The sequence below is a fragment of the Falsiroseomonas ponticola genome, assembly GCF_016805305.1.
In the GTDB taxonomy this organism is placed as follows: Bacteria; Pseudomonadota; Alphaproteobacteria; order Acetobacterales; family Acetobacteraceae; genus Falsiroseomonas; species Falsiroseomonas ponticola.
Genome location: NZ_JAERQN010000006.1, coordinates 53,528 through 108,273, shown reverse-complemented (window position 1 = coordinate 108,273; position 54,746 = coordinate 53,528). Strand labels below are relative to the sequence as shown.

58 protein-coding genes (2 of these 58 running past the window's edge) are annotated in these 54,746 nt (G+C 71.3%); 37 read left to right on the top strand and 21 right to left on the bottom strand.

Annotated elements, in window-relative coordinates:
• A protein-coding gene (locus JJI54_RS18285) for an ABC transporter substrate-binding protein (protein WP_203074493.1) crosses the window boundary here: on the top strand, positions 1-895 show its 3' portion. Its footprint begins 485 nt before the window's first position; the window shows 895 of its 1,380 coding nt (coding positions 486-1,380); its start codon lies off the left edge, out of view; it ends in the stop codon at positions 893-895.
• Here JJI54_RS18285 and urtE read toward each other — a convergent pair.
• The 5 genes from urtE to urtA are packed head-to-tail and all read right to left on the bottom strand — an operon-like array spanning position 892 to position 6,284.
• A complete protein-coding gene (urtE, locus tag JJI54_RS18280; protein WP_203074492.1) occupies positions 892-1,584 on the bottom strand; it encodes an urea ABC transporter ATP-binding subunit UrtE in 693 nt (230 codons plus the stop codon). The two genes, JJI54_RS18285 and urtE, sit on opposite strands and share 4 nt — an antisense overlap.
• Positions 1,585-1,587: 3 nt before the next feature.
• On the bottom strand, positions 1,588-2,343 hold the full coding sequence (gene urtD, locus JJI54_RS18275; RefSeq protein WP_203074491.1) for an urea ABC transporter ATP-binding protein UrtD: 756 nt from the start codon (positions 2,341-2,343) through the stop codon (positions 1,588-1,590).
• Entirely contained in the window at positions 2,340-3,431 is a 1,092-nt protein-coding gene (gene urtC, locus JJI54_RS18270) for an urea ABC transporter permease subunit UrtC (RefSeq protein WP_203074490.1), read from the bottom strand. Before urtC ends, urtD begins: the two co-directional genes overlap by 4 nt.
• Entirely contained in the window at positions 3,428-4,996 is a 1,569-nt protein-coding gene (gene urtB / locus JJI54_RS18265) for an urea ABC transporter permease subunit UrtB (protein WP_203074488.1), read from the bottom strand. The genes urtC and urtB overlap by 4 nt, the downstream gene beginning before the upstream one ends.
• Before the next feature lie 43 nt (positions 4,997-5,039).
• On the bottom strand, positions 5,040-6,284 hold the full coding sequence (urtA, locus tag JJI54_RS18260) for an urea ABC transporter substrate-binding protein (RefSeq protein WP_203074486.1): 1,245 nt from the start codon (positions 6,282-6,284) through the stop codon (positions 5,040-5,042).
• A 304-nt stretch (positions 6,285-6,588) separates the two neighbouring features.
• Between urtA and JJI54_RS18255 the strand changes: the two genes are divergently transcribed.
• Genes JJI54_RS18255 through JJI54_RS18215 form a run of 9 tightly spaced genes read left to right on the top strand, consistent with a single transcriptional unit; the run spans position 6,589 to position 12,642 of the window.
• Complete coding sequence (locus JJI54_RS18255) at positions 6,589-7,416, top strand: urease accessory protein UreD (RefSeq protein WP_203074484.1); 828 nt, start codon at positions 6,589-6,591, stop codon at positions 7,414-7,416.
• A 55-nt stretch (positions 7,417-7,471) separates the two neighbouring features.
• Positions 7,472-7,774 carry an urease subunit gamma gene (locus JJI54_RS18250; protein WP_164696075.1) on the top strand — a complete coding sequence of 101 codons (303 nt, stop codon included), beginning with the start codon at positions 7,472-7,474 and terminating at the stop codon, positions 7,772-7,774.
• Positions 7,771-8,076, top strand: a complete 306-nt coding sequence (locus JJI54_RS18245; RefSeq protein ID WP_203074482.1) for an urease subunit beta — start codon at positions 7,771-7,773, stop codon at positions 8,074-8,076. The genes JJI54_RS18250 and JJI54_RS18245 overlap by 4 nt, the downstream gene beginning before the upstream one ends.
• Positions 8,076-9,788, top strand: coding sequence for an urease subunit alpha (gene ureC, locus JJI54_RS18240; protein WP_203074475.1), 1,713 nt, complete (start codon positions 8,076-8,078; stop codon positions 9,786-9,788). Before JJI54_RS18245 ends, ureC begins: the two co-directional genes overlap by 1 nt.
• A 9-nt stretch (positions 9,789-9,797) precedes the next feature.
• Complete coding sequence (locus tag JJI54_RS18235; RefSeq protein WP_203074473.1) at positions 9,798-10,361, top strand: urease accessory protein UreE; 564 nt, start codon at positions 9,798-9,800, stop codon at positions 10,359-10,361.
• Positions 10,294-11,040 carry an urease accessory protein UreF gene (locus tag JJI54_RS18230; protein ID WP_226381893.1) on the top strand — a complete coding sequence of 249 codons (747 nt, stop codon included), beginning with the start codon at positions 10,294-10,296 and terminating at the stop codon, positions 11,038-11,040. Before JJI54_RS18235 ends, JJI54_RS18230 begins: the two co-directional genes overlap by 68 nt.
• Positions 11,037-11,663 (top strand): urease accessory protein UreG, encoded by a 627-nt coding sequence (gene ureG, locus JJI54_RS18225; protein ID WP_164696071.1) that lies wholly within the window; start codon positions 11,037-11,039, stop codon positions 11,661-11,663. The genes JJI54_RS18230 and ureG overlap by 4 nt, the downstream gene beginning before the upstream one ends.
• Positions 11,663-12,220: a HupE/UreJ family protein gene (locus tag JJI54_RS18220; RefSeq protein WP_203074472.1), complete on the top strand. Its 558-nt coding sequence runs from the start codon at positions 11,663-11,665 to the stop codon at positions 12,218-12,220. The genes ureG and JJI54_RS18220 overlap by 1 nt, the downstream gene beginning before the upstream one ends.
• Positions 12,217-12,642 (top strand): bleomycin resistance protein, encoded by a 426-nt coding sequence (locus tag JJI54_RS18215; protein WP_203074470.1) that lies wholly within the window; start codon positions 12,217-12,219, stop codon positions 12,640-12,642. Before JJI54_RS18220 ends, JJI54_RS18215 begins: the two co-directional genes overlap by 4 nt.
• 164 nt (positions 12,643-12,806) lie before the next feature.
• Here the strand turns inward: JJI54_RS18215 and JJI54_RS18210 are convergent, their stop codons facing one another.
• The 6 genes from JJI54_RS18210 to JJI54_RS18185 form a co-directional block, all read right to left on the bottom strand.
• A complete protein-coding gene (locus JJI54_RS18210) occupies positions 12,807-14,486 on the bottom strand; it encodes a thiamine pyrophosphate-requiring protein (RefSeq protein WP_203074468.1) in 1,680 nt (559 codons plus the stop codon).
• An 18-nt stretch (positions 14,487-14,504) separates the two neighbouring features.
• Positions 14,505-15,464, bottom strand: a complete 960-nt coding sequence (locus JJI54_RS18205) for a tripartite tricarboxylate transporter substrate binding protein (protein WP_203074466.1) — start codon at positions 15,462-15,464, stop codon at positions 14,505-14,507.
• A 65-nt stretch (positions 15,465-15,529) separates the two neighbouring features.
• Positions 15,530-16,732, bottom strand: a complete 1,203-nt coding sequence (locus JJI54_RS18200) for an LLM class flavin-dependent oxidoreductase (protein ID WP_203074464.1) — start codon at positions 16,730-16,732, stop codon at positions 15,530-15,532.
• 112 nt (positions 16,733-16,844) lie between these two features.
• The gene (locus tag JJI54_RS18195; RefSeq protein ID WP_203074463.1) at positions 16,845-18,020 is read right to left on the bottom strand and encodes a BaiN/RdsA family NAD(P)/FAD-dependent oxidoreductase; all 1,176 of its coding nucleotides are present in this window, start codon (positions 18,018-18,020) and stop codon (positions 16,845-16,847) included.
• A complete protein-coding gene (locus JJI54_RS18190; RefSeq protein ID WP_203074462.1) occupies positions 18,017-19,660 on the bottom strand; it encodes an NAD(P)/FAD-dependent oxidoreductase in 1,644 nt (547 codons plus the stop codon). Before JJI54_RS18190 ends, JJI54_RS18195 begins: the two co-directional genes overlap by 4 nt.
• Before the next feature lie 7 nt (positions 19,661-19,667).
• Positions 19,668-20,780: an S-(hydroxymethyl)glutathione dehydrogenase/class III alcohol dehydrogenase gene (locus tag JJI54_RS18185; protein ID WP_203074461.1), complete on the bottom strand. Its 1,113-nt coding sequence runs from the start codon at positions 20,778-20,780 to the stop codon at positions 19,668-19,670.
• A gap of 186 nt (positions 20,781-20,966) precedes the next feature.
• Between JJI54_RS18185 and JJI54_RS18180 the strand changes: the two genes are divergently transcribed.
• The 11 genes from JJI54_RS18180 to JJI54_RS18135 all read left to right on the top strand — a co-directional run bounded on the left by JJI54_RS18180 (position 20,967) and on the right by JJI54_RS18135 (position 31,141).
• Entirely contained in the window at positions 20,967-21,824 is an 858-nt protein-coding gene (locus JJI54_RS18180; RefSeq protein WP_203074460.1) for a DUF4189 domain-containing protein, read from the top strand.
• Positions 21,825-21,860: 36 nt separating this feature from the next.
• Positions 21,861-22,901 (top strand): transporter substrate-binding domain-containing protein, encoded by a 1,041-nt coding sequence (locus JJI54_RS18175; protein WP_203074459.1) that lies wholly within the window; start codon positions 21,861-21,863, stop codon positions 22,899-22,901.
• 335 nt (positions 22,902-23,236) lie between these two features.
• Positions 23,237-23,875, top strand: coding sequence for a GntR family transcriptional regulator (locus JJI54_RS18170; RefSeq protein ID WP_203074458.1), 639 nt, complete (start codon positions 23,237-23,239; stop codon positions 23,873-23,875).
• Between the two features lie 213 nt (positions 23,876-24,088).
• Positions 24,089-25,417 (top strand): allophanate hydrolase, encoded by a 1,329-nt coding sequence (gene atzF, locus JJI54_RS18165; RefSeq protein ID WP_226381891.1) that lies wholly within the window; start codon positions 24,089-24,091, stop codon positions 25,415-25,417.
• Positions 25,414-25,803: an allophanate hydrolase-related protein gene (locus tag JJI54_RS32235; protein ID WP_226381890.1), complete on the top strand. Its 390-nt coding sequence runs from the start codon at positions 25,414-25,416 to the stop codon at positions 25,801-25,803. Before atzF ends, JJI54_RS32235 begins: the two co-directional genes overlap by 4 nt.
• A gap of 31 nt (positions 25,804-25,834) precedes the next feature.
• On the top strand, positions 25,835-26,785 hold the full coding sequence (locus JJI54_RS18160; RefSeq protein WP_203074456.1) for an ABC transporter substrate-binding protein: 951 nt from the start codon (positions 25,835-25,837) through the stop codon (positions 26,783-26,785).
• Between the two features lie 12 nt (positions 26,786-26,797).
• Entirely contained in the window at positions 26,798-27,646 is an 849-nt protein-coding gene (locus tag JJI54_RS18155) for an ABC transporter permease (RefSeq protein WP_203074455.1), read from the top strand.
• On the top strand, positions 27,639-28,412 hold the full coding sequence (locus JJI54_RS18150; protein WP_318987529.1) for an ABC transporter ATP-binding protein: 774 nt from the start codon (positions 27,639-27,641) through the stop codon (positions 28,410-28,412). The genes JJI54_RS18155 and JJI54_RS18150 overlap by 8 nt, the downstream gene beginning before the upstream one ends.
• Positions 28,409-29,509, top strand: a complete 1,101-nt coding sequence (atzD, locus tag JJI54_RS18145; protein ID WP_203074453.1) for a cyanuric acid amidohydrolase — start codon at positions 28,409-28,411, stop codon at positions 29,507-29,509. The genes JJI54_RS18150 and atzD overlap by 4 nt, the downstream gene beginning before the upstream one ends.
• Before the next feature lie 2 nt (positions 29,510-29,511).
• Complete coding sequence (locus JJI54_RS18140) at positions 29,512-30,381, top strand: polysaccharide deacetylase family protein (protein ID WP_203074452.1); 870 nt, start codon at positions 29,512-29,514, stop codon at positions 30,379-30,381.
• 34 nt (positions 30,382-30,415) lie between these two features.
• The gene (locus JJI54_RS18135) at positions 30,416-31,141 is read left to right on the top strand and encodes an aspartate/glutamate racemase family protein (protein WP_203074450.1); all 726 of its coding nucleotides are present in this window, start codon (positions 30,416-30,418) and stop codon (positions 31,139-31,141) included.
• On the opposite strand, the gene JJI54_RS18130 is transcribed toward JJI54_RS18135, so the two are convergent.
• The 5 genes from JJI54_RS18130 to JJI54_RS18110 all read right to left on the bottom strand — a co-directional run bounded on the left by JJI54_RS18130 (position 31,138) and on the right by JJI54_RS18110 (position 37,867).
• A complete protein-coding gene (locus tag JJI54_RS18130) occupies positions 31,138-31,833 on the bottom strand; it encodes a TVP38/TMEM64 family protein (protein ID WP_203074448.1) in 696 nt (231 codons plus the stop codon). The two genes, JJI54_RS18135 and JJI54_RS18130, sit on opposite strands and share 4 nt — an antisense overlap.
• Positions 31,830-32,918 (bottom strand): FAD-dependent oxidoreductase, encoded by a 1,089-nt coding sequence (locus JJI54_RS18125; RefSeq protein WP_203074447.1) that lies wholly within the window; start codon positions 32,916-32,918, stop codon positions 31,830-31,832. Before JJI54_RS18125 ends, JJI54_RS18130 begins: the two co-directional genes overlap by 4 nt.
• Before the next feature lie 39 nt (positions 32,919-32,957).
• On the bottom strand, positions 32,958-36,056 hold the full coding sequence (locus JJI54_RS18120; RefSeq protein WP_203074446.1) for an efflux RND transporter permease subunit: 3,099 nt from the start codon (positions 36,054-36,056) through the stop codon (positions 32,958-32,960).
• An 11-nt stretch (positions 36,057-36,067) separates the two neighbouring features.
• Positions 36,068-37,165, bottom strand: a complete 1,098-nt coding sequence (locus JJI54_RS18115) for an efflux RND transporter periplasmic adaptor subunit (RefSeq protein ID WP_203074445.1) — start codon at positions 37,163-37,165, stop codon at positions 36,068-36,070.
• Between the two features lie 75 nt (positions 37,166-37,240).
• Positions 37,241-37,867, bottom strand: a complete 627-nt coding sequence (locus tag JJI54_RS18110) for a TetR/AcrR family transcriptional regulator (RefSeq protein WP_203074444.1) — start codon at positions 37,865-37,867, stop codon at positions 37,241-37,243.
• Between the two features lie 87 nt (positions 37,868-37,954).
• Between JJI54_RS18110 and JJI54_RS18105 the strand changes: the two genes are divergently transcribed.
• The 5 genes from JJI54_RS18105 to JJI54_RS18085 all read left to right on the top strand — a co-directional run bounded on the left by JJI54_RS18105 (position 37,955) and on the right by JJI54_RS18085 (position 41,916).
• Positions 37,955-38,341 carry a VOC family protein gene (locus tag JJI54_RS18105; RefSeq protein WP_203074443.1) on the top strand — a complete coding sequence of 129 codons (387 nt, stop codon included), beginning with the start codon at positions 37,955-37,957 and terminating at the stop codon, positions 38,339-38,341.
• 15 nt (positions 38,342-38,356) lie between these two features.
• Positions 38,357-39,505, top strand: coding sequence for an MFS transporter (locus JJI54_RS18100; RefSeq protein ID WP_203074442.1), 1,149 nt, complete (start codon positions 38,357-38,359; stop codon positions 39,503-39,505).
• Between the two features lie 84 nt (positions 39,506-39,589).
• Positions 39,590-40,399 carry a transporter substrate-binding domain-containing protein gene (locus tag JJI54_RS18095; protein WP_203074441.1) on the top strand — a complete coding sequence of 270 codons (810 nt, stop codon included), beginning with the start codon at positions 39,590-39,592 and terminating at the stop codon, positions 40,397-40,399.
• A gap of 138 nt (positions 40,400-40,537) precedes the next feature.
• A complete protein-coding gene (locus JJI54_RS18090) occupies positions 40,538-41,206 on the top strand; it encodes an amino acid ABC transporter permease (protein ID WP_203074439.1) in 669 nt (222 codons plus the stop codon).
• Positions 41,206-41,916 carry an amino acid ABC transporter permease gene (locus JJI54_RS18085; RefSeq protein WP_203074438.1) on the top strand — a complete coding sequence of 237 codons (711 nt, stop codon included), beginning with the start codon at positions 41,206-41,208 and terminating at the stop codon, positions 41,914-41,916. Before JJI54_RS18090 ends, JJI54_RS18085 begins: the two co-directional genes overlap by 1 nt.
• Here the strand turns inward: JJI54_RS18085 and JJI54_RS18080 are convergent.
• From JJI54_RS18080 to JJI54_RS18065, 4 genes are read right to left on the bottom strand one after another with little or no spacing between them, the layout of a single operon-like run.
• On the bottom strand, positions 41,879-42,811 hold the full coding sequence (locus tag JJI54_RS18080) for a dihydrodipicolinate synthase family protein (protein WP_203074437.1): 933 nt from the start codon (positions 42,809-42,811) through the stop codon (positions 41,879-41,881). The two genes, JJI54_RS18085 and JJI54_RS18080, sit on opposite strands and share 38 nt — an antisense overlap.
• Positions 42,808-43,917 carry an NAD(P)/FAD-dependent oxidoreductase gene (locus JJI54_RS18075; RefSeq protein ID WP_203074436.1) on the bottom strand — a complete coding sequence of 370 codons (1,110 nt, stop codon included), beginning with the start codon at positions 43,915-43,917 and terminating at the stop codon, positions 42,808-42,810. The genes JJI54_RS18080 and JJI54_RS18075 overlap by 4 nt, the downstream gene beginning before the upstream one ends.
• The gene (locus tag JJI54_RS18070) at positions 43,914-45,344 is read right to left on the bottom strand and encodes an FAD/NAD(P)-dependent oxidoreductase (protein WP_203074435.1); all 1,431 of its coding nucleotides are present in this window, start codon (positions 45,342-45,344) and stop codon (positions 43,914-43,916) included. Before JJI54_RS18070 ends, JJI54_RS18075 begins: the two co-directional genes overlap by 4 nt.
• The gene (locus JJI54_RS18065; protein WP_318987528.1) at positions 45,341-45,619 is read right to left on the bottom strand and encodes a (2Fe-2S)-binding protein; all 279 of its coding nucleotides are present in this window, start codon (positions 45,617-45,619) and stop codon (positions 45,341-45,343) included. Before JJI54_RS18065 ends, JJI54_RS18070 begins: the two co-directional genes overlap by 4 nt.
• Before the next feature lie 113 nt (positions 45,620-45,732).
• On the opposite strand from JJI54_RS18065, the gene JJI54_RS18060 reads away from it, so the two are divergent.
• The 5 genes from JJI54_RS18060 to JJI54_RS18040 are packed head-to-tail and all read left to right on the top strand — an operon-like array spanning position 45,733 to position 49,609.
• Complete coding sequence (locus JJI54_RS18060; RefSeq protein ID WP_203074433.1) at positions 45,733-46,473, top strand: amino acid ABC transporter ATP-binding protein; 741 nt, start codon at positions 45,733-45,735, stop codon at positions 46,471-46,473.
• Between the two features lie 23 nt (positions 46,474-46,496).
• Positions 46,497-47,321: a transporter substrate-binding domain-containing protein gene (locus JJI54_RS18055; RefSeq protein WP_203074432.1), complete on the top strand. Its 825-nt coding sequence runs from the start codon at positions 46,497-46,499 to the stop codon at positions 47,319-47,321.
• Between the two features lies 1 nt (position 47,322).
• On the top strand, positions 47,323-47,997 hold the full coding sequence (locus JJI54_RS18050; RefSeq protein WP_203074431.1) for an amino acid ABC transporter permease: 675 nt from the start codon (positions 47,323-47,325) through the stop codon (positions 47,995-47,997).
• A 2-nt stretch (positions 47,998-47,999) separates the two neighbouring features.
• Positions 48,000-48,701, top strand: coding sequence for an amino acid ABC transporter permease (locus tag JJI54_RS18045; protein ID WP_203074430.1), 702 nt, complete (start codon positions 48,000-48,002; stop codon positions 48,699-48,701).
• A complete protein-coding gene (locus JJI54_RS18040; RefSeq protein ID WP_203074429.1) occupies positions 48,701-49,609 on the top strand; it encodes a DUF6282 family protein in 909 nt (302 codons plus the stop codon). Before JJI54_RS18045 ends, JJI54_RS18040 begins: the two co-directional genes overlap by 1 nt.
• On the opposite strand, the gene JJI54_RS18035 is transcribed toward JJI54_RS18040, so the two are convergent.
• Positions 49,606-50,451, bottom strand: coding sequence for a universal stress protein (locus tag JJI54_RS18035; protein ID WP_203074425.1), 846 nt, complete (start codon positions 50,449-50,451; stop codon positions 49,606-49,608). The two genes, JJI54_RS18040 and JJI54_RS18035, sit on opposite strands and share 4 nt — an antisense overlap.
• 126 nt (positions 50,452-50,577) lie before the next feature.
• On the opposite strand from JJI54_RS18035, the gene JJI54_RS18030 reads away from it, so the two are divergent.
• The 6 genes from JJI54_RS18030 to JJI54_RS18005 form a co-directional block, all read left to right on the top strand.
• Complete coding sequence (locus JJI54_RS18030) at positions 50,578-50,760, top strand: DUF4089 domain-containing protein (protein ID WP_203074423.1); 183 nt, start codon at positions 50,578-50,580, stop codon at positions 50,758-50,760.
• Positions 50,757-52,145, top strand: coding sequence for an AtzE family amidohydrolase (locus JJI54_RS18025; protein ID WP_203074421.1), 1,389 nt, complete (start codon positions 50,757-50,759; stop codon positions 52,143-52,145). The genes JJI54_RS18030 and JJI54_RS18025 overlap by 4 nt, the downstream gene beginning before the upstream one ends.
• Positions 52,145-52,522 carry an oxalurate catabolism protein HpxZ gene (gene hpxZ / locus JJI54_RS18020; RefSeq protein ID WP_203074419.1) on the top strand — a complete coding sequence of 126 codons (378 nt, stop codon included), beginning with the start codon at positions 52,145-52,147 and terminating at the stop codon, positions 52,520-52,522. The genes JJI54_RS18025 and hpxZ overlap by 1 nt, the downstream gene beginning before the upstream one ends.
• A 180-nt stretch (positions 52,523-52,702) precedes the next feature.
• Positions 52,703-54,253 carry a sensor histidine kinase gene (locus JJI54_RS18015; RefSeq protein WP_203074417.1) on the top strand — a complete coding sequence of 517 codons (1,551 nt, stop codon included), beginning with the start codon at positions 52,703-52,705 and terminating at the stop codon, positions 54,251-54,253.
• An 8-nt stretch (positions 54,254-54,261) separates the two neighbouring features.
• Positions 54,262-54,630, top strand: coding sequence for a response regulator (locus JJI54_RS18010; protein ID WP_203074416.1), 369 nt, complete (start codon positions 54,262-54,264; stop codon positions 54,628-54,630).
• Positions 54,631-54,683: 53 nt separating this feature from the next.
• Positions 54,684-54,746: the start of an SDR family NAD(P)-dependent oxidoreductase gene (locus JJI54_RS18005; protein WP_203074414.1), read on the top strand. 720 nt of this gene lie beyond the right edge of the window; the window shows 63 of its 783 coding nt (coding positions 1-63); it begins with the start codon at positions 54,684-54,686; its stop codon lies off the right edge, out of view.

The following is a 54,746-nucleotide window of genomic DNA, read 5'->3' as shown; positions in this document are numbered from 1 at the left end:
GGAACGGGATGCGGTCCTGGAACGCGTCGCCGATCCGCGCGACCGCATCGCCTTCACCGCGATCGCCGATGCCGATGACCGGCTGCTTGCGCTGCGCGAGGGCCACGCTGATGCGGCGATGAACCTGGAGCGGATGCACGCCGCGCCCGATTTCGGCGCGGACCTCGCCTGGGGACGGGCGCTGAACACGCTCTCCGTCATGTACTACCTGAATTGCGCGCAGGGCTTCTTCACCAGCGAGGCCGCGCGGCGCGCGGTGAACATGGCGGTCGACTCCCAGGCCATCATCGACGGGTTGTTCCATGGCCTCGGCCAGCGCTCCGCCACCATCGTGAGCCCGCTGCATCGGGGCATGAAGGCCGCGGCGCTGTCGCCGATCCCGTTCGACCCTGACGGCGCGCGCCGCCTTCTGGACGGCGCTGCGCCCTCCGCGCCACTGGTGATCCGCACGCCGGAGCACATGCCGGAGCGCGCGCGGGAGATCAGCGAGCAGGTGGCCGCGGACCTGGCGGCCATCGGCCTGCCATCCCGCATCGAGGTGCAGAAGGACCGCCCCGAATTCGCGCGGGAGGTCGGGCGGAAGGAGATGGGCGACATGGCCATCTTCGACTCCACGCCCCACAGCACCTACCGCGTGCTGAACGACAAGGTGTCGTCAGCCGTGAAGGGCATCTGGTGGCAGGGCCATGACGACACGGCGCTGGAGGCGATGATCACCGAGGCCAACCACGCCGTCGCGGATGAGGAGCGGGAGACGGCCTATGGCCGTTGCCTCGCGCGCCTGCAGGCGAACCCGCCCTGGCTCTACCTGTTCCATCCCATCGAGGTCTTCGCCCATCGCCCCGGCCTCACCGGCATCACGCTGGATGGCAAGGGCGTGCTGGGCATCGCCTAGACTGTCAGCAGCTTCCGCACCGCGGCCTCGTCCAGCGTGCCGGCGGGGCCGGACAGCGCGACCTCGCCGCGGACCATGACGGCGATGTTGTCGGCCAGCTCGCGGGCGAAGTCGTAGTACTGCTCCACCAGGATCACAGCCATGCCGCGGTCCCGCGCCAGATGGTGGATGACGCGGGCGATGTCCTTGATGACGGAGGGCTGGATGCCCTCCGTTGGCTCATCGAGGATCAGCAGCCGCGGCCGCGCACACAGCGCGCGGCCGATCGCCAGCTGCTGCTGCTGGCCGCCCGAGAGGTCGCCGCCGCGCCGGCGCAGGAACTGCCGCAGGATGGGGAAGAGGTCGAAGATCTCGGCGCTGACGCCCGAACCGCGCGGGGCGGCGGCCAGCGCCGTCTCCAGATTCTCCTGCACCGTCAGGAAGGGAAAGATCTCGCGCCCTTGCGGGACGTAGCCGATGCCGGCGCGCGCGCGCTCCGCGGGGCCGAGGCGCGTCACGTCCCGACCCTCCCAGGTGATGGTGCCGGCGCGCACCTTCTCCAGCCCCATGATGGCGCGGAGCAGGGAGGATTTGCCGACTCCGTTGCGCCCCAGCACCGCGGTGACCTTGCCGGGTTCCGCCACCAAGGAGACGCCGCGCAGGCAGAGGCTGGCGCCGTAGGAGAGGTCGATCGAGGCGACGTTCAGCATCCCTCAGCGCCCCAGATAGACTTCGATGACGCGCTGGTCGTTCTGCACATGGTCGATGGAGCCTTCCGACAGCACGCTACCCTCATGCAGAACCGTCACGCGGCGGCCGAGCGCGCGAACGAATTCGAGGTCGTGTTCGACGACGACGACGCTGCGCTTGCCGGCGATGCGGACCAGCAGCGCGGCGGTATGTTCCGTCTCGGCATCCGTCATGCCGGCCACGGGTTCGTCCACCAGCAGCAGCTCCGGGTCCTGCATCAGCAGCATCCCGATCTCCAGCCATTGCCGCTGGCCATGGCTCAGGATGCCGGCGGCGTCGTTGCTGCGTTCCTGCAGCCCCGTCTCCTCCAGCGCCTGCTCGATCCGCGACTTCGCCTCACCCGTCAGGGCCCAGCGCAGGCAGGCCAGCGGTCCGCGCGGCGCCTTCAGCGCGAGCTCCATGTTCTCGAACACCGTCAGCGCATCGAAGACGGTGGGCTTCTGGAACTTGCGCCCGATGCCGAGATTGGCGATGGCGGCCTCGTCCAGCCTGGTCAGGTCGATGTCGCCGAAATTGACGGTGCCGGCGGTGGGCCGCGTCTTGCCGGTGATGACGTCCATCATCGTCGTCTTGCCCGCGCCGTTCGGGCCGATGACGGAGCGCAACTCCCCGGGCTCGACGATCAGGGAGAGATTGTTGAGCGCCCGGAAGCCGTCGAAGACGACCGAGACGCCGTCGAGGTAGAGCCTGCGGCCCCCCTTTACTGGACCATCGGTCATGCGCCGCGCCCCTTCAGCAGGCCGATCAGCCCCTTGGGCAGGAACAGCGTGACCAGCACGAACAGCCCGCCCAGCACGAACAGCCAGAGGTCCGGCGCCGCGCTGGTCAGCCAGGTCTTGAGGCCGTTGACCGTGAAGGCGCCGAGGATGGCGCCGACCAGCGTACCGCGCCCGCCGACCGCGACCCAGATCACCGCCTCGATCGAATTGGCCGGGCTGAACTCGCCGGGGTTGATGATGCCGACCTGCGGCACGTAGAGCGCGCCCGCCACGCCCGCCAGCATGGCCGACAGCACGAAGGCGAAGAGCTTGTGGTGCGTGGTGTTGTAGCCGAGGAAGCGCACCCGGTTCTCCCCATCCCGGATCGCCGTCAGCACGCGGCCATACTTGCTGGCGGTGATGCGGGAGCAGAGCAGGAAGGCGCCCGCGAGCGCGATGAGGGAGGCGTAGAACAGCGCTGATCGCGCCGTGCTGGTGTTCAGCGGCTGGCCCAGCAGCTCCTTGAAGTCGGTGAAGCCGTTATTGCCGCCGAAGCCCATGTCGTTGCGGAAGAAGGCCAGCATCAGCGCATAGGTCATGGCCTGGGTGATGATGGAGAGATAGACGCCGGTGATCCGGCTGCGGAAGGCGAGCCAGCCCAGCACCAGCGCCAGCACGCCCGGCACCATCACCACCATCAGCATGGCGAAGGCGAAATTGTCGAAGCCCAGCCAGTACCAGGGCAGTTCCCGGTAGCCGAGGAACACCATGAAGTCCGGCAGCACCGGGTGGCCATAGACGCCCCGCGGGCCGATCAGGCGCATCAGGTGCATGCCCATGGCATAGCCGCCCAGCGCGAAGAAGGCGCCATGGCCGAGCGAGAGGATGCCCGCATAGCCCCAGGCCAGGTCCAGCGACAGCGCCAGGATGGCGTAGCAGATCCACTTGCCCGTGACGCTGACGAGGAAGTCGGAGACATGCAGCGGGTGCGTCTCCGGCAGCTGGTTCAGCACGGGCATGGCCGCCAGCAGCAGCAGCGCCACCAGCAGGGCGGTGCGCAGGCCGAGCCGCGCCCGGCTGGCGGGCAGGGGAGAGGTCGTGGCGCTCATGCTTCCGCGGCCCGTCCCTTTTGCGCGAACAGGCCGCGCGGCCGCCGCTGGATGAAGATCATGGCGGCGATCAGCACGAAGACCTTCGCCAGCACGGCGCCGGCCCAGGGTTCCAGGATCTTGTTGACCAGGCCGAGGCCGAAGGCGCCGACCAGCGTGCCCGCCAGCGAGCCCACGCCGCCGAACACCACCACCAGAAAGCTGTCGATGATGTAGCCGGTGCCGAGGTTGGGGGAGACGTTGTCGATCTGGCTGAGCGCCACGCCCGCGATGCCGGCGATGCCGGAGCCGAAGGCGAAGGTCAGCGCATCCACGCGGCCCGTGCGGATGCCCATGGAGGAGGCGATGGCGCGCTTCTGCGTCACGGCCCGCATCTCCAGCCCGAAGCGGGTGAAGCGGATGGCGGCGACGGTCAGCGCCAGCACGATGAGGGAGAAGGCCAGGATCCAGAGGCGGTTCTGCGTGACCGGGATGTCGAAGGGCAGCAGCAGCGTGCCCTGCATCCAGGACGGGCTCAGCACTTCCCGGTTCTGCGCGCCGAAGACCAGGCGCACGGATTGCTGGATCATCATGCCGACGCCGAAGGTCATCAGCAGCGTCTCCAGCGGCCGGCCGTAGAGGTGGCGGATCAGCCCGCGCTCCATCGCGGCACCACACAGCGCCGCCACGAGGAAGGCGGCCGGGACCGAAAGCGGCAGCGACCAGGGCAGCAGCCAGGGGATGCCGCGGCAGGCTTCCTGCACGATGAAGGTCGTGTAGGCGCCGAGCATGACGAATTCCCCATGCGCCATGTTGATCACGCCCATCACGCCGAAGGTGACGGCAAGCCCCAGCGCCGCCAGCAGCAGCACGGAGCCGAGCGAGAGGCCCTGGAAGAAGGTCTCCGCCGCGCGGCGGATGGCGAGGCGCCGGTCGATCGCGGCGACCGCGGCTTCGATCTGCGGCAGGATCTCAGGGTTGTTCGCGCGGGCCTCCAGCAGGATGGCGCGCGCCTCGGGGTTGGAGGAGGCGCCGAGCGCCTCCACGCCCAGCAGCTTCGCCGCCGGATCGGCGGCGAGCAGGCGGGAGGCGGCGAGTGCCAGGCTCATGCGGTCCCGGATGCGGGGCACGGTCTCCCGCGCCAGCGCGGCATCCAGCAGGGGCACGTTGTCGGCGCTGCGGGTGCGGAACACGGCCTCGGCCGCGGCCAGCCGCTCCGCCGGATCGGGCGAGACGATCTGCAGCCGGCCGAGCGCCCCGCGCAGCGCGACGCGGACGCGGTTGTTGATGCGCAGCACCTCGGTGCCCGCGGCTTCCGCGGGGCTGCCGGTCACGGCATCCACCAGCGCGCTGCCGTCACGGATGACGAGGCTGTTGTCGGCGCGCTTCAGCAGCCGGCCATCGCCCAGCGCGCGCAGCACGGGTATGGCGCGGGGATCGGCCAGCGCACCCAGGCGTTCCACCGCCTCCGCCTGCGCGTTGAAATTGCCGGCGAGCCCTGGAAGGGCCGCCACGAAGGCATCCTGCGCCCGTGCCGGCAGCGCGGCGGCGAGCAGCAGCAGGAAGGCGAGGAGGGTCTTCTTCATGAAGGAGGTGGGGGCGGCCCGAAGGCCACCCCCTTGTTCCTGCTCAGCCGCGGCGGCGGTTCGCGTTCTCGGGGATGAAGGGGCTCCAGTTCTCGGCCACGATCGGGCCGGGCGTCTTCCAGACGATGTTGAACTGGCCGTCCGCCTGCACCTCGCCGATCATGACGGGCTTGGAGAGGTGGTGGTTGCGGTGCATCTCCAGCGTGTAGCCGCAGGGCGCGTCCACCTTCTGGCCGTACATCGCGGTGCGCACGGCATCGACATTGGTCGTGCCCGCCTGCGCCACGGCCTGCGCCCACATCTGGAAGCCGACCAGCGTCGCTTCCATCGGGTCGTTCACCACGCGGCGCGGGTTCTTGATGTAGGCCTGCCACATCGTCTTGAACGCCGTGTTGGCGGGGCTGTCCACGGACATGAAGTAGTTCCACGCGGCCAGGTGGCCGACCAGCGGGCGCGTGTCGATGCCGGCCAGCTCTTCCTCACCGACCGAGAAGGCGACCGAGGGGATGTCTTCCGCCTTGATGCCCTGGTTGCCGAGCTCGCGGTAGAAGGGGACGTTCGCGTCGCCGTTGATGGTGGAGACGATGGCGGTCTTCTTGCCCTCGCCCGCGAAGCGCTTCACGCGGCTGACGATGCCCTGCCAGTCGCTGTGCCCGAAGGGGGTGTATTCCTCCAGGATATCGGCATCGGGGATGCCCTTGGAGTTCAGGAAGGCGCGCAGGATGCGGTTGGTCGTGCGCGGATAGACGTAGTCCGTGCCCAGCAGCGCGATGCGGCGGGCGCTGCCGCCATCGGCGGACATCAGGTATTCGACGGCCGGGATCGCCTGCTGGTTTGGGGCGGCGCCGGTGTAGAAGATGTTCCGGCTCTCTTCCTCGCCCTCATACTGCACGGGGTAGAAGAGGAGGCCGTTCAGCTCCTCGAACACCGGCAGGACGGATTTGCGGGACACCGAGGTCCAGCAGCCGAAGGTGACATCGACGCGGGAGACGGCGAGCAGCTCGCGCGCCTTCTCGGCGAAGAGCGGCCAGTTGGAGGCGGGGTCCACCACCACCGGCTCCAGCCGCCGGCCGAGGATGCCGCCCTTGGCGTTCTGCGCTTCCACCATCATCAGCACGGTGTCGCGCAGCGCGGTCTCGCTGATCGCCATGGTGCCGGAGAGGGAGTGCAGCACGCCGACGCGGATCGGCGCGGCCTGGGCGAAGGACGGGCGGATGGAAGGCGCCGCGATGGCGGCGCCGAAGGTGGCAAGCGCGGCGCGCCGGGTGATCGGCATGCGATGGTTCATCTGAACGGGCCTCCTCAGGCATCGGGTCGTGGCGGATGGGGATGGACCGCTCCGGCCCCCTGATCCCGCCCGTGGATCGCAGTTGCGAGATGCGTGCCAGCCCGTCTGCATACGATCGGATGGCGGCAATCCTCGCTTTCTCGATTCCGGTACCGCTCCCGCCGCCCAAGAATCGGGCGATCATTGCCCGAAGGCCGGTTTCGGCGCTGTGCTTCTGTGCAAGCTGTCCTTCCGGTCACGTTCCGACCGCCGCGCGGCGGCAGGGCTGTTTGCAGCGCCGTCGTCGCGTGCAAGGCTGCGCGCGATGCTCACCGACGCGCCGCCGGCGCCTTCCCATCAGCGCTCCCGCGGGCGCGCCGAACTTGGCCTGGTCGCCGCGCCGGGCGGCGCGCGCATCGCGCATCTCTTCCAATCCTCGCCGCTGCGCATCCTCTTCCCGGACAGCGATCCGGCGGAGCCGAAGCAGGCGGCGCTGGTCAATGTCGCGGGCGGGCTGGCGGGCGGCGATTCGCTGGAGGTCGCGATCGATCTCGGCCCGCGCGCGCGCTTCACGGCGACCACGCCGGCGGCGGAGAAGATCTACCGGACGCTGGGGCCGGAGACGATGATCGCCTCGACCTTGCGGCTCGAGAGTGGAAGCGTCTGCGAATGGCTGCCGCAGGAGACGATCCTGTTCGACGGCGCCCGCCTGTCGCGCCGCATGGCGGTGGAGCTGGCGCCCGATGCCACGCTGCTGGCGGCCGAGATGCTGGTGCTGGGCCGCGCCGCGCGGGGCGAGCGTTTCACCCAGGGCGCGCTGCAGGATCGCTGGCGCATCCGGCGGGATGGCCGGCTGCTCTGGGCCGATGGCTTCCGCCTGGCCGATCCGGGTGCCGCCGCCGCCCGCTTCGTGCTGGATGGCGCGGGCGCCGTCGCGACGCTGCTGCTGGCCGCGCCGGAGGCCGCCGCGCATCGCGACGGGCTGCGGGACCTGGCGGAGGGCCGCGCCGGCCTGGTCGCGCCCGGGCTGCTGCTGGCCCGCTGGATGGGGGAGGCCGGGGCGGTCCGTGCCGGCGTGGCGCGGGCGCTGGTGGCGCTGCGCGCGGCCGCGCTGGGCCTGCCCCCCCGCCTGCCAAGACTCTGGCGCACATGAACCGGCTTGCGCCATGCTTGGCGCCCCCATGCTTGGGTACGATACGAGGTGACGCATGAACCTGACGCCGCGTGAGAAGGACAAGCTGCTGGTGGCCATGGCGGCCCAGGTGGCACGCCGGCGCCTGGAGCGCGGCGTGAAGCTCAATCACCCGGAGGCGGTGGCGCTGATCACCGACTATGTCGTGGAAGGCGCGCGGGACGGGCGCAGCGTGGCGGACCTCATGCGCGACGGCGCCACGGTGATCACGCGCGACCAGGTGATGGAGGGCATTGCCGAGATGATCCATGAGATCCAGGTGGAAGCGACCTTCCCGGACGGCACCAAGCTCGTCACCGTGCACGAGCCCATCCGATGATCCCCGGAGAACTCTTCCCCGCCGAGGGCGAGATCGAATTGAACGTCGGCCGTCCCACCACGGAGATCGAGGTCGCCAATACCGGCGACCGTCCGATCCAGGTCGGCAGCCACTATCATTTCGCGGAAACCAACCCCGCGCTGCGCTTCGACCGCGCGGCCGCGCGCGGCCAGCGGCTCGACATTCCCGCCGGCACGGCGGTGCGGTTCGAGCCGGGGCAGGCGCGCAGCGTGAAGCTGGTGCCCTACAGCGGCGCCCGCATCGTGCACGGCTTCCGCGGCGAGACGGAGGGCAAGCTCTGATGGCCGCGAGACTCTCCCGCCGCGCCTATGCCGGCATGTATGGCCCGACCACGGGCGACCGCCTGCGGCTTGCCGATACCGACCTCATCATCGAGGTGGAGCGCGACCTCACCACCTATGGCGAGGAGGTGAAGTTCGGCGGCGGCAAGGTGATCCGCGACGGCATGGGCCAGTCCCAGGTCACGCGCGCGGCCGGCGCCGTCGATACCGTCATCACCAATGCGCTGATCGTGGACCACACCGGAATCTACAAGGCCGATGTGGGGCTCAAGGACGGGCTGATCCACAGCATCGGCAAGGCGGGCAACCCGGATACGCAGCCCGGTGTCACCATCATCATCGGCCCCGGCACGGAAGTGCTGGCGGGCGAGGGGCGCATCCTGACGGCGGGCGGCATCGACCCCCACATCCACTTCATCTGCCCGCAGCAGATCGAGGAGGCGCTGACCTCCGGCGTCACCACCATGTTCGGCGGCGGCACCGGCCCCGCCCATGGCACGCTGGCCACCACCGTCACGCCCGGGCCCTGGCACATGCAGCGCATGCTGCAGGCGGCCGAGGCCTTTCCGATGAATCTCGGCTTCCTGGGCAAGGGCAACGTCTCCCTCCCCGCGGGGCTGGAGGAGCAGGCGCTGGCGGGCGCCGCCGGCTTCAAGCTGCATGAGGATTGGGGCACGACGCCGAAGGCGATCGATACCTGCCTCGCCATCGCGGACAAGTACGACATCCAGGTCGCGATCCACACGGATACGCTGAACGAGAGCGGCTTCGTGGAGGACACCATCGCCGCCATCGCGGGGCGCACCATCCAGGCCTTCCACACGGAGGGCGCGGGCGGCGGGCATGCGCCGGACATCCTCAAGGTGGTGGGGCACCCGAATTTCCTGCCCTCCTCCACCAATCCGACGATGCCCTATACGCGGAACACGGTGGACGAGCATCTCGACATGCTCATGGTCTGCCATCACCTCGACCCGCGGATCCCGGAGGACGTGGCCTTCGCGGAGTCCCGCATCCGCAAGGAGACGATCGCGGCCGAGGACATCCTGCACGACCTCGGCGCCATCTCCATGATGTCCTCCGACAGCCAGGCGATGGGGCGTGTGGGCGAGGTGATCATCCGCACCTGGCAGACCGCGCACAAGATGAAGGCGCAGCGCGGCCGCCTGGCCGGGGAGAGCGGGGACAACGACAATCTCCGCGTCCGCCGCTACATCGCGAAGTACACGATCAACCCGGCCATCGCGCAGGGCATCGCGACCCATGTCGGCAGCGTGGAGGTCGGCAAGCTCGCGGACCTCGTGCTGTGGTCGCCGGCCTTCTTCGGCGTGAAGCCCGACTATGTGCTGAAATGCGGCACCATCGCGATGGCGCCAATGGGCGATCCCAACGCCTCCATCCCGACGCCGCAGCCGATCCACTACCGGCCGATGTTCGGCGCCTATGGCCGCGCCAACACGCTGTCCTCCGTCACCTTCGTCTCCGGCGCCTCGATCGAGGCGGGGATCGCGGAGCGCTACGGCCTGTCCCGCAAGCTGCTGCCCGTCGCGAATACCCGTGGCGGCATCAGCAAGAAGGACATGGTGCTGAACGGCCACCTGCCGCGGATCGAGGTCGATGCTGAGACCTATGAGGTCCGCGCCGATGGCGAATTGCTGGTCTGCGAGCCTGCCACCGTGCTGCCCATGGCGCAGCGCTACTTCCTGTTCTGAGAGAGCTTGATGCCCAATACCACCCCGCCCCGCGCGCTGGCCGTCCATGCCGCCGGCACCTGGCCGGAAGCCGAGCAGCGCGATGCCGTGCATGTCGACTTCGATGATCGCTACCGCCGCCGCAAGATGTACCTGACGGAGGGCGGCGGCTCCTTCCTGCTCGACCTGGCCGAGGCCACCGTCATGCGCGATGGCGACGGGCTCGAGCTCGAACATGGCGGCTTCATCCGCGTGAAGGCGGCGGCGGAGGACCTGGTGGAGGTCACGGCGCCAAGTCCCGCGTTGCTGCTGCGCCTGGCGTGGCACCTCGGCAACCGGCACCTGCCGACGCAACTCGCCGGCGACACCATCCTGATCCGGCACGACCACGTCATCATCCGCATGCTGGAGGGCCTGGGCGCCACGCTGCGGAAGGTGCGCGCACCCTTCAACCCGGAAGGCGGCGCCTATGGCGAGCACAACCGCCTGCCGGCGCATCCCCATGGCCATGGCCATGGTCACGGGCATGACCACGACCATGATCATCACCACGACCATGAGCACGGGCCCGACTGCCATCACCACGGGCACTGATCCCGCCGCCCTCGCGCGGCTGCTCGCCTGGCTGTCGCCGGCCTATCCGATCGGCGCCTTCTCCTACAGCCATGGGCTGGAGATGGCGGTGGAGGATGGCGCGGTGACGAAGCGCGAGCACCTCGTCGCCTATGTCGAGGCGGCGCTCTCGCACGGCGCGGGCGCAGTGGATGGCGGGCTGCTGGCGCTGGCCTGGCGGGCCGCCGCGGCTGGCGACGACGCGATGCTCGATGAGCTCACGGACCTCGCCGCCAGCTGGCGCGGCACGGCGGAACTGGCGCTGGAGGCGATGCAGCCCGGCCAAGCCTTCGCGCTGGCGACCAATGCGGCCTGGCCGGAGCCGCGCTTCGCGGCCTATGCCGCGCGCAATCCGGGGCGCCTGACCCATGCCGTCGCCTTCGGCGCGGCGGCGGCCTTCCACGGCATTTCGCTGCGCGACGCCGTCTTCGGCTGGCTCACGGGTTTCGCCACCAACATCGTCTCCGCCGGCGTGCGCGTCGTGCCGCTCGGCCAGACGGATGGGCAGGTGGCGACCGCCGCGCTGCTGCCGATCGTGCTGCGTGCCACCGAGGCCGCGCTGGCCGTCACCGATCCCGATGACCTCGGCGCCGCGGCCATCGCCATCGATCTCTTCTCCCTGCGTCACGAGACGCAATACACGAGGCTTTTCCGCTCATGAGTAACGGACCCTTCCGTGTCGGCATCGGCGGCCCCGTCGGTTCCGGCAAGACGGCGCTGGTCGATCGCCTGTGCAAGTACATGCGCGACCACAACGACATCGCCGCCATCACCAACGACATCTACACCAAGGAGGACAGCGAGTTCCTGACGCGGAGCGGCGCGCTGGACCCCGACCGCATCATGGGCGTCGAGACCGGCGGCTGCCCGCACACCGCGATCCGGGAGGATGCCTCCATCAACCTCGCCGCCGTGGCGGAGATGTCGGCGCGGCATCCGACGCTGGAGGTGCTGTTCATCGAAAGCGGCGGCGACAACCTGGCCGCGACCTTCAGCCCGGAACTCGCGGACCTCACCATCTACGTCATCGATGTCTCCGCCGGCGACAAGATCCCCCGCAAGGGCGGGCCGGGCATCACCCGCAGCGACCTGCTGGTGATCAACAAGATCGACCTGGCGCCGCTGGTCGGCGCGGACCTCGGCGTGATGGACCGCGACGCGAAGAAGATGCGCGGCGCGCGGCCTTTCATGTTCACCAACCTCAAGGAGAACAAGGGCGTGGCAGAGATCGCAGCCTTCATCCTGGCCGCTGGCGGCCTGACCCGGCGCGGGGAGGCCGCGTGATGCGCCGCTTCCTGATGCTCGCGGCGCTGCTGGCGCCGGCCCCGGCCTTCGCGCATGGCGCGGGCGATCATGTCCATGGCGTCGTCGCGGGGCTGATGCACCCGATCGGCGGGCTGGACCATGTGCTGGCCATGGTGGCGGTCGGCCTCTGGGCCGGGCTGATGGGCGGCCGCGCACTGCTGGCGCTGCCGGCTTCCTTCCTGGGCGGCATGGCGATCGGCGGCGCGCTCGGCATGGCCGGCACGGGGCTGCCGATGGTGGAGGGCGGGATCCTCGCCTCCGTCATCATCCTCGGCGCGCTGGTCGCCGCCTCCGCCCGCCTGTCGCTCGGACTCGCGCTGCCGGTCGTCGCCGCCTTCGGGCTGCTGCATGGCAATGCGCATGGGCTGGAACTGGCCGAGGGCAGCGGCGCGCTGGGCTATGCGGCGGGCTTCCTGCTGGCCACCGCGGCGCTGCATGGCGCGGGCGCGCTGGCTGCGCTGCGGCTTGCCGCGACGCCGGTCCGCATCGCGGGTGGCGCCATGGCGGCGGCGATGGTGCTGGCCATCCTGGTGTGACCTTCGCCTACGCGAAGCTCGTCCCGGAACTGCTGGTCTCCGACCTGGAGGCCAGCCTCCGCTTCTGGGGCGGGCTTTGTGGCTTTGCCGTCGCCTATGACCGGCCGGAGGATGGCTTCGCCTACCTCCACCGGGACGGCGTGCAGGTGATGCTGGAGGAAGCCTTCCGGCCTGGCCGCCGCTGGATCACCGGCAAGCTGGAACGCCCCTTCGGCCGGGGCATCAACCTGCAGATCGAGCTGCCCGCCATCGCGCCCCTGCTGGCGGCGCTTCAGGCGGCGTCCTGGCCGCTCTACCTGGCGCCGGAGGAGAAGTGGTACCGCGCCGGGGAGCGGGAGTCCGGCGTGCGGCAGTTCATCGTGCAGGACCCTGATGGCTACCTGCTGCGCTTCCAGGAATCGCTCGGGATGCGACCCGCTTAGGTCACTACTATGACTTTAGCCGATTATGCCGATTAGGGTCGTTTAGCACCGTTTTTCGCACCTTCCTCCGTGCCGGCCCGGCGGGGCACAAGACGCAGCTCGGGCGCTTGATGGTGAGAACGTAACAGAAACGCCGGCCGGATGCCAGTGCTTCCCGCTGCCGCTCAGTAGCGGCAGACCACGTTGACCAGGGCCTGGCGCTTCTCCTGCGTCACCACCGCGATGGCACGACGCAGCGCGGCCGGCAGTTCGGCCGGGTCCGTCACCCGCTCCCCATGCCCGCCGCTGGCCTCGGCCAGCTTCTCGAAGGCGGGCGAGGGGGAGAGGTCGGCCAGCAGCTCGCCCCCCGTCTTTGCCGCGGCGCCGTCCCGGTACATGGCCAGCGTCGAATTCCGGACCGCGCCATACATCGCGTTGTTGAAGACGACGACGAGGACGGGCAGCTGATGCGCCTCCGCCACCCAGTGGCAGGCGGTGGGGTTGTTGAAGACATAGGCGCCGTCGCCGAGCGTCGCGACGATCAGCTTCTCCGGCGCCGCCAGCTTGGCGCCGAGTGCCGCGCCGAAGCCCCAGCCGAGGCCGCCCGCCGTGCTCTGGCCGTAGAAGGTGCCGTGGCGGGTGCGGGGGCAATGGGTCTGGCGCAGCGGGTATTCGTTCACCACCACGGCTTCGGCCGGCAGGGCCTCCGCCAGGCAGTGGCTGATCCATTCCGGCGTGATGGGGCCGTCGGGCGGCGCGGCCACGGCCTGCGCCCAGGCGGCGCGCTGGCGGGCGGAGCGCTCGGCCAGGGCGGCGGCGCGGCTGGCCACGGCCTCGGCCGACAGCAGCGGATCGAGGGCTGCCGACAGGCCGCGCAGCGCCGTCGCGACATCGCCGGTGATGGCGAGGTCCGTCGGGAAGCTGCGCATGGGATAGCGGGCGAAGAGCGGATCCTCGCCGAGATGGATGACGCGGCTGCCCTCCGGCGGGCCCTGGAGATGGGGGATCCAGGGCACGTCGGTGTCGATCACCAGCACGCAATCGGCGTCATCGAGCAGCGGGCTCGGCTCATAGCCCTGGTGCATCGGGTGGTCGGCGGGGAAGTTCACGAAGCGGGGCGTGAAGCTGATGACGGGCAGGGCGAAGCGCGTGGCCAGATCGACCAGCGCATCGAAGCCCGCCCGCGTGCGCCCGGCGGCGGAGGTGATGACGAGGGGGCGCTGCGCCGCCGCCAGCATCCGCGCGGCCTCCGCCAGCGCGGCGGGGTCGGGGAGGGGCGGCGCGGCCGGGGGCGGGGGTTCGGCCACGCGCGCCTTGCCGGCGGGGGCGGCCAGCGTGTCCCGCGGCAGGGTCGCGTAGACGGGGCCGCGGGGGGAGGCCATGGCGATGCCGAGCGCGCGGCGCACGAGGTCCGCCGCCTGGTCGGGCTGGCGCAGCTCGCCATCCCATTTCACGGCCTCCCGCACCATGCCGGCCTGGTCGAACATCTCCTGCGCCCAATGGATGTTGCGGGTGCGGGCGCCGTGGCGGCCATGTTCCGAATAGGGCGTGCGGCCGGCGAGCACGAAGACGGGCGTGTGGTCGCGGTTGGCGTTGAGGATGCCGTTCACGGTGTTCGCGGTGCCGACATTGACGTGCACCATCACGGCCTGCGGGCGGCCGGTCATCATGTAGGCGCCATGCGCCATGGCGACCGCGGCATTCTCATGCGGCACGGTCATCGGCCGCGGCAGGCGATGGTTGGTGCCGTCGTGACGGGCATAGGCCTCCACGATCGGCGGGAAGTCGGTACCGCCATTGGCGAAGAGGTAGTCGACGCCGGAGGCGCCGAGCTGGCGGAGGAAGATCTCGGCCGCGCTTTCCATGATTCGGTTCACCCCAATTCAGTTCACGGTAGCGCCGGAGAGGGCGATCGCCTCCCGCATGATGGGGGTGAGGCGCTGCATGGAGGCGGCCATCTCCGCCGGCGTGCTGCAGAGCGGATCGGCGCCGATGCGGAGCAGGGAACGGCGGACCCCGTCATCGGCGCAGGCCTGGCGCATGGCGCCGGCGATGCGGTCCCGGATCGCAACGGGCAGGCCGGCGGGGCCGGCCAGGCCGTTCCAGGTGGTCACCTCGAAGCCCGGCCAGCCCTGTTCGGCGACGGTCGGCACATCCGGCAGGATGGCGCTGCGGGTGGCGCCGGTGACGGCGAGGAGGCGAATCATCCCGGCATCCCGCGCCGCGGTCATGTCCAGCGCATTGCCGAGATGCACCTGGATGCGCCCGCCCATCATGTCCTGCATGGCGAGCGGCCCGCTGCGATAGGGCACGTGTTCCATCTGCAGGCCGAGGCGCTGGAGCAGCACCTCCATGCCGAGATGGCTGAGGCCGCCGGTGCCGCCGGAGGCGTATTGCAGCTGGCCCGGACGCGCCGCGACCATGTCCCGGAAGGCGGGCAGGGTCGTGGGGCCCATGCCGGTGGCGACGGCCAGGACAAGCGGATTGCCGGCGGTCATGGAGATGGGCGTGAAATCGCGCTGCGGATCGAAGGTCAGGCGCTGCATCAGCGGCAGCACCACCAGGTGGGACGCGCTGGCGCCGAGCAGCGTGTAGCCATCGGCCGGGCTGCGCAGCACCGCCTCCATCCCGATCGCGCCATTGCCGCCGGGGCGGTTATCCGCCACCACCGGCACGCCGAGCTGCTTCGACAGCCATTCCGCCCCGATCCGCCCGACGCTGTCGCTGATGCCGCCGGCGCCGAAGGGGATGATCAGGCGGATCGGCCTGTCGGGCCAGGATTGCGCCCGGGCGGCGAGGGGCAGCAGCAGCAGGGCCAGCAGAAGGAGGAGGCGGCGTGGCATGCGGGCGCGGTCTCCGGCTTGGGTGCTGGTATCCTAGGATGCCGTTTCCGCGCGGGGGAAGGGGGCTACGGCACCTTGAGGTCCCGCGCGCCGGAGGCCCGCGCATCGAAGCTTTCCGGCACCGCGCTGCCATGGTCGGTGAAGGCCTTGCGCAGCGCCTCCACATTCGGGCTGAAGATCGTCTTGCGGTTGGCGACGGCCCATTCGTAGGAGCCGCGCACCGTCTCCAGCGATTGCTGGAAGCGGGGCATGACCCAGCGCGCGAAGAGTTCGTAGCTGCGCCAGGTCTGTTCGCGGTTCGCCCAGTCATTGGCGCGGAACATGAAGCCGCCGAAGCCGCCATCGCTGGCTTCCACGAGTTTCTCGATGCCGCGCGCCACCGTCTCCGGCGATCCGACGAGGGTGGTGCCGGCCTTCACGCCATCGGTCAGCGGATCCTGGGACCGGCCGGGCGGGCGGCCCAGCGCATCCTCGAAATAGGTGGCGGTTTCCAGGCGTTCGCCGATCTTCACATCGGCCATGGCCTGCTCGTCCGTCTCCGCGACATGGACATTCATCACCAGGCGCCAGTCGCGGCGGCTGATGGTCTTGCCGGCGGCGGCGGCGGCTTCCTCCGCGATCTTCCACTGGCCGGGCAGCGCGGCGGGGCCGCCGGGCATGCCGGCGCCGAGCGAGAGGATGCCGACGCCATGCTTGCCCGCGGTGGCGGGGCCGGCGGGCGTCAGGGTGCTGGCGACCGCGATCGGGAAATGCGGGTCGGAATAGGGGCGGAGGTGGAGGCGCGCCTCCTTCATCTCGAACCAGTCGGTCTTGCGCGTCACGGGGCCGTCGCAGGCGAGCAGCGCCATGATGGCTTCCAGCGCCTCATCCATCCGGCGGCGCTGGGTCGTCGCATCGATGCCGAGCATATAGGCGTCGGAGACCAGCGCGCCCGGCCCGCAGCCCAGCATGGCGCGGCCCCTCGTCATGTGGTCCAGCTGCACGAAGCGCTGCGCGACCAGGAAGGGATGATGGTAGGGCAGGGAGGTGACGCCGGAGCCGAGCCGGATGTGCTTCGTGCGTTCGGCGGCGGCGGCGATGATGAGCTCGGGGGAGGCGATGGTCTCCCACCCCGCGGAATGATGCTCCCCGATCCAGGCCTCGTCGAAGCCGAGGCGGTCCAGCCATTCCAGCATTTCGATGTCGCGGGAGATGGCGAGGGTCGGGTTGTCGCCGAGGCGATGGAAGGGGGCCAGGAAGATCCCGAACTGCATGCCGCGCTTGGCCATGGTGCCGTTCCCCGAATGTGTTGGGGGAAGCTTCGGATGGTTTACCCGTGCTGCCAAGCAGTGTGGCGCCGACCCCCACCCCAACCCTCCCCCGCAAGCGCGGGGGAGGGAGTTAGGCGGCTTCGCCGGCGGCCCAGCCGCTCGACCAGGCCCATTGGAAATTGTAGCCGCCGAGCCAGCCGGTGACGTCCACGGCCTCGCCGATGAAGAACAGGCCGGGCACCGTCTTCGCCATCATGGTCTGGGAGGAGAGGGCTTCGGTATCGACGCCGCCGAGCGTGACCTCGGCCTTGGCGTAGCCCTCCGTCCCGCTGGGCTTGAGCACCCAGGCCTTCAACATTGCGCCCAGCTTGCGGAGGTCGCCATCGCCGATCTCGCCGATGGTGCGGGGGGGGAGGTGGAGCGCGGCGAGCGCGGCGGCGAGGCGGGCGGGGAGGAGATCGCCGAGGATCGTCTTCGCCTCCGCCTTCGGCCGCGCGCGCTTGCCGGCGAGCAGCGCGGCGGTGGCGTCGCGGTCGGGCGTGAGGTCCAGCGTGAGGGGCTGGCCTTCGCGCCAATAGGAGGAGGCCTGGAGGATCGCCGGGCCGGAGAGGCCGCGATGGGTGAAGAGCATCGCCTCCCGGAACGCCGCCTTGCCCGCCTTGGCGACGCTGTCCAGCGCCAGGCCGGAGAGCGGGCGCATGAGGTCCAGCATCGCATCGCCGAAGGTGAGCGGCACCAGGGCGGGGCGGATCTCCGTCAGCGGCAGGCCGAACTGCATCGCCAAATCATGCGCGAAGCCGGTGGCGCCCATCTTGGGGATGGAGAGGCTGCCGGTGGCGACCACCAGGCTGTCGGCGGTGAAGGGGCCGCCGCTCGTTTCGATGCGGAAGGCGGTGTCCTTCGTGATGCCGGTGATGCGGGTGTGGCAGCGGAGATCGACGCCGGCGGCCTCGCATTCCTGCACCAGCATGGCGACGATCTGCCGCGCGGAGCCGTCGCAGAAGAGTTGCCCGAGCGTCTTCTCGTGGAAGGCGATGCGGTGCTTTTGCACAAGCTGGAGAAAGTCGTGCTGGGTGTAGCGGGCGAGCGCGGAGCGCGCGAAGTGGCGGTTCTGCGAGAGGAAGCGGTCCGGCACGCAGCCGGTATTGGTGAAGTTGCAGCGCCCGCCGCCGGAGATCAGGATCTTCTTGCCCGGCTCCTCCGCATGGTCCAGCAGGACCACGCGCCGCCCGCGCTGCCCCGCGCGCATCGCGGCGAAGAGGCCCGCGGCGCCGGCGCCGAGCACGACGACATCGAAGTGGTTCACGCCGCGGCCGCCAATCCAGCCATGTCGCGGCCCACGGCCTCCGCCACGCGGATGCCGTCCACGCCGGCGGAGAAGATGCCGCCAGCATAGCCGGCGCCCTCGCCGGCCGGATAGAGGCCGAGGGTGTTGATGCTGCGCATCGTGGCGTCGCGCCGGATGCGGATGGGGGAGGAGGTGCGCGTCTCCACGCCCGTCATCACCGCATCCTCCAAATCGAAGCCCTTGATGGTGCGGCCGAAGGCGGGAAGCGCCTCCCGGATCGCGGCCACGACGAAATCGGGCAGGCAGAGGGAGAGGTCGGTCGGCGTGACGCCGGGCTTGTAGCTGGGCACCACCGCGCCGAGCGAGGTGGAGGCGCGGCCCGCCAGGAAATCGCCGACGCGCTGGCCGGGCGCGGCATAGGTGCCGCCGCCGGCGACGAAGGCGCGTTCCTCCCAGTGCCGCTGGAAGTCGATGCCGGCAAGGGGATGGCCGGGATAGTCCACCTCCGGCGTGATGCCGACGACGATGCCGGCATTGGCGTTCCGCTCGGCGCGCGAATACTGGCTCATGCCGTTGGTCACGACGCGGCCGGGTTCGCTGGTGGCGGCGACGACGGTGCCGCCGGGGCACATGCAGAAGGAATAGACGGAGCGGCCATTCCCGCAGTGGTGGACCAGCTTGTAGTCGGCCGCGCCCAGGATCGGGTTGCCCGCGAAATCACCGAAGCGCGCGCGGTCGATGATGGATTGCGGATGCTCGATCCGCACCCCGATGGAGAAGGGCTTCGGCTCCACGAACACACCCGCGGCGTGAATCCGCGAAAATGTGTCGCGGGCGGAGTGGCCGATGGCGAGGACGACGTGGTCGGTCTCGATCGTGTCGCCGGCCTCCGTCACCACGCCGCGCATGCGGCGCTGGCCGTCGCGGCCGGTCTCCACGATGAAGTCCACGACCTTGGTGCCGAAGCGGTATTCGCCGCCCAGCGCCTCGATCTTCGCGCGCAGGCTTTCGACCATCGTCACCAGGCGGAAGGTGCCGATATGCGGCTTGGCGACGAAGAGGATTTCCTCGGGCGCGCCGGCGGCGACGAATTCGGTCAGGACCTTGCGGCCGAGATGCTGGGGGTCCTTGATGCCGGACCAGAGCTTGCCGTCGGAGAAGGTGCCGGCGCCGCCCTCCCCGAACTGCACGTTGCTCTCGGGCGTCAGCACGCCGCGGCGCCACAAGGCCCAGGTATCCTTGGTGCGTTCGCGCACCACCTTGCCGCGGTCGAGGATGATCGGGCGAAAGCCCATCTCCGCCAGGATCAGCGCTGCGAACAATCCGCAGGGGCCGGTGCCGATGACGACGGGGCGCTTCGGCAGGCTGGCGGGGGCGCGGGCGACGGGACGGTAGCTGGTATCGGGCGTGGGGCCGAGGGTGCGGCCCAGCACCGGGTGGCTCGCGAAGCGGCGCAGCAGCGCGGCCTCGTCCGCCACCTCGAAGTCGATGGAATAGACAAGCTCGATCGCCGACCGCTTGCGCGCATCCCAGGCCCGGCGCGCGACGGAGAAGGCGCGCAGCGCCCCCCCCTTCAGGCCGAGCTTCTCGCGCAGGGCTGCCTCGATCGCCCCTTCCGGGTGGTTCAGCGGCAGCTTCAGTTCGGTCAGGCGGAGCATGGGTGCCTCAGTACACGACCACCGAGCGGATGGACTCGCCCTTCTCCATCAGCTCGAAGCCATGGTTGATGTCATCGAGCGGCATGACATGGGTGATCAGGCTGTCGATGTCGATCTTGCCCTGCATGTACCAGTCCACGATCTTCGGCACGTCGGTCCGGCCGCGGGCGCCGCCGAAGGCCGTGCCGCGCCAGGAACGCCCCGTCACCAGCTGGAAGGGACGGGTGCTGATCTCCTGCCCCGCGCCGGCCACGCCGATGATGATGGATTCACCCCAGCCGCGATGCGTGCATTCCAGCGCCTGGCGCATGACTTTCACATTGCCGATGCACTCGAAGCTGAAATCGGCGCCGCCGCCCGTGAGGTCCACGATCGCCTGCACGACCTTGTCGTGGCCGACCTCGTTCGGGTTGATGAAGTCGGTCATGCCGAACTTGCGGGCCATTGCCTCCCGCGCCGGGTTGAGATCGACGCCGATGATCCTGTCGGCGCCGACCATCCGCGCGCCCTGGATCACGTTGAGCCCGATGCCGCCGAGGCCGAAGACCGCGACATTGGCGCCGGCCCAGACCTTGGCGGTGTTGATGACGGCGCCGATGCCCGTCGTCACCCCGCAGCCGATGTAGCAGATTTTTTCGAAGGGCGCGTCTTCGCGGACTTTCGCCAAGGCGATCTCAGGGAGGATCGTGAAGTTGGCGAAGGTGCTGCAGCCCATGTAGTGCATGACGGGGGCGCCGTCGCAGCTGAAGCGGCTGGTTCCGTCCGGCATCACGCCCTTGCCCTGGGTGCCGCGGATGGCGGTGCAGAGGTTGCTGCGCTGGCTGAGGCAGGTTTTGCACTGCCGGCATTCCGGCGTGTAGAGCGGGATCACATGGTCGCCCGGCTTCACGCTGGTGACGCCGGCGCCGACCTCCCGCACGATGCCGGCACCCTCATGCCCCAGGATGGCGGGGAAGAGGCCCTCGGGATCGGCGCCCGAGAGGGTGTAGAGGTCGGTGTGGCAGAGGCCGGTGGCCTTCACCTCCACCAGCACCTCGCCGGCCTGGGGGCCGCCGATCTCCACATCCATCACCTGAAGGGGCTTGCCGGCCGCAAAGGCCACCGCCGCGCGCGTCTTCATGCTTCAGCCGCTCCGTCCATCCATGGGCCGGCATCCGACCCCGGCCCTGGCCTAGAGCGCGGGGCGCGCGGCGTCCAGCATCTTGGGACGCCCGGCGTGGAGTAGCGCGGGACGCGACGCCCGGGGCACCTTGCCGCGCCGGGCGCGACCACTAGGATGAGGGCGGAACGGTCTGGGGGCGGGGCCATGGGGCTCATTCGAACGGCGGTGCTGGCGCTGGGTGCCCTGCTGGCGCTGGGCGCGCCGGAGGCGCTGGCGCAGACCGGCAACCCGACCAACGACGCCCTGCTGGCCCGGAACGAGGCCGGGCGGCGGGAGGCCTTCCGCAGCCTGCTGACGCAGAACCGCTATGCCTGCGCGGAGGTGACGGTGCTGTTCCAGGCGGGGCTCGACCCGCGGCGCACCGCCTATTGGGACCTGTCCTGCCGGGATGGCGGGCCCTGGCGCATCGCCATCCCCGCGGAACGCTGGGCGACGCCCACGCTGAACGCCTGCGGCCAGGGCACGGGCCCGGCGGCGGGGCCCTGCTTCCGCGGCCTGTCCACCAGCGCGCCGGGGCTGACGGCCGCGGTGGCCGCCCCCCCGCCTTCCTGCCGCACCGCCTGCGACAGCCAGCCGCAAAGCCTGCAGAACGCCTGCCTGGCGCGCTGCGCCAGCGGCAGCACCATCCAGGCGGCGGCGCCCGCGGGGGCCACCGCGGCCGCGGTGCGGGGGCGCTTCGGCTTCATCTACACGGCGGAACCGCCCTCCACCGCCTTCGGCTTCTCCTCCGGCAAGACGGACCGGCTGGCGGCGAACATGGACGCCATCCGGGCCTGCGAGGCCGTGGCCGGCCGCAACCAGTGCCGCGTGGCGCTGGATTTCCCGAATGCCTGCGGCGCCCTGGTGCAGGCGCTGACCACGCCGCCGGTGCAGGTGCGGCGGCTGGCCAGCGGCGTCGGCCAGACGCGGGAACAGGCGGAGGCGCAGGCGCTGAACACCTGCCGCCTGGCCGAGGCCGCGAGTTCCAGCATCACCTGCCGCATCGCCATGTCGGGCTGCTGACCCATGCGCCCCGTCCCCCCTTCCCGGAGCCCCGCCATGCGCCGCGCCCTCCTCGCCTTCCTCGCCATGGCCGGCATCGCCATCGCGGCCCCCACCCAGGCCCAGAACGCCTCCCCGGTGCTGGACGGCGTGCGGGCGCGCGGCGAGGTGCGCTGCGGCGTCTTCGGCCTGCTGCCCGGCTTCTCCGCCCCCGACGCGCAGGGCGTGATGCGCGGGCTGGATGCGGATTTCTGCCGCGCCGTCGCCGCGGCGGCGCTGGGCGATGCGGCCAAGGTCCGCTTCGTGACGGCGCCGAGCCTGGCGGCCAGCCTGGAATCGGTGGAGACCGCCAGCGTCGATATCCTGTCCAGCAACCTGACCGCGACGGCGCTGCGCGATGCCGGGCGGAACCTGGTGCCCGTCGGCGTGCTGCTGCATGACGGGCAGGGGGTGATGGTGCGGACGGATGCGGATATCGCCGCCTTCCGGCAGCTGGAGGGCAAGCGCATCTGCGTCGCCGCCCCCGCCGTGGATGGCAGCCTGGCGATCCTGCACAACGCGGCCACGCGGGCCGGCATCGCCATCACCCCGGTGCCCATCGCGCAGGGCGGCCCGGCGCTGATCGCCGCCTTCCGCGCCGGCGATTGCGATGCGGTCTCCGCCGATGCGGCCGCGCTGGCCACGCTGCGCGCGACCGACCTGCCGAACCCCGCCAGCGCCGTGGTGCTGCCCGAAAGGCTGAGCCGGGAGCCGCTGACCCCCTTCGTGCCGGGCCACGACAATCGCTGGCGCCAGATCGTCACCTGGACGCTGCATGCGCTGGTGGCGGCGGAGGAGCTGGAGGTGAACAGCGGCAACCTGGAGACCGCCATCCAGTCCGACAACACGGAAACCCGCTTCCTGCTGGGACTCGACCCCGGGCTCGGCCAGGCGCTGGGACTCGCGGATACCTGGGCGCTGGAGGCGATCCGCCAGGTCGGCAACTACGGGGAGATCTTCGACCGGAACCTCGGCGAGGGCTCCGCGATCGGGCTCGACCGGGGGTTGTCGGACCTCTGGCGGCGCGGCGGGCTGCTCTACCCCTATCCCTTCCGCTGATCGCGCTGGACGCGGCCGGGCCGACCGCGCCAGAAAGCGGCATGCCCGGACGCGCCTCCCCCGAAACCCTCCAGCAGCCCCCCGAGCGGGCGGAGCCGCGCAATCCCGCGCGGGTTGAACCGCGCCAGCCCGCGCGAGCGGAGGCGCGATCCCCCGCGCACCCGGAGGCGCGATCCTCCGCGCACCCGGAGGCGCGATCCTCCGCGCACCCGGAGGCGCGATCCTCCGCGCACCCGGAGGCGCGATCCTCCGCGCGCCAGGAGGCTCGATCCCCCGCGCGCCAGGAGGCGCGATCCCCTGCGCGCCAGGAGGCGCGACGCCCCACGCGGGCGGAGGTGATCGCCGCCCAGCTGGCGGATGACATCGTCGCCGGCCGCCTGAAGCCGGGCGCGGCGCTGGACGAGGCCTCGCTGGCGGCGCAGTTCTCGGTCAGCCGCACCCCGGTGCGGGAGGCGCTGCGCCAATTGGCGCCGACGGGCCTGGTGCAGGCGGTGCCGCGCCGCGGCTGCGTCGTCGCCATCCCCGATGCCGGGCAGCTGGCCGAGATGTTCGTGGTGATGGCGGAGCTGGAGGCGATGGCCGCCGCCCGCTGCGCGGCGGGGATGACGCCGGCGGAGCGGCGGGGGCTGGAACGCCAGATCGCCACCATGGCGGGCATGGTGCGGGCGGGGGATGTGGCGGGGTACCGGGCGGCGAACGTGGCCTTCCACCACCTGCTCTATGCCGGGGCGCATAACCGCTACCTCGCGGAGATCGCCTCGGCGACGCGGCGGCGGCTGGCGCCCTTCCGGGCGGCGCAGCTGGAAGCGCCGGACCGGATGCGGAAGTCGCATGAGGAGCATGTGGCGATCGTGACGGCGATCCAGCGCGGCGATGCGGCAGGGGCGGCGGCGGCGCTGCGGGCGCATATCGGCGTGACGGAACGCACCTGGGTGGCCATGGCGGGGGCGAGGCGGCGGCCGGACGCTGCCTGACGACTGGGCAGTTCCGGGGCATTTGCATACACGGATGCGGGGCGTGGCGGCGCCCATCTGCCCTTTTTCGATGCATATCCGGCCCTGATGGCGGGCGCTGCATACACGGCGCGGCACCGTTTCGTAGCCAAGCCCTTGATATGGCGTGATCCCTCCCCGCGGCACGCGGATTGCTGATGCGGCGGCGATGACCGCGACGCCCCGATCCCCCCGATGACCGCGCTGCCCGCCAGCATCGCCGCGCTGCACGCCGCCTATGCCGGCGGCCTGGCGCCCGGCGCCGTGATCGCGGCGCTGGAGGCGCGGCACCAGGCGCTGGGCGACCCCGGCATCTACCTCCACCGGCCAACGGCGGAGGCCATGGCGGCCTCGGTGGCGGCGCTGCCGCCCTTCGACCCCGCGCGCTACCCCCTCTGGGGCGTGCCGGTCGCGGTGAAGGACAATATCGACGTCGCCGGCATGCCGACCACGGCGGCCTGCCCGGCCCATGCCTACAGCCCGGCCGAATCGGCGCCGGCGGTGGCGCGGCTGGTGGCGGCGGGGGCGATCATCACGGGCAAGACCAATCTCGACCAGTTCGCGACGGGGCTGGTGGGGGTGCGGACGCCGCATCCCGTCCCGCGCAATGCCTGCGCGCCGGATCGCGTGCCGGGCGGCTCCTCCTCCGGCTCCGCCGTCGCGGTGGCGCAGGGGCTGGCGCTGCTGTCGCTCGGCACGGATACGGCCGGGTCGGGCCGCGTGCCGGCGGCGCTGAACGGGCTGGTCGGGCTGAAGCCGAGCGTCGGCGCCATCCCCTCCCGCGGCGTGGTGCCGGCCTGCCCGAGCCTCGACTGCATTTCCGTCTTCGCGCGCAGCGTCGCGGATGCCTGGGCCTGCTACGGCGTGATGGCCGGCGCGGATGACCGCGATCCCTGGTCGCGGCCGATCGAGCTCGGCACGCCGGGCGCGGCGCTGACCCGCCTCGGCATCCCCCGCGCGCAGGAGCTGCACCTGGATGGGCCGGCGCAGCGCGCGGCGTGGGAGGCGGCGCTGGCGCGCCTGCCCGCCGGCGTGACGCTGGTGGAGCGCGACCTCTCGCCCTTCCTCGAAGTCGCGCGGCTGCTCTACGAGGGCGCCTTCGTGGCGGAGCGCGATGCCGCCTTCGGCGCGCTGGTCGCGCCCGAGGCGATGCACCCCGTCACGCGCCGGATCGTCGCCGGCGCCGCGCGCTTCAGCGCGACGGATGCCTTCCGCGGCCTGCATCGCCTGGCGGAGCTCCGCCTCGCGACCCGTCCGGCCTGGGAGGGGATCGAGGCGCTGCTGGTGCCGACCGCCCCCAACTTCCCGACGCTGGCGGAGCTGGAGGCGGACCCGATCGGGCCCAATGCCCGGCTCGGCACCTACACCAATTTCGTCAACCTGCTGGACCTGGCGGCGCTGGCCGTGCCGGCGCCGCTTCGGCCGGACGGGCTGCCCTTCGGCGTCACGCTGATCGGGCCCCGCGGCCACGACGCCGCGCTGGCCGCCACCGGCACCGCCTTGATGGAGGGCTTCGCGGCATGATCGAGATCGCCGTCGTCGGCGCGCACCTCTCCGGCATGGTGCTGAACCCGGAACTGCTGCGGGAAGGGGCGGTGCTGCGCCGCGCCGTCGCGACCAGGCCCTGCTACCGGCTCTTCGCGCTGGCGGGCGGCCCGCCGAAGCGGCCGGGCCTGCTGCGCGTGGCCGATGGCCACGCCATCGCGACGGAGGTCTGGGCGCTGCCGGAGGACGGCTTCGGCCGCTTCGTCGCCGGCGTTCCCGCGCCGCTCTGCATCGGCACGCTGCTGCTGGCCGATGGCACCACGCCCAAGGGCTTCCTGGTGGAGCCCGAGGGCCTGGCCGGCGCCACCGAGATTTCCGAGTTCGGCGGCTGGCGCGCCTTCATCGCCAGCCTCGCCACCACCTGAAACCCATGGGCTGAACAGGGAGAAAGAGAGAATGATCCGTCGCCGCCATATCCTCGCCGGGGCCAGCGCGCTGGTCGCCGCGCCGCATGTCGCGAATGCGCAGGCGCAGCGCACCGTGCGGATGGGGTCGCTTCGCCTCATCCATTCCATGACGCCGCATTTCTATGAGCGTTTCGCGCCGGCCAACCTGAAGATCGAGATCACGACCTTCGACAGCCCGACCGACGGCAAGAACGCGGTCGTCACCAACTCCGTCAATTTCGGCGGCTTCGGCATCGCCGCCGCGCTGCTGGGCGCGGCGGCCGGGGAGCCCGTGGTGGTGGTCGGCGCCTTCTGCAACCGGGGCATGGGCGTGGTCGCCAAGGCCGGTACGCCGATCCGCACCATCGCGGATCTGCGCGGCAAGCGCGTCGGCATCTGGCCGGGCTCGACGCAGGAGGTGTTCATCCTGGAGCGCCTGCGCCAGACCGGCATGACGGTGCGGGACATCACCAGCGTGCGCGTGCCCTTCGGCGAGATGCATGCCATGCTCTCCCGCGGCGACATCGACGCCTATGTGGGCGCGGAGCCGGGGCCGGGGCTGTCCATCTCCTCCGGCGTGGGCCAGCTGGTGGAATATCCCTACGGCACCGCCATGGGCGGGCTGAACATGATCTTCGCGACCAGCGAACAGCAGATCGCGCAGGACCCCGCGCTGGTGCGCACCATGCTCGGCATCCATCGCCGGGCCAGCGAGTTCATGATGGCGAATCCGCGCGAGGTCGCGGATGCGACGGTCCGCATCCTCGGCGCGCCGCGCGCAGCGGTGGAGCAGGCGCTGGGCGCCAACAACGTCGAATACATCTGGAAGCTGGACGACACGGTGCTCGGCCAGGCGCGCGCCTATGCGCAGCAGATGCTGGAGATGCGGCAGATCCGCCAGCTGCCGAACTTCAACACCTTCCTCAACCCGCGCTTCTCCAACGAAGTCGCGACCTCGTAAGGGAAGGGTGCGATGGCCGAGGCCATGATCGCGACGGCGCCCGCCGTCGCGCCCACGCGCAGCGCGGGGCAGCGCCTGGCGAAACGCCTCGGCCCCATCGCGCTGTCGCTGGTGGTGCCGCTGCTGCTGCTGCTGGGCTGGCACCTGGCGGTGAAGGCGGGGATGACGCGGCTGATCCCGTCCCCCGCCGAGGTGGCGGAGTACATGGTGGATTTCGCGGTGGGCGGCATCTGGGACGATGCCTTCTCCGCCACGCTCCACCTGCACCTGCTGGCCAGCGCGTCGCGCGTCTATGGCGGCTTTCTGCTGGCTGCCGCGGTGGCGGTGCCGCTCGGGCTGCTGATCGGGCGCATCACGCTGGTGCGGCAGCTTCTCGACCCGTTTCTGCAATTGATGCGGCCGATCCCGGTCACGGCCTGGCTGCCGCTGTCCATGATCCTCTTCGGGCTGGGGCCGAAATCCGCCTTCTTCCTGGTCTTCCTCGGCGCCTTCTACCCCATCCTGCTGAACACCATCTTCGGCGTGAAGAATGTGGAGCCGCGGCTGTTCGAGGCCGCGTCCATGCTGGGCTGCCGCGGCAATGCGCAGTTCTTCCGCGTGGTGCTGCCGGCCGCGCTGCCTTCCATCTTTACGGGGCTGCGGCTCGGCCTCGGCCTCGCCTGGTTCGTGATCGTGGTGGGGGAGATGACGGGTGTGCCGCAGGGGCTGGGCGCCGTCATCATGGATGGCCGCACGCTGAGCCGCACGGAACTCGTGATCTGCGGCATGATCGTCATCGGCATCGCCGGCTTCGTCAGCGACCGAATCGTGGTCATGCTGATGAACCGCGCCCTGCGCTGGAGCCCCATGCATCGTGGCTGAGATCCCCATCCTCGACATCAAGCATGTCGGCAAGACCTACACGCTGGGCGATACGCGGATCGAGGCGCTGCGCGACGCGAACCTGACCGTGCGGAAGGGCGAGTTCGTCTGCCTGATCGGTGCCTCCGGCTGTGGCAAATCGACGCTGCTGCGCATCGTGGCGGGGTTCGAGCAGCCGACGAATGGCGATGCGCTGATGTGGGACAAGCCCATCGCCGGGCCGGCGCCCGACCGCGGCATGGTCTTCCAGGACTATGGCCTTTTCCCGTGGCTGACAGTTCGAGAAAATATCGGCTTCGGGCCGAAGTCGCGCGGCCGGCCGAAGGGCGAGGTGGCGGAGACGGTCGAGCGCTTCGTCAACCTGATCGGCCTGACGCGCTTTGCGGATGCGCATCCCCACCAGCTCTCCGGCGGCATGAAGCAGCGGGTCGCCATCGCCCGCGTGCTGGCGAATGACGCGGAGGTGGTGCTGATGGACGAGCCCTTCGGCGCGCTGGATGCGATGACGCGGGAGCGGCTGCAGGACGAGCTTCTCGAATTGTGGCAGCGCACGGGGCTGACCGTGCTGTTCGTGACCCATTCCATCGAGGAGGCGATCTTCCTGGCCGACCGCGTCGTGGTGATGGAGCCGGGGCCTGGGCGGATCGCGAGCGAGCATCGGATCGAGCTGCCGCGGCCGCGCGACGTTTCCTCGCCGGAGTTCAACGAGGTGCGGCGCGAACTGGGTGCGCGGCTGCACAGCCACCACGCGAAGAAGGCAGCATGACTCGACTGGCATCGGTGCATCGGGTTCCGATGCGCCACCCCGCCGACATGGCGGGGATCGAGGCGCTGTTCAGCGCCGGTAGGCTGGACCCCGCCAGCATCGTCGCCATCCTCGGCAAGACCGAGGGCAATGGCTGCGTCAACGATTTTACCAGAGCCTACGCCGTGAGTGCGCTGGCCGCGATGCTCGCCGCCCATCTCGGCACGACACCCGCCGTGGTGGCGGAGCGCGTGGCGATGGTGATGTCCGGCGGCACGGAAGGCGGGCTCGCGCCCCACTTCATCCTGTTCTCGGTGACGGAGACGGATGCCGCGCCGGCCGGCGCACTCGCCATCGGCACGGCCTTCACGCCCGACTTCCGGCCGGAGGAGCTGGGCCGGATGGCGCAGGTGGAGGCGACGGCGGAAGCGGTGCGCGCCGCCATGGCCGATGCGGGCATCGCCTCGGTTGCCGATGTCCACTACGTCCAGGTGAAATGCCCGCTGCTGACCAGCGAGCGCATCGCGGACGCCGAGGCGCGCGGCGCCACCGTCGCCACGCATGACACCTACCGCTCCATGGGGCTCTCGCGCGGGGCCTCGGCGCTCGGCGTCGCGCTGGCGCTGGGGGAGGTGGCGACGGACCGGCTTTCCGATGCGGTGATCGGGGAGGATCTGTCGCTGTGGTCGGGCGTGGCGAGTGCCTCGGCGGGCGTCGAATTGACGCGGAACGAGATCGTCGTGCTGGGCAATAGCGAGGCCTGGGCGGGAAGCCTGCGCATCGCGCATGACGTGATGCAGGACGGGATTGACTTCCCGGCGATCCAGCGGGCGCTGGCGGCGGCGGGGCTGGCGGCGCCGGGGCAGCTTTCCGACGCGCAGCGCGGGCGACTGGCGGCGCTGCTGGCCAAGGCGGAGCCCTCCGCCAGCGGGCGCATCCGCGGCAACCGGCACATCATGAACGACGACAGCGACATCAACGCCACGCGCCACGCCCGCGCGCTGGTCGGCGGCGTGGCCGCGGCGGCGACGGGGCGCACCGACCTCTTCATCAGCGGCGGGGCGGAGCATCAGGGGCCGGATGGCGGCGGACCCGTGGCCGTGATCGTGGAATCCTGAGCATGCGTCCCGAACAACGCCTCCGCTACGCCGCGCCGCAGGACCGGCCGCCGGCCGCGCTGCCGGGGGGCGCGGAACTCGCCATCTGGCCGGTGGTGAATGTCGAGCATTGGCTGATCGACAACCCCATGCCGCGCCAGGTGCTGAGCCCGCCGACGGGGGCGGCGCTGCTGCCGGATGTCGCGAACTGGGCCTGGCATGAATACGGGATGCGCGTCGGCTTCTGGCGCTTCCTCGACGCCTTCGCGAAGCGGGGCATCCGGCCGACGCTGTCGATCAACGGCAATGTCTGCCACGAATATCCCCGCGTCGCGCAGGCTGCCCATGATGCCGGCTGGGAGTTCATGGGGCACGGCTTCGTGCAGGTGCCGACGCATCGCGAAGCCGACCAGCGTGCGATGATCGCGCGGACCGTCGAGGCCATCACGCGCTTCACCGGAGCGCCGCCGGTCGGCTGGCTCGGCCCGGGGCTGACCGAAACCCTGGAGACGCCGGACCTGCTGGCGGAGGCGGGCATCCGCTACATCGCCGATTTCGTGGTGGACGATTTGCCGGCGCGGCTGCGGACCTCGGCGGGGGAGGTGCTGACCATGCCCTACTCCGTCGAACTCAACGACATCCCCATCGCCATGATCCAGCACCATGACGAGCAGGAACTGCCGCGGCGCGCGCGGCTGGCGGCGGCCAGGCTGCTGGCGGAGGCGGGGCCGAAGGTGATGGGGTTCGCCATCCACCCCTACATCACCGGCGTGCCCCACCGCATCGGCGCGCTGGAGGCCATGCTGGACGACCTCATGGCCATGCCGGGCGTGTGCTTCATGCAGGGGCGGGAGATCATGGAGTGGTATCGCGCCAGCGGGGACCCGAACTAGCTTTTCGCGACGCGATGGGGGATGGAATGCCCTCATGAAGCTGCTGCTGATCAATGCCAACACGACCCAGGCCATCACGGACCGGCTGGTTGCCATCGCGCAGGGCCTGGCGCCGCCCGGCGTGACCGTCACCGGCGCCACCGGCCGCTTCGGCGCGCGCTACATCGCAAGCCGCGCCGCCGCGGCCATCGCCGAACACGCGACGATCGACGCCTTCGCGGAGCAGGGTGGCGATGCCGACGCGGTCCTGATCGCCTGCTACGGCGATCCCGCGCTGGATGCGCTGCGGGAGATCGCCGCCGTTCCCGTGCTGGGGCTGGCCGATGCCACGGCGCAGGCGGCCTGCCGGATCGCGCGGCGCTTCGGCGTGGTCAGCGGCGGCGCGGCCTGGAAGCCGATGCTGGAGGAATTCCATCGGTACCGCGGCTATGGCGATCGCCTCTCCGGCGTCCGCAGCATCCTGCCCACGGGCGGCGACATCGCGCGCGATCCGGACAGCGCGGTGGCGTCACTCGCGCAGACCTGCCGCGACTGCGTGACGCTGGATGGGGCGGAGGCGGTGGTGCTGGGGGGCGCGGGGCTCGCGGGCCTGGCCGCGAAGCTGGCGCCGCTGGTGCCCGTGCCGGTGCTGTGCTCGGTGGAGACGGGCATCCGCGCCGCCTTCGACGCCATGGGCGGCGCGCCCATCGGCGTGGGCACCGTCCATGCGCCGGTCGAGACCATCGGCCTTTCGGCGGCGCTGGCGAAGCGCCTCGGCTAATCCTTCGCGAAGCGGCGCTTCAGCGGTATGGCGGCCAGCGACAGCGCCGCCAGGCCGCAGAGCGCGCCGATGATCTGCGGCGTCAGGATGCTCCGGATCTCCAGCGTGCCGCCGGCATCCAGCACGGAACCGAGCCCCGCGCCGGCCAGGCTGAATACCGCCGTGGCGGGCAGGATGCCGATCAGCGTCGTCAGCACGAAGACCGGCAGCCGCACGCCCGCGAAGGCCGGCACGAGGTTGACCAGGAAGAAGGGGAACAGCGGCACGAGCCGCAGCACCAGCAGATAGGGCCCGGCATCACGCCGCAACCCTGCCGCCAGCCTCTGCGCGACGGGGCCGAGGCGGTCCAGCGCATCGGCGCCGAAGATGCGCCGCGCCAGCAGGAAGACGAGCGTCGCGCCGATGGTCGCCGCCACCACGGTCAGCGCCGTGCCGGCGACGGCGCCGAAGAGGAAGCCGCCCGACAGCGTCAGGATCACCGCGCCGGGGACGGAAAGCGCGACGGCGGCGGCATAGGCCAGCAGGAAGGCGCCGGCGGCCAGCAGCCAGTTCGCGGCCACGAAGGCGGACAAGGCGCCGCGATGCCGCGCCAGCGTGTCGAGCGACAGCAGTTCGCCAAGGCCCGTGAAGCGCAGCGCCAGCAGCGCCGCCACCAGCCCCACCCCGATCCAGAGTTTCCGCGAGCGCATCATGCCCCCTGGTATCGCGCCATGAAGCGGCGGTCGATCCGGTCCTTCAGCCACCAGGCGGCACGGCCGCTGACGACGACGCCGTTGCGCGTGCCGATGGCGCGGCGATCCCCCAGCGAGAGCAGGACCAGCCAATCGGATTGCGGGCGATAGGGGCGTGGCGCGTGCCCCTCCGCCGCCGCGCGCAGGTTGCGGGCCAGCACCGGGCCCTGCCGCACGGCGACGACGCCGGCCTTGGGCAGGGGCTGCGGGTCGAAGCCCGCGCAGTCGCCGCAGGCGAAGATGCGGTCCTGCCCGATGGCCCGCAGGCAGGCATCGACGCGGAGGAAGCCGGCGCGGTCACGTTCCAGCCCCGTCTCCGCCAGCCAGGCCGGTGCGGCGGCGCCGGTGGCCCAGAGGACGGCATCCAGCGCCAGCGGCGCGGCGCGGGGGAAGACCAGGCCCTCGGCCACCACCTCCGCCACATCCTCGCCCTGCTGGATGGCGATGCGGCGGGCGGCCAGGGCCTCGGTGGCGCGGGCGCGGGCCTTGTCGGGGAAGCCCGGCAGGACGCCGGCCACGCCAGCGACCAGGGTCACGCTCGCCGAGGGCAGGCGGGCGCGCAGCGCCAGCGCCACCTCCACCCCCGCGGCGCCGGCGCCGACCACGCCGAGGCGCGCGGGCGCAGCCTCCAGCAGGGCGCGCAGGCGCGGCAGCAGCGCGTCGATGGGCTTGAGCGGCAGCGCGTGGCGCGCGGCGCCGGGCACGCCGGCGGTATCGGGCGTCGCGCCGGTATCGATGGAGAGAAGGTCGAAGGGGCGTGCTTCCCCGCCTGCGCGATGCACGCGCCGGGCGGCGAGGTCGATGCCGGTGGCGCGGTCGATCACGGCCTCGGCACCGGCGCGGGCGGCCAGGGCCTGGATGTCGATCAGCGCCTGCTCCTCCCGGTACAGCCCGGCGATGACGCCGGGCAGCATGCCGGAATAGGGGGAATGGGCCTCCCGCGTCAGCAGCGTGAGGCGCCAGCCCGGCAGCGGCTTCGCGGCGAAGTGCCGCAGCACCTCCACATGCGCATGGCCGCCGCCGACCAGCAGCAGGTGCCGTTGCATCGCGCCCCTTTCATGGTGGGGCGCGATGATAGCGCGGCCCTATTCCGCCGGCACCAGCCCGGGCGGCACGGGCGCAGGCTTCGTGACCTTGTGTCCCCCCTGGCGGCGCCGCGGCAGGGCCAGGCCGTTCATGGCGGGCACCACCAGCAGGGTGGCGAGCGTCGCCAGGGTCAGCCCGCCGATCATCGCCACCGCCATCGGCCCCCAGAAGACGGAGAGGGTGAGGGGCACGAAGGCGAGCACGGCGGCGAGTGCCGTCAGCACCACGGGCCGGGCGCGGCGCACGCTGCTCTCGATGATGGCCTGGCGGAGATCCATCCCCGCCGCGACATCCTGCTGCACCTGGTCCACCAGGATCAGCGTGTTGCGCATCACCATCCCGGCGAGGGCGATGACGCCGAGCAGCGCCACGAAGCCGAAGGGCTGGTCCATCAGGATCAGGGCCGCGGCCGCGCCGGGGATGCCGAGCGGGGCGGTCGCCACCACCAGCGCCACGCGGCCGAAATGCCGCAGCTGCACCATCAGGATCAGCAGCATCGCGCCGACCATGAAGGGGAAAAGGGCGAAGAGGCTGGCATTGGCCTTGGAGGATTCCTCCGCGGCGCCACCGGCCTCGATCCGCATGCCGACGGGGAGCGTCGCGGACAGCGCCTGCATGGCGGGCATGGCGGCGGCCGTCACGTCCGGCGCCTGCAGGCCGGGGGCGATGTCGGCGCGGACGGTCAGGAAACCCTCCCGGTTGCGGCGCCAGAGGATCGGCTCCTCCATCACCGGCTCCAGCCGCGCCACCTGCGACAGCGGCACGGGGCCGGCCGCCGTCACCAGCGTCAGGTCGCCGAGATGGTCGAGCGAGAGCCGCTCCGCCGCCGGCGCCCGGAGCACGACATCCACGAGGCGCGCGCCTTCGCGGAGTTGTGTGGCGGTGACGCCGGAGAGCAGGGACTGCATGGATTGCGCGACGGCCTGGGGGGAGAGGCCGAGCTGCGCCACGCGATCCTCGTCCAGCACCAGGCGGAGGGAGGGCGCGCGCTCGCCCCAGGCCAGCTGCACGTCGCGCGTGCCGGGCACCTGGCGCAGCGCCTCCATCACGCGCTCCGCCTGTTCGCGCAGCTGCACGGGCGTGCCGCCCATGACGCGGAACTGCACGGGGAAGCCGACGGGCGGGCCGAAATCGAGGCGGGAGACGCGCACCCGCGCTTCCGGCACGGCGCCGCTATCGACATAGGCGATCAGCTTGTCGCGGAGCCTTTCGCGGGCCGGCACGTCGCGGGCCTGGATGACCAGCTTGCCGAAGGCCTCGTTGGGCAGATCGGGGTTCAGTGCCAGGAAGAAGCGCGGCGCGCCGGCGCCGACATATTCCGTGTGCATCACGGCATCCTGGTCATCCGCCACCTGGGCGGCGATGCGCATCACCGCCTGGCGCGTCGCCTCATACCCCGCGCCCTGGCGGAGGTTGACGTCCACCAGCAGCTCCAGCCGCGCGGAGGTCGGGAAGAACTGCTTCTTCGTCATGCCCATGGCCCCGAAGCCCGCGCCCAGCACGGCGACGGTGGCCAGCATGACGACGAAGCGATGGTCCACGCACCAGCCGACCAGGCGGCGGAGCAGCTTGTAGAAGCGGCCCTCATACTGGTGGTCGTGGGAGACATGGTGCTTCGGCGTGGGCAGCAGCTTCACGCCGAGCCAGGGGGTGAACCACACCGCGACCAGCCAGCTGGCCAGCAGCGCCGCACCCACCACCCAGAAGATGCCGCCGGCATATTCGCCGGAGGTGGAGGCGGCGAAGCCCACGGGGATGAAGCCCGCCATGGTGACGAGGGTGCCGGACAGCATCGGCCCCGCCGTGCTGCCCCAGGCGAAGGCGGCGGCCTTGGCGCGGTCCCAGCCTTCCTCCAGCTTCACCACCATCGCCTCGATCGCGATGATCGCGTCATCGACCAGCAGGCCGAGCGCCAGGATCAGCGCGCCGAGCGAGATGCGCTCCAGCTCCGTCCCCCAATACGCCATCAGGATGAAGACGGCGGCGAGGGTGAGGGGCACGGAGAGCGCCACGATGATGCCCGCGCGGAAGCCGAGGGAGAGGAAGGAGACGAGCAGCACGACGCCGAGGGCCACGACGAACTTGGTCAGGAACTCCGCCACGCTTTCCTGCACGATATGCGGCTGGTCGGAGATGAGCTGCAGGTCAAGCCCGGCGGCGAGGTCGCGGCGGATGGCGGCGAGTTCCGTGCGCAGGCTGTCGCCCAGCGCCAGCACGTTGAAGCCGCGCTGCTTGGCGACCGCGATCAGCACGGCCGGCGCGCCATCATGGAAGACGGCGGAGGAAGGCGGGTCCGCCAGGCCGCGCGTCACCGTCGCGATGTCGCCGAGGCGCAGCGTGCGGCCATCCCCGGCCGGGACGGGCACGGCGCGGATCGCCTCCAGCCCGTCCAGCCCGCCGCCGACGCGCAGATGCACGCGCAGCGCGCCGGTTTCCACCACGCCGGCCGGCGCCACGGGGTTCTGCCGCGCCAGCGCATCGATGATGGCGGAGGGCTGGATGCCGAGCGTCGCCATGCGGGCGTGGCTTGCCTCCACATGGATGCGCTGGTCGATCTCGCCCTGGATCGCCACCTTCTCGACGCCGGGGATGCGCAGCAGGCGGAGGCGGATCTGCTCGGCCTGGCGCACCATCTCCGCATTGTCGGCGCCGGTCAGGGCGAGGACGGCGGAATAGACGTCCGAGTATTCATCGTTGAAGAAGGGGCCGCGCACGCCGGCGGGCAGGCTGCCGGTGATGTCGCCGACCTTCTTGCGCACCTGGTACCAGAGGCCCGCGACTTCCCGCGGGGGCGTCGTGTCCCGCAGCAGCACGGTGGTCACGGAGGAGCCGGGCCGCGTGAAGGTCTCCACCCGGTCGAGCCAGGGCAGGTCCTGCAGCCGGCTTTCGATGCGGTCGGCGACCTGGGCCTGCATCTCCTCCGCCGTCGCGCCGGGCCAGCTGGCGCTGACGATCATGAGCTTGAGGGTGAAGGAGGGGTCCTCCGCCCGGCCGAGGCGCATGTAGGCGCCGGCGCCGGCGAGCGCGAGCAGGAGGATGGCGAAGAGGGTGAGCGCGCCGTTGCGCACGCCCCAGGCGGAGAGGTTGAAGCGGTCCATGGCGCGCTCCCTCAGCGCAGCGTGCTGGCAAGGCGGGACTGCACGATCCGCACCCGCTGGCCGGGGTCCAGCACCTGCGGGCCCATGGCGACGACCTTGTCGCCCTGCGTCAGCGGGCCGGCGACCTCCGCCGTGGTTTCCGCGATGGCGCGGACGGAGACGGGCACGGCCTCGATCCGCCCGCCATCCAGCACGCGCCAGACCATAGGGCCCTGGCCGCGGTCATGCAGCGCGGTCAGCGGCAGGGTCGCGGCGGCGTCGCGCGCCACCGCGAGGCGCACCGTGCCGGTCATGCCGAGCGCGACCCAGTCCGGCGCCTCCGGCAGCGCGAAGCGGACGGCATAGGTGCGGAGCGTGGCATCGGCCTGGGGCGCCACTTCCCGCAGCGTGGCGGGCAGCGCCGTGTCGGGGCGGGCCCAGAAGCGGGCCTCGGCCCGGGCCTGCGCCAGGCCGGGCAGGGCGGATTCGGGCACGCGGACGAGCAATTCGCGCTCCGCCGGATCGGCCAGTCGCAGCACGGCCTGGCCTTCGGGCACCACCTGGCCGGCTTCCGCCAGCAGCGAGGTCACGAAGCCCGGGCCGGGGGCGCGGAGGGTGGCGTAGGAGAGGCGGTTGCGTGCGAGGTCCAGCTGCGCGCGGGCCGAGATCACACGCTCCGCCGCCGCCCGCGCTGCCGCCTGGCGCTGGTCGTCCACGGCCTGGGAGACATGGCCGGCGGCGAGAAGCTGGCGGCCACGCGCCGCGTCATTGGCGGCCTGGCGGGACTGCGCCTCGGCCGAGGCGAGGTCGGCCTCTGCCGCGCGGAGGCTCAGCGCCAGGTCGGCAGGGTCGAGGGTGGCCAGCACCTGCCCGGCCTCGACCAGCTGGCCGACCTCCACCAGGCGGGTCGCGATCCGGCCGCCGGTGCGGAAGCCCACATCCACCTCCCGCCGCGCGCGGACGACGCCGGTATGGGCGGTGACGGCCTCCGCGCCCGAAAGCCGGACCTCCGCGACCTGGACGGCGCGGGGCTGGGGCGGGGGCGAATCGGTGGCCGAGGCCTCCCCCTTGCAGGCGGCAAGCGGCAGCAGGAGCAGCAGGGCGGCGGAGCGGCGGGGGAATGCGGGCATGGGACCTCTCCCGATCGGGATGGCCCCAGTATGGTTATGGAGTGACGAAAGTCAATAATCGTCAGTCGGTATCCATCAGGGGCGGAGGGCCCGGAGGATGAGGTCCAACATCGCCTCTAGGTCCTGGGCGAGCTCGGCGTCCGACTTGATGTTGGCCATGCATTCCGCGATCAGCCCGGGATGGGTGAAGGCGAGCGTCGCCTGCTTGATGGACTGGGCCGTGGCCTCGGCATCGATGCCACCGAACTCGCCGCTCGCCAGGCCGTCCATCAGCACGTGGCGGATGGCGGTCTGGATGCTGTGGATGAAGCGCTCCACCACGCCCCAATGCTCGTTCATCGCGGCCGTCACCATGTCATGCAGCCGCCTTTCGCTGAAGAACAGCGCCATGTGGCGCTGGTGCAGCGTGCGCAGCAGCAGGCGCAGGCGTTCGCTGGCGGCGTCGCGGCCGCGGGCGATGGTCCAGATGTCGCCCTCCACCCCCGTGAGCATGCGGGAGGCGATGGCCTCGTTGATCGCGGATTTGGAGGCGTAGAAGCGGTAGATGTTGGCGGGCGACATGCCGAGTTCGCGGGCGATGTCGGCCACCGCGGTCTTCTGGTAGCCCATGGAGCGGAACAGCGCCTCCGCCGTGTCCTCGATCCGGCGGCGCGTTTCCTCGGCGCTGGCGCCGCGGCGGAGTGGCAGGGTGCTCGTGTTCATGACGAATAACGTATATCGTCAGTCATAAAATTACCAGCCTCCCGCTGCTGTCTTTTCAGCCCGCCCTGGTCGCGCGAGACTGCCGGCATGAGCAGCCCCTACAGCTTCGACCACCTCCACCTCCGCAGCCCGGACCCGGAGGCCGCCGCCGCCTTCTATGTCTCGGCCTTCGACGCGACCATCAAGGCCCGCATGACGCCCGGCGGCAAGCTGCGCGTGGTGCTGGACCTGCACGGCGTGCCGGTCTTCATCGAGCAGGTGCCGCCGGGCACCCATGCGCCGCCGAAGCCGCCCTTCCTCGGCATCGAGCATATCGGGCTGACCGTGCAGGACATGGACGTGGCGGTCGCCGCCCTGGCCGCCAAGGGCGTGCCCCTGCTGGACGGCCCGCGGGAGGCCCGGCCCGGCGTGCGCATCGCCTTCTTCGGCGCGCCGGATGGCGTGCAGGTGGAACTGATCGAGCGGCGCGGCTGAGCCTCCCGGCCAGCGATGACCACGCGCTGGCCCCCCATCCTGGCGATCCTGGCCGGCGGCATCCTGGGCGCCGCGCAGATCGGCAAGGTGCCGGCGGCGATGACGACCATCGGCGCCGAATTCGGGCTCGGCCTGGCGGGCGCGGCGCTGCTGGTTTCGCTGTTCGCGTTGATGGCGGCGGTCGGCGGGCTCGCGATCGGGCTGGCGGCGGCGCGGATCGGGCCGAACCGGGCGCTGCTGTCGGGCCTGGCGCTGGGCGCGGTGGCCGCGGCAGGGGCCGCGCTGGCGCCGGGGCCGGCCGCGCTGCTGGCGGCGCGGGTGGCGGAGGGGGCCGGCTTCCTGCTGCTGACCGTCGCGGCGCCGGGGCTGATCGCGGGGCTGGCGACGCCGAAGGACCGGCCGACGGCCATGGCGATCTGGGGCGCCTATATGCCGCTCGGCGTCGCGATCGGGCTGGCGAGCGCGCCGGTGGTGGCGGGCTTCGGCTGGCGCGCGGCCTGGGGCGGGCTGGCGGTGCTGCTCGCGCTGGCGGGGATTGCCTGCTGGCGCATGGTGCCGCCGGCGCCCGTGGCGCCCACCGGGGCCTTCCGGCCCATGGGGCAGCAGGTGCGGGCGCTGGTCGCGGCCAGGCGGCCGCTGCAGGTCGCGGCGGCCTTCGCGACCTACAACATCATGTATCTCGGCATCGCGGCCTTCCTGCCGGCGCGGCTGGAAAGCCTCGGCGCCGGCACGGGCGTGGCGGGGGTGGCGGCGGCCATCGCGGCGCTGGCCAATGCGGGGGGCAACCTGGCCTCCGGCGCGCTGATGGCCCGCGGCGTGGCGGCGGAGCGGCTGGTGGTGGCGGGGGCGATGGCGATGTCGGTCACCGCGGCGTCCGTCTACCTGGTGCCCTCCGCCCTGGCGGCGACGGCGCTGGCGGTGCTGGCCTGCGGCGTCGGCGGGCTGGTGCCGGCTTCCTGCTTCGCCATCCTGCCGCGCGCCGTGCCGGCGCCCGCGCTGGTGGCGCCGGCGGTCGGGCTGGTGATGCAGGGGAACAACCTGGCGCAGCTGCTGGCGCCGCCGGCGATCGGCGCGCTGGCCGGCATCGCCTGGCCGCTGGCCGCGCTGCCCCTGCTGGCGGCAGGGCTGCTCGCGGCGCTGGCAGGGCGCGCGCTGGGGCGCTGAGTATACGCCGCGCGGGCCTTTTCGCCGCTGCGGGCGCGGCATAGCCTTCGTGGCCGCGCCGATCATCCGCGAAGGGATCCCAGCATGAACCGCCGCCATATCTTCGGTCTTGCCGCCGGCGCTGCCGCGCTGCCCGTGCTGGGCGCCCAGGCACGGCCGCTCGACCAGATCCTGTCCACGCGGCGGCTGCGCGCCGGCATCAACCCGACGCTGCCGCCGATGGGCCTGTTCAACGAGCGCAACCAGATCGACGGCTTCGACGCCGATATCGCGCGGGAGATCGCGCGGCGGATGAATGTGGAGCTGGAGATCGTGCAGGTCGGCAGCCCCGACCGCATCCCCTTCCTGCAGTCGGACCGCATCGACATCGTGCTGGGCTCCATCACCCGCACGGTGGAGCGCGCGCTGGTCATCGACTACACCGTGCCGCTGCACACGCAATCCATGGTGGTGCTGACCAAGCAGAGCGGCACGGCGGTGCCGATCAACACGCCGGCCGACCTCAACAACCGCGCGGTGCGGCTGGTGCAGGTGCGGGGCACGGTGGGCGTGCCCTGGATCCAGGCCAATGCGGCGCAGGCGCAGGTCACGCTGCTGGACAACTATCCCGACTGCTTCCGCGCCCTGGCGCAGGGGCGGGCGGATGCGATGGTGGATGTGGCGGAATCCATCGTCATCCCGATGCGGAACTTCCCGGTGCAGTGGAAGATCCTGGACCAGGTGCTGGCCAGCTTCTGGGTCGGCATCGGCGTGCAGAAGGGCAACACCGCGCTGAAGGACGTGCTGAACGTCATCCTGTTCGAACTGCATCGGACGGGCTTCGTGAACCAGACCTGGGAGAAGTATTTCGGCGTCCCGATGACGACGCCCATTCCGTTCAATCCCATGTTCTGATTCTCCCCACGACAACGCTGCGCGTTGCCGCGGGGGCCCCGTGATGGTTGCTTCTTCTCGACGGATGGTCTGCCCTGCCGAGGCAAAGCCTCGGCAGGCTTGCGGGGGGCGGCGAGTGGCTGAGGCACGGCGTTCCGCATGACGTTGCAATACGGCCAGATCCTCCAGTACCTGCCGGACTTCCTGCTGGGCGCGCTGACGGCGCTGTGGATCGCGGCCGTGGCCTTCGCGGGCGGGCTGCTGATCGGGCTCGTCGGTGCCGCGGTGCTGAGCTTCGGCCCGCGTGCGGCGCGCATCCCCGTCATCGCCTATGTCCGCTTCTTCACCTACACGCCGCAGCTCGTGCAGATCTTCTTCCTGTTCTTCGCGCTGCCCGAGGCTGGCATCACGCTGTCCCCCGTCGCCGCCGTGCTGATCGGCATGACGCTGAATGCCGGCGCCTATCTCACGGAAATCGAGCGTGCGGGGTTCGAAAGCGTGCCGCGCGCGGAGCTCGATGCCGCGGAGACGCTGGGCTTCACCCGCGCGCAGACGGTCTGGTACGTCATCGCGCCGCATGTCGTCCGCGCCCTCTATCCCGCGCTGTCCAGCCACTACATCATCATGACGCTCGGCACCTCCATGGCCGCGATCTTCGGGGTGGAGGAGCTGACCGGCCGCGCGCTGAACGCGAATGCGATCAGCTTCCGGTCGGTCGAGATCTTCTCCGTCGTCGCCGTGATCTATGTCGTGCTGACCATCATCGCCTCCGCCCTGCTGTGGCTGGTCGGGCGCTGGCTGTTCCGCGTGAAGGCGAAGGCCTTCTGATGTCGGCCTGGGACATCATCCTGATGGAGGCCCCCAGGTTCTTCACCTGGTGGAACCTGAGATTCCTGGCGGAGGCGCTGGGCAATACGCTGCTGGCCTCCGTCGCGGGCTGCGCGATCGGCTATGCGATCGGCTTCGTCATGGCGGTGCTGCGGCTGCCGCAGGTGGTGCCGGTGGCGCCGCTGCGCGCGCTTGCGATCCTCTGGGTGGAGCTGTTCCGCCGCATCCCCTTCCTGGTTCTGTTGCTGCTGGTCTTCTTCCTCAGCCAGTTCGCGAAGCTGGAGGCGCCGCTCTGGGTCATCGCCGTCACCGCCGTCGCGCTGCGCATGTCGGCGCTGGCCGCCGAGAACATCCGTGCGGGGTTCGAGACGGTGAAGCGCACGCAATGGGAGGCGGCGCTGACGATGAATATCGGCGCGCTGACCACGCTGTGGCGCGTGGTCCTGCCGCAGTCCTGGCGCGTGATCCTGCCGCCCTCCATCGTCCACATCCTGTCGATGGTGAAGGAGACGTCGCTGGTCAGCCAGATCGGCTTCATCGAGGTCACCTTCGCCGCGAAGATGCTGACGCAGCGCGGCTTCTCCGCGCTGCTGACCTATGGCACGGCGCTGGTGCTGTATTTCTGCGTGAGCTTCGTGCTGGCCAATCTCGGCCGCTATGCGGAGCGGCGCCTCACAGCCCGGAAGCCTTCATCGCTGCCCGCAGCATAGCGGCTTCCTCGCCCTCCACCGGCGGCTGGGGCGGGCGGATGGCGGGGCAGGGGATGATGCCCATCTCGACCAGGCAGAATTTCAGGCGGGCGGTGGCGCGGCCACCGGGCGGCGCGCCGTAGATCGCCTCCGCCAGCGGTTCAAGCTGTTCATGCAGGGCGCGGGCGCGGGGCAGGTCGTTGGCGCGGACAGCGGCGTCGAGCGCCACGATCTCATCCGGCATCAGGTCGGCCAGCGAGACGAGCGATCCGTCGGAGCCATGGACGTAGCAGGCGAAGAGGTGTTCGTCGCCGGAGGCGCAGACCGCGACATCGGGGCGCTTCGCCCGCACCTGGCGGCGCAGCGCGTCATAGCCATCGACTTCCCAGCCGCCTTCCTTGATGCCGATGACTTCGGGGATGTCGAGCAGCGCATCGAGCGTGGACGGCGTGAACCCCATGCGGCCGGCGGCGTGATGGGCCTGGAAGAGCCAGATCGGCATGCCGGGCACGGCATCGCGGATGGTCAGGTGGTGCAGGACCGACTGCGCGGTGGAATGGGCGAGCGCGAAGCTGTTGGGCAGGAAGACCATGATGGCGTCGGCGCCGGCCTCCCGGGCGTCGCGCGCCTCGGCCGCCGCTTCCAGGCTGCTCTCGGCATTCACGCCGGCGACGACGATGCGGGAGGCGCCGACGGTCGCGACCGTGACCTCCACCGCGCGCTTCTTCTCCGCGCGCGTCATCACGAAGTTCTCGCCGGCATGGCCGTTCATCAGCACGCCGGCGATGCCGTCGCGCAGCGTGCAATGCGCGGTGTGCGCGGCGTAGGCGTCCCAGTCCGGCGAAAAATCAGGCCGCATCGGCAGGACGGTGGAGGGATAGATGCCGTGAAATCGGGAAGAACCTTCGGGGATCATGCGGCCTGGTCCTTCGCCAGCAGGCGGTCGATGGGAAACAGCGGGAGTTCGGGTGCCTGCCCGCAGATGGCCTGGGCCAGGAGTTTGCCCATATAGGGGCCGCTGGTGTAGCCGGAATGGACGCTGCCGATGATCCAGGCATCCGCCACGCCGGGGATGGGGCCGATGGCGGGCAGGGCGTCCGCCGTCTCGGCCTCCAGCCCCAGCCAGGACCGCACGACGCGCGCATCGCGGAGCGCAGGGATGGTGTGGGCGGCGAGGCGGACGTTGCCGAGGAAGCTGTCCGGCTTCACGGCGAGGCCGCCGCGCTGCCGGTCCCCGATGCCCTGCCAGCCGCCGCCGATCAGCACCGTGCCGTTGGCGTATTGCTTCAGGCTCAGAAGTCCGGAGGCGACGCCGAGCACGGTGCGCATCACCGGCGGCAGGCGTTCCGTGACGACGAGCTGGTTGATCAGCACCTTGATCGGCAGGGTGATGCCGAGCCAGGCGGCCATGTCCTGCAGCCAGACGCCGCCGGCCAGCACGAGTCGCGTGGCGCGGATCTCGCCCGCTTCCGTGTCGAGGGAGAAGCCGGGCTGCACGCCGCGCACGGCGCAGCGCTCCCGCAGATCGACGCCGGCATTGCGCAGCGCGGGGCGGAAGGCGCGACCCGTGAGGTAGGCGCTGGTGAATCCGTCGATCGGGCAATGGCCGGCGAGCAGCGCCTTGTCGGAGAGGCCCGGCTCGATCTCCCGCGCACGCGCGGTGGAGACGATCTCGATCGGCGCGCCGGCCTGGCGGCGGAAATGCGCGCGCTCCTCCAGCATCGCCACCTCATGCTCCGTGAAGGCGACGGAGAGGCCGGGGCAATCCACGGCCTGCACATGGCCGCCATCGCACCACTCGCCCATGCGCATCCACATCGCATGCGCGCGCAGCGCGTAGGGGATGAGGGCGGCGCGCGTCATCTGCATGGTCAGCGTGCCGGCATTGACGCCGGAGGCTTCGCGGCAGATCTCGCCGCGGTCCAGCAGCACCACCTTCATGCCGGCGCGGGCCAGGTGCAGCGCGGTGCTGCAGCCCATCACGCCGGCGCCGATCACGGCGGCATCATAGGGCGCGGTCATATGGGCGCGGGCCTCGGCACGGGGATGTCGGCATAGTTGAAATCGCCGAGCAGCGCGTCCATCGCGACGGGGCGCAGCGGCACGCGGCCGGTGGCGAAGCCGGCCTTCTCCCGCCCGCCGACGCGGGCGGCGACGAGTTCGGCCGCGGCTTCCCCGCACATGCGCCCCTGGCAGGGGCCCATGCCGCAGCGCGTGAACTGCTTCACCTGGTTCATCGCGGTGGCGCCATCGGTGATGGCGGCCTCGATCTGCGCGCGGGTGACGCCCTCGCAACGGCAGATGATGGTGTCGGGCGGGATGGCGGCGACGAGGGCCGGGCGCAGCGCCATCATGCGCGCCATGGCGCCGCCGGCGCGCGCGGCACGGGCGAAATCGGCGGCGGGGGCGCCGCGGGCGGTGGCATGCGCGGCGGCATCGATCAGGCCGAGGTCGCGCAGCGCGGCGAGTGCGGCAAGGCGGCCGGAGGCTGGCGCGGCCGCGGCACCGCGCACCCCCGATCCATCGCCGCAGGCGTAGAGATGCGCGATGGAGGTGCGGCGATCCTCATCCAGCACCGGCACCCAGCCGCCGGCCGCGGCATCGTAGCGATGCGCGGCGCGGAAGGCGCGCGTGGCTTCCGTGGCCGGCACCAGGCCATGGCCGATGGTGAGCGCGTCGCAGTCGATGACGCGGTCCTCGCCGCCGCCGAGCGGCGCGGCGCGGACGCGGCGCAGCACGTCATCGCCCTCCGCGGCGACGATGCGATGCGCGGTCAGGATCGGCACGCCATTCAGCGTGAGGCTCGCGCGCCAGGCGGCGCCGCGCGCCAGCAGATCGGGCCGTGCCATCAGCGCGGGGAGGGCGGCCATCCATTCGCTGGTGGCGGCGAGGTCCACGACGGCGGCGACCGTCGCGCCCGCCTTCGCCACCTTGGCAGCGACGGCGTAGAGCAGCGGGCCCGCGTCGGCGACCACCACGCGTCGTCCCGGCAGCACGCCATTCGCCTTCAGCAGGATCGTCGCCGCCGCCAGGCCGAGCACGCCGGGCAGCGTCCAGCCGGGGAAGGGGATGATGCGCTCATGCGTGCCGGTGGCGAGCACCAGCGCGCGCGCCTCCGTCACGCTGTTGCTGCCATCCGGCGCCAGCGCGTCGATGCGGAAGGGCGCGGCATCCTCGCCGAGCGGCACCAGCGGCCCGCCGCCGACGCCCCAGACGCGGTGGCCCGTCTTCACGACGGCGCCGCTGGCGGCGAGGGCGGCGCGTAGCGCATCGCCTTCCTGCCTGTCGGGATCGGCGGGCATGGCATAGCCAGCGGGTGGCGCGCGATAGACCTGGCCGCCGGGGGCGGGGCTTTCGTCGAAGACGACGACGGAGGCGCCGCGCTGCGCGGCCTCCGTCGCCGCGGCCATGCCGGCGGGCCCTGCGCCAATGACAGCGACATCGATCATGCCGGCGTCACCACCATGCCCGCGCGCACCGCCACCAGGCAGGCCTGCGCGAGGCGGCCATCCACGCGCAGCAGGCATTGCTGGCACACGCCCATCATGCAGAGCGCGGCGCGCGGGCGCGCGGGATCGAGGCCCTCGCCGAGGCGCCGTATACCGCATGCGATCAAGGCGGCGGCGAGGCTTTCGCCTTCCGGTGCGCGCAGCGTCGCGCCATCGAAGGTGAAGGCGACGGGTGCGGGGCGCGTCATGCCCGCGATGCGAAGATCATCTGCCACGCTTGTGAGCATATCGCGGCGTGCGATCACGTCCATGCCCTCTATCTCGCTTGACGCCGGTGCGATCCGCCAAGGACACTCCCCCGCAACGGAACCGGGTTGGGAGTGCGGGCTTGGCCTTCCTCGCGCTTGATGGGCTGACCGCCAGCTACGGCGGCAAGACGGATGTGCTGAGCGACGTCTCGCTGCGCTTCGCGAAGGGCGAGGTGGTGGGGCTGATCGGGCCCTCGGGGTCGGGCAAATCCTCGCTGCTGCGCGCGCTGGTCGGGCTGCTGAAGCCGCGCGCGGGGAAGGTGACGATCGGGGATGAGGTGGTGGATTACGGCAGCCGCGCCAGCCTGCGCGCGGCGCGCGACCGCTTCGCCATCGTCTTCCAGCAATACAACCTGTTCCAGAACATGACCGCGCTGCGCAACGTCGCCATCGCGCCGACCCTGGTGAAGAAGCGCCCCTCCGCGCAGGTGGAGGAGGAGGCGCGCGCGCTGCTGACCAAGGTCGGGCTCGGCGCGAAGTTCAACGCCTATCCGGATGAGCTGTCGGGCGGGCAGCAGCAGCGCGTGGCGATCGCGCGCGCGCTGGCGCTGCACCCCGACATCCTGCTGCTGGACGAGGTGACCAGCGCGCTCGACCCCGAGCTGGTGAACGAGGTGCTGGACACGATCCGGGCGCTTCACGCCGATGGCATGACGATGCTGATCGTCAGCCACGAGATGGCCTTCATCCGGGAGGTCGCGACCACCGTCGTCTTCATGGACCAGGGACGCGTGGTGGAAGTCGGTCCGCCGGCGCAGATCTTCGATGCGCCCCAGAGCCCACGCCTGAAGGAGTTCACTGCCAAGATCCTGCGGCACTGACGCCGCCAACCGGGAGAGCCTGCATGACCGACCGTCGTCGCCTCTTCGTCGGGGGTGCCGCCGCGGCTGCCGCCGGCGCCGCGCTTGTCACGCCCACCGCCGCCTCGGCCAGGCCGCTCGAGGATGTGTTGCGATCCCAGGAACTGCGCGTCGGCGTGAACCCGACGCTGCCGCCGCGGGCGCTGTTCAACGAGCGCAACGTGATCGATGGGTTCGAGCCGGAGCTGGCGGCCGCCATCGCACAGAAGCTCGGCGTGCGGCTCGCGCTGCAGGCGGTGGGATCGCCGGACCGAATCCCGATGGTGGCCTCCGGCCGCATCGACTTCGTGATGGGCGCGATGTCCCGCACCAGCGAGCGCGCGAAGATCATCGACTACACCGTGCCCGTGCATTCCGAGAATTACGGCATCCTGGCCGTCGCGGGGCGCGGGCATACGAGCCTGGAGGCGATCAACAGGCCGGAGGTCACGCTGGCGCAGGTGCGCGGCACCACCGCCATTCCCTACATCGCCCGCGTCATCCCGCGCGCGCAGGTGCTGCTGCTGGACAACTACCCCGACCGCAACCGCGCCATCGCCCAGGGCCGCGCCCAGGCCAGCTTCGATGGCGTGGACAGCGTGCGCTTCTCGCTGCGGCCCTTCAGCCAGGTGCAGTGGGACGTGACGGCGGTGCCGGAATTCGGCGTGACCTATTCGGGCCTCGGCGTCGCCAAGAACAACCATTCGCTCCGCAACTGGCTGAACATCGCGCTCTACGAGTTGCATAATGACGGCACGATCGAGCGGCTGTGGGAGAAGTGGTTCGACGGGCCGATGCTGACCAAGGTGCCGCACAGCCCGTTCTTCTGAGATGAGCTATTCGCTCATCTATTCGCAGGTCACCGGCCACATCCCCTACCTGCTGGCCGGGGCCTGGTTGACGCTGCAGCTCGCGGCGATCTCCTTCGTCGTGGGCTGGGTGATCGGGTTGTTCAACGCGACCATCCTCTCCTACGGCCCGCGCGGCGCGCGGTGGTTCGTGCAGGGCTACGTCACCTTCTTCATCAACACGCCGCTGCTGGTGCAGGTCTTCTTCATCTTCTTCGTGCTGCCGGAAGCGGGCATCCTGCTCTCCCCCTACGCGGCCGTCGCCATCGGCATGTCGCTGAATGCAGGCGCCTATCTCACGGAAATCCAGCGCGCCGGCTTCGCCAGCCTGCGCCGGGCGGAGATCGATGCGGCGACGGCGATGGGATTCTCGCTGCCGCAGATGGTCTGGTACGTGATCGTGCCGCATATCGCCAAGGCGCTGTACCCGCCGCTGGCGAACCAGTTCATCATCCAGGTGATGACGACCTCCATCGCCGCCATCTTCGCGGTGGAGGAGCTGACCGGCCGGGCCTACAACGTCAACAGCCTGACCTTCCGGTCGCTCGAGGTCTTCTCCATCACCGCCGTCATCTACATCGCGCTGACGCTGGTCTGCAGCGTGGCGCTGGCGCTGATCGGCCGCTGGCTGTTCCGCGTGCAGGCGAAGGTGATCTGACGATGTGGGCGCAGATCACGGAGGAAGCCCCCCGCTTCTTCGGCTACTGGAACCTGATGTTCCTGGGCGAGGCGCTGGTCAATACGCTGCTGCTCTCCTGGCTCGGCGCCACCATCGGATTCGCCTTCGGCTTCCTCTTCGCGATCTGCCGGCATCCCCGGCTGTTCGGCGTGCTGCCGCTGCGGATCCTGGCGACCACCTATGTGGAGCTGTTCCGGCGCATCCCCTTCCTGGTGAAGCTCATGTGCGTCTTCTTCGCCTTCCAGCTCAGCGGCACGCAGGTCAGCCTCTTCACCATGGCGCTCGTCACCGTCGTGCTCTCGGCCGCGGCCTTCGCGGCGGAGATCGCGCGGGCGGGGCTGGAATCCATCCCCGCGCCGCAATGGGATGCGGCGGAGGCGATGAATTTCGGGCGCTGGCGCGTGCTCTGGACGATCGTGCTGCCGCAATCCTGGCGCGTCGTGCTGCCGCCGCTCTTCGGCTATACGGTCGGCTTCATCAAATCGACCTCCATCGCCAGCCAGATCGGCGTGATGGAGCTGACCTATGCCGCGAAGATCCTGAACACGCGGGGCTTCTCCGCGCTGCTCTGCTTCGGCACCATCCTGCTGCTGTACTTCCTGATCTGCTGGCCCACCAAGCATGTCGGCGAACGGCTTGAACGCCGCCTCGCCACCCGCCCTGTTCGACAAGGAATGCCCTGATGCCCTACGTCCCGCCCGGCTCCCACCTGCTGAAGGGCGCCATCGATTGCCATGTGCATTGCGCGCCGCACCTGAACGGCCGCAGCGTCAATGTGTTCGAGGCCGTGCGCCAGGCCGCGGCCGCGGGCATGAAGGCCATCGGCATCATGTGCAACTTCCAGAACACGTCGGGCTTCGCGGCGCTGGCGAATGATGAACTCGGCCATCTCGGCTGCCAGGCCTTCGGCGGCGTCATCATGCAGCCGACGGCGGGCGGCGTGACGCTGGAAGTGGCCAAGGCCGCGATCGGCTATGGCTATGGCCCCGGCACGGGCGCGCGCTTCGTCTCGCTGCCCACGCACCACACCCGCTACATCGCGGAGCGCGAGGGCCGCAGCCCCGCCTTCCTGGAGACCACCTTCCAGGTGCCGGAGAACAACGTCGTCCCCGATGTCGTCTGCGCCATCATGGATCTCTGCGCGGAGAAGGATGTCGTCTTCGATTGCGGCCATGTCTCCGGCCGCGAAGCCGTGGCGCTGGCGGAGGAGGCGAAGAAGCGCGGCGTCACGCGCATCCGCACCCATGGCTCGCGCTACACCACGGACCAGATCAAGGCGATCGTGGCGCTGGGCGGCTATGTGGAGCTCAGCTTCTTCATCCTGACCCATGCGACGCAGGTCGGGCTGACGCATGTGGATGAGGAGAAGCACAAGATCTCCTCCGCCAGCACCATCCAGGATTTCGCGCCGCGCATCCGCGCCGCGGGGGATCGCTGCATCCTCTCCTCCGATGCCGGCGTCTTCCTGCTGCCGCCGCCGGTCGAGGCCTTCCGCGAGTATCTGCTCCTGGTCCAGAGCGAGGGGTTCAGCGATGCCGAACTTCGCCGCATGACCTCGACCAATCCCGCGGCGCTGTTCGGGATCGATTAATGCGATAGCAGCACGGGCAGCGTCATGCGGGCCAGGATGCCGCGCGTGACGCCGCCCAGCACCATCTCCCGCAGCCGGGAATGGCCATAGGCGCCCATCACCAGCAGCCCGGCGCCGAGGTCCGCGGCGCTGTTCAGCAGCACGTCGGATTCGCGGACCTCCTTCGCGGTCGTGTGCTGCGCGGTGGCGGCGACGCCGTGGCGCGCCAGGTGCAGCGCGATATCGGCGGCGGGCACCTCCCCATGGCCGCCGATGCCCTGGCGGGGATTCACGGCCAGCACGCGCACCTGGCCGGCGGCCTGCATCAGGGGCAGCGCGTCATGCACCGCGCGCGCGGCCTCCCGGCTCGCATTCCAGCCCACCAGCACGGTCTCCGGCGCCGGGGTGAAATGCCCGGCATAGGGCAGCATCAGCACGGGGCGGCCGGCGGTGAACAGGACGGCTTCCAGGATCATCTCGTTCATCGCGGCCTGGGCGCTGCCGGGCTCCGGCTGGCCGAGCACGGCCAGGTCCGCGTAGCGGGCATGCAGTGCCACCGCTTCGGGCGGCATGCCCATGGATTCGCGCCATTCGCCCTGCAGCCCGTCGCGGCGGACCCGGTCCTCGAAGGCCAGGCGCATGCGCGCCGCATCGGCTTCCGCCGCCGCGCGCAACTCCGCCAGCAGCAGGCCGAGCGAGGCGCCGCCCATGTCGGAGGTCAGGCCCGCCGGCAGCCCGCCTTCCACCGCATGCAGGCCGATGAGATGCGCGCCGTGCCGCGCCGCCAGCCCGGCCGCGAAATCGAGGCGCGCCACGGCGTGCTCCGATCCATCGAGATGCACCAGCAGGTCCTTCAAGGCCACGTCGCGGCTCCTTCCCCATCCGGGGTGGAGGTTGCGCCGGGCCGCGTCCTGGGGCCTTGATCGGCATCAAGCGGCGCGCGATGCCCGCCGCGCCCGCACGGCACGGGGCTTGCCTGGAAGGTGACCATGACCGACGCAGAGATCGAGGCGCATGCCCGCGCCACCGCCGCCCTCATCGGCCTGCCCATCGCGCCGCACCAGATGCCGGGCGTGATCGCCGGGCTCCGCGTTGCCGCCGCCGCGGCCGCGCTGATCGACAAGGTGCCGCTGACCGAGGTGGATGAGGCCGCGCCGGTGTTCCGGCCATGAGCGCCGCGACCATCGCCGCCGCCATCCGCGCCGGCACGACCACCGCCGCCGCGGTGCTGGAGGCCACGCTGGCCGATATCGCCGCGCGGGACGGCGCGCTGAACTGCTTCACCGCCGTCACCGCCGGGCGCGCGCGGGCGGAGGCCGCGGCGGTGGATGCCGCCATCGCGGCGGGCCGCGATCCCGGGCCGCTGGCGGGCGTGCCCCTGGCCGTGAAGAACCTGTTCGACCTGGAGGGGCTGCCGACCCTGGCGGGGTCGAAGATCCGGCGCGACGCGCCGCCGGCCACGGAGGATGCCTTCGCCGTGCAGCTGCTGCGCGCCGCCGGGGCGGTGGTGGTGGGCGCCACCAACATGGATGAATTCGCCTTCGGCTTCTCCACGGAGAACAGCCATGCCGGGCCGACGCGCAACCCGCATGACCGCACGCGCATCGCGGGCGGGTCCTCGGGCGGCTCGGCGGCGGCGGTGGCGGCGGGGCTCACGCCCATCGGCATCGGCAGCGACACCAACGGGTCCATCCGCGTGCCGGCGGGGCTTTGCGGCATCTGGGGGCTGAAGCCGACCTATGGGCGGCTGTCGCGCCGTGGCGCGCATCTCTTCGCCGGCAGCTTCGACCATGTCGGCCCCTTCGCGCGCGGGCTGGATGATCTGGCGCTGGTCTATGACGCGATGCAGGGGGAGGACCCGGCCGACCCGGCGCAGACGCCGCGGGCGTTCGAGCCGGTGAGCGGCCTCCGTGGCCAGGAGGGCATCCGCATCGGCATCGCGGCCGGGTATTTCGAGCGCGGCGGGCACCCCGAGGCGCTGGCGCCCGTCGCGCTGGCGGCGGAGGCGCTGCGCGCCACCACCCGCATCGCGCCGGCGCTGGTGGCGGAAGGCCGCGCGGCGGCGCTGCTGGTCACGCTGGCGGAGGGCGCCAACCTGCATGCGCCGAGCCTGCGGATTCGCGCCGATGACTTCGATCCGCTGACCCGCGACCGCTTCCTGGCCGGCGCGCTGCTGCCGGCGCAGTGGATCACCCAGGCGCAGCGCGTGCGCGCCGCCTGGGCGCGGGCGGCCGCGCGCATCTTCGAGGATTGCGACGTGCTGGTGGCGCCCCTGCTGCCCTATGTCGCCCCGCCGATCGGCACCGCGATGATCGAGGTGGATGGCGCGACGGTGCCGGCGCGCCCGCATCTCGGCGTCTATACCCAGCCCTTCTCCGCCATCGGCCTGCCGGCCATGGCGGTGCCGCTGGCCGACCCCGCCCTGGCCGGCGCCGCGCTGCCGGTTGGCCTGCAACTGGTCGCGGCGCCGTGGCGGGAGGATCTTCTGTTCCGCGTCGCCGCTTCCCTGCTCGATGCCGGCCTGGCCGGCTGCCCCACACCGAAGGATTGCGCCTGATGGAGATCGACATTCCGGAGATCGTCGCCGAGGTGACGGCGGCCTTCCAGCGCTACGAGGTCGCGCTGGTGACGAACGACGTGGCCGTGCTGGACGAGCTGTTCTGGAACGACCCGCGCACCATCCGCTACGGCGCGACCGAGATCCTGCACGGCTATGAGGAGATCATGGCGTTTCGTGCCTCCCGGCCTTCGGTCGGGCTGGAGAGGGAACTGGTGCGCACCGTCATCACGACGCATGGGCGCGACTTCGCCACGGCGAACACGACCTTTTCACGCAATGGTCGCATCGGGCGGCAGAGCCAGACCTGGGTGCGCATGCCGGAGGGCTGGCGGGTGGTCTCCGCCCATGTGTCGCTGATGCCGGCGGGAAGCTGATCGACGGCGCCGGCGGGCATCCCGCCGGCGCCGCAATGCCGGGGCGGCGGCGCCGTTCCGTTCAATCGCGCGTGATGCTGCGCCGCAACCCGGCCTTGGCGGGGGGCGTGCCCAGCCCGGTGCTGGTATGGAAAGGGGTGGTAGGCGACCACAGCAACCCCCTCACGAGATTCCGGCCCCTTGAGCAGCTTCACGCCGAACCTCGCGCCGCCCGGCGTCTGCACGCTGACGGACCCGGACCTCGCCTGGCTGCACCTGCTGTCCGATATCGGGACGGGGCTGGCCTATTTCTCGATCCCGGCGGCGCTGGTGGTCTTCGCGATCCGCCGGCAGGACCTGGCCTATCCCTGGGTCTTCGGGCTGTTCGCGCTGTTCATCATCGCCTGCGGCGCCACGCATTTCGCCCATGCCTGGGCCATGTTCCACCCGAACCCGCTGGCGGAGGGGCTGATCAAGGCCTTCTGCGCCGCCGTCTCCATCGCCACCGCCATCACGCTGTGGCCCCTGCTGCCGCGGCTTCTGGCGCTGCCGAGCCCGGCCGCCCTGGCGCGGGAGGTGGAGGAGCGCCGCGCCGCCGAACGCCGGGCGCTGGACAGCGAGGCGCGGACCGCCGCCTTCATCGACAACCTGGCGGAGGCGCTGTTCGTGCTGCGGGTGGAAGGGCGAGGCGAGCGTTTCGTCACGGAAACCGTCAACCCGGCCTATGAGCGCCTGTTCGGCCTGCCGGCCGCGCAGGTGCTGGGGCGGGATGCGCAATCCGGCTTCCTGCCCGGCATCACGGAACGCGTGCTGCCGAACTGGCAGCGCGCCGTCGCGACCGGCACGGTGCAGCGCTACGAGGTGGAGGCGGAGACGCCGCTCGGCCATCGCGTGTGGCAGACCGTGCTGGTGCCGATGCGCAACGCGGCGGGCGAGGTGGAGCGCCTGCTCGGCAGCGCGCGGGACATCACGGAAACGCGGCGCCTGCAGGCCGGGCTGGTGGAATCGGCGCGGCTGGCCACCATCGGCACCATGTGCGCCGGGCTGGCGCATGAGACGAGCCAGCCGCTGAACGCCGCGCTGCTGTGGCTGCGCCATGCCCGCAACGCCGCGACGGGGCTGATGACGGAACAAGGCGCGCGGCTGATCGCCGCGATCGGCGTGGTGGAAGGGCAGTTGCGCCGGGCCGGTGATCTGGTGGGGCGCATCCGCGGCCTGGCCTCGGCCGAGGCCGGCGCGGCGGAAACCTTCGACGCCACCGGCGTCGTCGGCGCCGCGGTGCGCACGGCGGATGGGCAATACGCGCCGGATGGCATCGCCCTGTCCTTCACCGCCCCGGCAGGGCCCCTGGCCGTGACGGGTTCGCCCGCCCGGCTGGAACAGGCGGTGCTGCATCTGCTCTCCAACGCGCGGGACGCCGTGCTGGAAGCCCGCTCCGGCGGCGCCACCGGCCCCGCGCGCATCGCCGTCGCCCTGCGGCAGGCCGGCCGCCAGGCGGTGATCGAGGTGCGGGACAGCGGGCCGGGCGTGCCGGAGGCGCTGCGCCAATCCATTTTCGACCCGTTCTTCACGACCAAGGAGCCGGGCCATGGCAGCGGGCTCGGCCTGTCCCTGGCCGCGGCGGTGGCCCGCGCCATGGGCGGCGGCATCGCTGCATCGAACCTGCCCGAAGGGGGCGCCTGCTTCACCATGACCCTTGCGCTGTCCGAACCCACCGCCGATGGGCTGGCGCCCCTGGCGGTTGCCTGCTGATGGCCTCCATGGCGCACCGGATACTCGTGGCGGAGGATGAGGGGCTCGCGGCCATGGCGATCGAGGATGAACTCCTCGCCCAGGGCTATGAGGTGGTGCTGGCGCCGGACGGCCAGGCGGCGGTGGAACTCGCGGCCCGCCAGCCGCCGGACCTGCTGCTGACGGACCTGCGCATGCCGCGGCTGGATGGCGCCGGGCTGATCCGCGCGCTGCGGGCCGCGCGGCCCGACCTGCCCGTGGTGGTGATGACGGGCTACGCGCCATCGGGCGGGCAGGATGCCTTCCGGCGGGATGGGGAGGCGCCGGTGAGCCTCTTCTCCAAGCCGCTCGACATGGACGCGGTCCTGGCGGAGCTGCGGCGGCTGCTGCCCGGTTGACCGCGCCCGCCCGCGGGTGCGAATCCAGCGGGGGAAGCGCGGGGAGGCAGGGCATGGCGGATAGCGGGGCGGGATCGCCCTTCGCGGCATTCTCTCTGGCGGGGCGCGTCGCGCTC

Coding starts and splice junctions, on each gene's coding strand:
- JJI54_RS18205 (WP_203074466.1), bottom strand. CDS start 15,464: ATGCCACGCCGCCTCCTCCTTCTGCTGGCCCTGCTGCTGCTGCCCCTC.
- JJI54_RS18250 (WP_164696075.1), top strand. CDS start 7,472: ATGAACCTGACGCCGCGTGAGAAGGACAAGCTGCTGGTGGCCATGGCG.
- JJI54_RS18160 (WP_203074456.1), top strand. CDS start 25,835: ATGATCCGTCGCCGCCATATCCTCGCCGGGGCCAGCGCGCTGGTCGCC.
- urtA (WP_203074486.1), bottom strand. CDS start 6,284: ATGAACCATCGCATGCCGATCACCCGGCGCGCCGCGCTTGCCACCTTC.
- JJI54_RS18075 (WP_203074436.1), bottom strand. CDS start 43,917: ATGACCGCGCCCTATGATGCCGCCGTGATCGGCGCCGGCGTGATGGGC.
- urtB (WP_203074488.1), bottom strand. CDS start 4,996: ATGAAGAAGACCCTCCTCGCCTTCCTGCTGCTGCTCGCCGCCGCGCTG.
- JJI54_RS18220 (WP_203074472.1), top strand. CDS start 11,663: ATGCGCCGCTTCCTGATGCTCGCGGCGCTGCTGGCGCCGGCCCCGGCC.
- urtC (WP_203074490.1), bottom strand. CDS start 3,431: ATGAGCGCCACGACCTCTCCCCTGCCCGCCAGCCGGGCGCGGCTCGGC.
- atzD (WP_203074453.1), top strand. CDS start 28,409: ATGACTCGACTGGCATCGGTGCATCGGGTTCCGATGCGCCACCCCGCC.
- JJI54_RS18180 (WP_203074460.1), top strand. CDS start 20,967: ATGGGGCTCATTCGAACGGCGGTGCTGGCGCTGGGTGCCCTGCTGGCG.
- JJI54_RS18235 (WP_203074473.1), top strand. CDS start 9,798: ATGCCCAATACCACCCCGCCCCGCGCGCTGGCCGTCCATGCCGCCGGC.
- JJI54_RS18105 (WP_203074443.1), top strand. CDS start 37,955: ATGAGCAGCCCCTACAGCTTCGACCACCTCCACCTCCGCAGCCCGGAC.
- JJI54_RS18070 (WP_203074435.1), bottom strand. CDS start 45,344: ATGATCGATGTCGCTGTCATTGGCGCAGGGCCCGCCGGCATGGCCGCG.
- JJI54_RS18090 (WP_203074439.1), top strand. CDS start 40,538: ATGACGTTGCAATACGGCCAGATCCTCCAGTACCTGCCGGACTTCCTG.
- JJI54_RS18255 (WP_203074484.1), top strand. CDS start 6,589: ATGCTCACCGACGCGCCGCCGGCGCCTTCCCATCAGCGCTCCCGCGGG.
- JJI54_RS18175 (WP_203074459.1), top strand. CDS start 21,861: ATGCGCCGCGCCCTCCTCGCCTTCCTCGCCATGGCCGGCATCGCCATC.
- JJI54_RS18010 (WP_203074416.1), top strand. CDS start 54,262: ATGGCGCACCGGATACTCGTGGCGGAGGATGAGGGGCTCGCGGCCATG.
- JJI54_RS18080 (WP_203074437.1), bottom strand. CDS start 42,811: ATGATCCCCGAAGGTTCTTCCCGATTTCACGGCATCTATCCCTCCACC.
- JJI54_RS18130 (WP_203074448.1), bottom strand. CDS start 31,833: ATGATGCGCTCGCGGAAACTCTGGATCGGGGTGGGGCTGGTGGCGGCG.
- JJI54_RS18025 (WP_203074421.1), top strand. CDS start 50,757: ATGAGCGCCGCGACCATCGCCGCCGCCATCCGCGCCGGCACGACCACC.
- JJI54_RS18135 (WP_203074450.1), top strand. CDS start 30,416: ATGAAGCTGCTGCTGATCAATGCCAACACGACCCAGGCCATCACGGAC.
- JJI54_RS18230 (WP_226381893.1), top strand. CDS start 10,294: ATGACCACGACCATGATCATCACCACGACCATGAGCACGGGCCCGACT.
- JJI54_RS18185 (WP_203074461.1), bottom strand. CDS start 20,780: ATGAAGACGCGCGCGGCGGTGGCCTTTGCGGCCGGCAAGCCCCTTCAG.
- JJI54_RS18030 (WP_203074423.1), top strand. CDS start 50,578: ATGACCGACGCAGAGATCGAGGCGCATGCCCGCGCCACCGCCGCCCTC.
- JJI54_RS18210 (WP_203074468.1), bottom strand. CDS start 14,486: ATGGAAAGCGCGGCCGAGATCTTCCTCCGCCAGCTCGGCGCCTCCGGC.
- JJI54_RS18055 (WP_203074432.1), top strand. CDS start 46,497: ATGACCGACCGTCGTCGCCTCTTCGTCGGGGGTGCCGCCGCGGCTGCC.
- JJI54_RS18110 (WP_203074444.1), bottom strand. CDS start 37,867: ATGAACACGAGCACCCTGCCACTCCGCCGCGGCGCCAGCGCCGAGGAA.
- JJI54_RS18140 (WP_203074452.1), top strand. CDS start 29,512: ATGCGTCCCGAACAACGCCTCCGCTACGCCGCGCCGCAGGACCGGCCG.
- ureG (WP_164696071.1), top strand. CDS start 11,037: ATGAGTAACGGACCCTTCCGTGTCGGCATCGGCGGCCCCGTCGGTTCC.
- JJI54_RS18190 (WP_203074462.1), bottom strand. CDS start 19,660: ATGCTCCGCCTGACCGAACTGAAGCTGCCGCTGAACCACCCGGAAGGG.
- JJI54_RS32235 (WP_226381890.1), top strand. CDS start 25,414: ATGATCGAGATCGCCGTCGTCGGCGCGCACCTCTCCGGCATGGTGCTG.
- JJI54_RS18155 (WP_203074455.1), top strand. CDS start 26,798: ATGGCCGAGGCCATGATCGCGACGGCGCCCGCCGTCGCGCCCACGCGC.
- atzF (WP_226381891.1), top strand. CDS start 24,089: ATGACCGCGCTGCCCGCCAGCATCGCCGCGCTGCACGCCGCCTATGCC.
- JJI54_RS18115 (WP_203074445.1), bottom strand. CDS start 37,165: ATGCCCGCATTCCCCCGCCGCTCCGCCGCCCTGCTGCTCCTGCTGCCG.
- JJI54_RS18085 (WP_203074438.1), top strand. CDS start 41,206: ATGTCGGCCTGGGACATCATCCTGATGGAGGCCCCCAGGTTCTTCACC.
- JJI54_RS18125 (WP_203074447.1), bottom strand. CDS start 32,918: ATGCAACGGCACCTGCTGCTGGTCGGCGGCGGCCATGCGCATGTGGAG.
- JJI54_RS18045 (WP_203074430.1), top strand. CDS start 48,000: ATGTGGGCGCAGATCACGGAGGAAGCCCCCCGCTTCTTCGGCTACTGG.
- JJI54_RS18050 (WP_203074431.1), top strand. CDS start 47,323: ATGAGCTATTCGCTCATCTATTCGCAGGTCACCGGCCACATCCCCTAC.
- urtE (WP_203074492.1), bottom strand. CDS start 1,584: ATGCTGAACGTCGCCTCGATCGACCTCTCCTACGGCGCCAGCCTCTGC.
- JJI54_RS18120 (WP_203074446.1), bottom strand. CDS start 36,056: ATGGACCGCTTCAACCTCTCCGCCTGGGGCGTGCGCAACGGCGCGCTC.
- hpxZ (WP_203074419.1), top strand. CDS start 52,145: ATGGAGATCGACATTCCGGAGATCGTCGCCGAGGTGACGGCGGCCTTC.
- JJI54_RS18040 (WP_203074429.1), top strand. CDS start 48,701: ATGCCCTACGTCCCGCCCGGCTCCCACCTGCTGAAGGGCGCCATCGAT.
- JJI54_RS18200 (WP_203074464.1), bottom strand. CDS start 16,732: ATGGCCAAGCGCGGCATGCAGTTCGGGATCTTCCTGGCCCCCTTCCAT.
- JJI54_RS18095 (WP_203074441.1), top strand. CDS start 39,590: ATGAACCGCCGCCATATCTTCGGTCTTGCCGCCGGCGCTGCCGCGCTG.
- JJI54_RS18245 (WP_203074482.1), top strand. CDS start 7,771: ATGATCCCCGGAGAACTCTTCCCCGCCGAGGGCGAGATCGAATTGAAC.
- JJI54_RS18100 (WP_203074442.1), top strand. CDS start 38,357: ATGACCACGCGCTGGCCCCCCATCCTGGCGATCCTGGCCGGCGGCATC.
- urtD (WP_203074491.1), bottom strand. CDS start 2,343: ATGACCGATGGTCCAGTAAAGGGGGGCCGCAGGCTCTACCTCGACGGC.
- ureC (WP_203074475.1), top strand. CDS start 8,076: ATGGCCGCGAGACTCTCCCGCCGCGCCTATGCCGGCATGTATGGCCCG.